The 45734-nt window shown below is 70.8% G+C and carries 43 protein-coding genes; 3 read left to right on the top strand and 40 right to left on the bottom strand.

What is annotated here, in order from left to right; translation table 11 throughout:
* Nucleotides 1–5 precede the first annotated feature (5 nt).
* From pyk to hisD, 21 genes are all read right to left on the bottom strand, one after another.
* Nucleotides 6–1421 (bottom strand): pyruvate kinase, encoded by a 1416-nt coding sequence (pyk, locus tag ABD151_RS05450; RefSeq protein WP_343992100.1) that lies wholly within the window; start codon nucleotides 1419–1421, stop codon nucleotides 6–8.
* 168 nt (nucleotides 1422–1589) lie between these two features.
* The gene (locus ABD151_RS05445) at nucleotides 1590–3047 is read right to left on the bottom strand and encodes a glutamate synthase subunit beta (RefSeq protein ID WP_343992098.1); all 1458 of its coding nucleotides are present in this window, start codon (nucleotides 3045–3047) and stop codon (nucleotides 1590–1592) included.
* Complete coding sequence (gltB, locus tag ABD151_RS05440) at nucleotides 3040–7572, bottom strand: glutamate synthase large subunit (protein ID WP_343992096.1); 4533 nt, start codon at nucleotides 7570–7572, stop codon at nucleotides 3040–3042. The genes ABD151_RS05445 and gltB overlap by 8 nt, the downstream gene beginning before the upstream one ends.
* A 211-nt stretch (nucleotides 7573–7783) precedes the next feature.
* Entirely contained in the window at nucleotides 7784–8443 is a 660-nt protein-coding gene (locus ABD151_RS05435) for a VIT1/CCC1 transporter family protein (RefSeq protein ID WP_343992388.1), read from the bottom strand.
* Nucleotides 8444–8480: 37 nt separating this feature from the next.
* Complete coding sequence (gene lgt / locus ABD151_RS05430) at nucleotides 8481–9416, bottom strand: prolipoprotein diacylglyceryl transferase (protein ID WP_343992094.1); 936 nt, start codon at nucleotides 9414–9416, stop codon at nucleotides 8481–8483.
* On the bottom strand, nucleotides 9416–10039 hold the full coding sequence (locus ABD151_RS05425; protein WP_343992092.1) for an SCO family protein: 624 nt from the start codon (nucleotides 10037–10039) through the stop codon (nucleotides 9416–9418). Before ABD151_RS05425 ends, lgt begins: the two co-directional genes overlap by 1 nt.
* Nucleotides 10032–10829 carry a tryptophan synthase subunit alpha gene (gene trpA / locus ABD151_RS05420; protein WP_343992090.1) on the bottom strand — a complete coding sequence of 266 codons (798 nt, stop codon included), beginning with the start codon at nucleotides 10827–10829 and terminating at the stop codon, nucleotides 10032–10034. Before trpA ends, ABD151_RS05425 begins: the two co-directional genes overlap by 8 nt.
* Nucleotides 10826–12046: a tryptophan synthase subunit beta gene (gene trpB / locus ABD151_RS05415; RefSeq protein ID WP_343992088.1), complete on the bottom strand. Its 1221-nt coding sequence runs from the start codon at nucleotides 12044–12046 to the stop codon at nucleotides 10826–10828. Before trpB ends, trpA begins: the two co-directional genes overlap by 4 nt.
* Nucleotides 12046–12852 carry an indole-3-glycerol phosphate synthase TrpC gene (gene trpC, locus ABD151_RS05410; protein ID WP_343992086.1) on the bottom strand — a complete coding sequence of 269 codons (807 nt, stop codon included), beginning with the start codon at nucleotides 12850–12852 and terminating at the stop codon, nucleotides 12046–12048. Before trpC ends, trpB begins: the two co-directional genes overlap by 1 nt.
* 68 nt (nucleotides 12853–12920) lie before the next feature.
* The gene (locus ABD151_RS05405; RefSeq protein ID WP_343992085.1) at nucleotides 12921–13349 is read right to left on the bottom strand and encodes a DUF2752 domain-containing protein; all 429 of its coding nucleotides are present in this window, start codon (nucleotides 13347–13349) and stop codon (nucleotides 12921–12923) included.
* Complete coding sequence (locus tag ABD151_RS05400; protein WP_343992083.1) at nucleotides 13333–13530, bottom strand: HGxxPAAW family protein; 198 nt, start codon at nucleotides 13528–13530, stop codon at nucleotides 13333–13335. The genes ABD151_RS05405 and ABD151_RS05400 overlap by 17 nt, the downstream gene beginning before the upstream one ends.
* 54 nt (nucleotides 13531–13584) lie before the next feature.
* Nucleotides 13585–14205, bottom strand: a complete 621-nt coding sequence (locus ABD151_RS05395) for a Trp biosynthesis-associated membrane protein (RefSeq protein WP_343992081.1) — start codon at nucleotides 14203–14205, stop codon at nucleotides 13585–13587.
* Nucleotides 14202–14591 (bottom strand): phosphoribosyl-AMP cyclohydrolase, encoded by a 390-nt coding sequence (gene hisI / locus ABD151_RS05390; protein ID WP_343992079.1) that lies wholly within the window; start codon nucleotides 14589–14591, stop codon nucleotides 14202–14204. The genes ABD151_RS05395 and hisI overlap by 4 nt, the downstream gene beginning before the upstream one ends.
* On the bottom strand, nucleotides 14555–16351 hold the full coding sequence (locus tag ABD151_RS05385; protein ID WP_343992077.1) for an ABC transporter ATP-binding protein: 1797 nt from the start codon (nucleotides 16349–16351) through the stop codon (nucleotides 14555–14557). Before ABD151_RS05385 ends, hisI begins: the two co-directional genes overlap by 37 nt.
* Nucleotides 16348–18084 carry an ABC transporter ATP-binding protein gene (locus ABD151_RS05380; protein ID WP_343992075.1) on the bottom strand — a complete coding sequence of 579 codons (1737 nt, stop codon included), beginning with the start codon at nucleotides 18082–18084 and terminating at the stop codon, nucleotides 16348–16350. Before ABD151_RS05380 ends, ABD151_RS05385 begins: the two co-directional genes overlap by 4 nt.
* Nucleotides 18085–18325: 241 nt before the next feature.
* Nucleotides 18326–19102 carry an imidazole glycerol phosphate synthase subunit HisF gene (gene hisF / locus ABD151_RS05375; RefSeq protein ID WP_343992074.1) on the bottom strand — a complete coding sequence of 259 codons (777 nt, stop codon included), beginning with the start codon at nucleotides 19100–19102 and terminating at the stop codon, nucleotides 18326–18328.
* Nucleotides 19099–19836, bottom strand: a complete 738-nt coding sequence (gene priA / locus ABD151_RS05370; protein WP_343992073.1) for a bifunctional 1-(5-phosphoribosyl)-5-((5-phosphoribosylamino)methylideneamino)imidazole-4-carboxamide isomerase/phosphoribosylanthranilate isomerase PriA — start codon at nucleotides 19834–19836, stop codon at nucleotides 19099–19101. The genes hisF and priA overlap by 4 nt, the downstream gene beginning before the upstream one ends.
* 58 nt (nucleotides 19837–19894) lie before the next feature.
* A complete protein-coding gene (gene hisH / locus ABD151_RS05365; RefSeq protein WP_343992072.1) occupies nucleotides 19895–20539 on the bottom strand; it encodes an imidazole glycerol phosphate synthase subunit HisH in 645 nt (214 codons plus the stop codon).
* On the bottom strand, nucleotides 20536–21165 hold the full coding sequence (gene hisB, locus ABD151_RS05360; RefSeq protein WP_343992071.1) for an imidazoleglycerol-phosphate dehydratase HisB: 630 nt from the start codon (nucleotides 21163–21165) through the stop codon (nucleotides 20536–20538). Before hisB ends, hisH begins: the two co-directional genes overlap by 4 nt.
* On the bottom strand, nucleotides 21162–22253 hold the full coding sequence (locus tag ABD151_RS05355) for a histidinol-phosphate transaminase (RefSeq protein ID WP_343992386.1): 1092 nt from the start codon (nucleotides 22251–22253) through the stop codon (nucleotides 21162–21164). The genes hisB and ABD151_RS05355 overlap by 4 nt, the downstream gene beginning before the upstream one ends.
* 5 nt (nucleotides 22254–22258) lie before the next feature.
* A complete protein-coding gene (gene hisD, locus ABD151_RS05350; RefSeq protein ID WP_343992070.1) occupies nucleotides 22259–23563 on the bottom strand; it encodes a histidinol dehydrogenase in 1305 nt (434 codons plus the stop codon).
* A gap of 88 nt (nucleotides 23564–23651) precedes the next feature.
* Between hisD and ABD151_RS05345 the strand changes: the two genes are divergently transcribed.
* Nucleotides 23652–24320, top strand: a complete 669-nt coding sequence (locus ABD151_RS05345; RefSeq protein WP_343992068.1) for an LON peptidase substrate-binding domain-containing protein — start codon at nucleotides 23652–23654, stop codon at nucleotides 24318–24320.
* Nucleotides 24320–24808, top strand: a complete 489-nt coding sequence (ybaK, locus tag ABD151_RS05340; RefSeq protein WP_343992066.1) for a Cys-tRNA(Pro) deacylase — start codon at nucleotides 24320–24322, stop codon at nucleotides 24806–24808. Before ABD151_RS05345 ends, ybaK begins: the two co-directional genes overlap by 1 nt.
* Here the strand turns inward: ybaK and ABD151_RS05335 are convergent.
* The 6 genes from ABD151_RS05335 to ABD151_RS05310 are packed head-to-tail and all read right to left on the bottom strand — an operon-like array spanning nucleotide 24805 to nucleotide 31394.
* Nucleotides 24805–25344 (bottom strand): hypothetical protein, encoded by a 540-nt coding sequence (locus ABD151_RS05335; protein WP_343992064.1) that lies wholly within the window; start codon nucleotides 25342–25344, stop codon nucleotides 24805–24807. The genes ybaK and ABD151_RS05335 overlap by 4 nt on opposite strands.
* A complete protein-coding gene (gene dnaE / locus ABD151_RS05330; RefSeq protein ID WP_343992062.1) occupies nucleotides 25337–28900 on the bottom strand; it encodes a DNA polymerase III subunit alpha in 3564 nt (1187 codons plus the stop codon). The genes ABD151_RS05335 and dnaE overlap by 8 nt, the downstream gene beginning before the upstream one ends.
* Before the next feature lie 53 nt (nucleotides 28901–28953).
* Nucleotides 28954–29439, bottom strand: coding sequence for a GNAT family N-acetyltransferase (locus ABD151_RS05325; protein ID WP_343992060.1), 486 nt, complete (start codon nucleotides 29437–29439; stop codon nucleotides 28954–28956).
* Entirely contained in the window at nucleotides 29439–30368 is a 930-nt protein-coding gene (locus tag ABD151_RS05320) for an RluA family pseudouridine synthase (protein WP_343992058.1), read from the bottom strand. Before ABD151_RS05320 ends, ABD151_RS05325 begins: the two co-directional genes overlap by 1 nt.
* Nucleotides 30361–30942: a signal peptidase II gene (gene lspA, locus ABD151_RS05315; protein WP_343992057.1), complete on the bottom strand. Its 582-nt coding sequence runs from the start codon at nucleotides 30940–30942 to the stop codon at nucleotides 30361–30363. Before lspA ends, ABD151_RS05320 begins: the two co-directional genes overlap by 8 nt.
* A complete protein-coding gene (locus ABD151_RS05310) occupies nucleotides 30915–31394 on the bottom strand; it encodes a TraR/DksA family transcriptional regulator (RefSeq protein WP_343992055.1) in 480 nt (159 codons plus the stop codon). The genes lspA and ABD151_RS05310 overlap by 28 nt, the downstream gene beginning before the upstream one ends.
* A 73-nt stretch (nucleotides 31395–31467) precedes the next feature.
* Between ABD151_RS05310 and ABD151_RS05305 the strand changes: the two genes are divergently transcribed.
* Nucleotides 31468–32262 carry a hypothetical protein gene (locus ABD151_RS05305; RefSeq protein WP_343992053.1) on the top strand — a complete coding sequence of 265 codons (795 nt, stop codon included), beginning with the start codon at nucleotides 31468–31470 and terminating at the stop codon, nucleotides 32260–32262.
* A 144-nt stretch (nucleotides 32263–32406) separates the two neighbouring features.
* Here the strand turns inward: ABD151_RS05305 and ABD151_RS05300 are convergent, their stop codons facing one another.
* The 13 genes from ABD151_RS05300 to ABD151_RS05240 form a co-directional block, all read right to left on the bottom strand.
* Nucleotides 32407–33174 carry a DivIVA domain-containing protein gene (locus ABD151_RS05300; protein ID WP_343992051.1) on the bottom strand — a complete coding sequence of 256 codons (768 nt, stop codon included), beginning with the start codon at nucleotides 33172–33174 and terminating at the stop codon, nucleotides 32407–32409.
* Nucleotides 33175–33282: 108 nt separating this feature from the next.
* Nucleotides 33283–33576 carry a YggT family protein gene (locus ABD151_RS05295; protein WP_343992049.1) on the bottom strand — a complete coding sequence of 98 codons (294 nt, stop codon included), beginning with the start codon at nucleotides 33574–33576 and terminating at the stop codon, nucleotides 33283–33285.
* Nucleotides 33577–33583: 7 nt separating this feature from the next.
* Nucleotides 33584–34060 carry a cell division protein SepF gene (locus ABD151_RS05290; RefSeq protein ID WP_343992047.1) on the bottom strand — a complete coding sequence of 159 codons (477 nt, stop codon included), beginning with the start codon at nucleotides 34058–34060 and terminating at the stop codon, nucleotides 33584–33586.
* Between the two features lie 64 nt (nucleotides 34061–34124).
* Nucleotides 34125–34817: a YggS family pyridoxal phosphate-dependent enzyme gene (locus ABD151_RS05285; RefSeq protein ID WP_343992045.1), complete on the bottom strand. Its 693-nt coding sequence runs from the start codon at nucleotides 34815–34817 to the stop codon at nucleotides 34125–34127.
* Complete coding sequence (gene pgeF, locus ABD151_RS05280; RefSeq protein WP_343992043.1) at nucleotides 34810–35559, bottom strand: peptidoglycan editing factor PgeF; 750 nt, start codon at nucleotides 35557–35559, stop codon at nucleotides 34810–34812. The genes ABD151_RS05285 and pgeF overlap by 8 nt, the downstream gene beginning before the upstream one ends.
* Before the next feature lie 7 nt (nucleotides 35560–35566).
* Nucleotides 35567–36778 carry a cell division protein FtsZ gene (ftsZ, locus tag ABD151_RS05275; RefSeq protein ID WP_343992041.1) on the bottom strand — a complete coding sequence of 404 codons (1212 nt, stop codon included), beginning with the start codon at nucleotides 36776–36778 and terminating at the stop codon, nucleotides 35567–35569.
* A 313-nt stretch (nucleotides 36779–37091) separates the two neighbouring features.
* On the bottom strand, nucleotides 37092–37841 hold the full coding sequence (locus ABD151_RS05270; RefSeq protein ID WP_343992039.1) for a cell division protein FtsQ/DivIB: 750 nt from the start codon (nucleotides 37839–37841) through the stop codon (nucleotides 37092–37094).
* Nucleotides 37834–39267 (bottom strand): UDP-N-acetylmuramate--L-alanine ligase, encoded by a 1434-nt coding sequence (gene murC, locus ABD151_RS05265; RefSeq protein ID WP_343992037.1) that lies wholly within the window; start codon nucleotides 39265–39267, stop codon nucleotides 37834–37836. Before murC ends, ABD151_RS05270 begins: the two co-directional genes overlap by 8 nt.
* Complete coding sequence (gene murG / locus ABD151_RS05260) at nucleotides 39264–40334, bottom strand: undecaprenyldiphospho-muramoylpentapeptide beta-N-acetylglucosaminyltransferase (RefSeq protein ID WP_343992035.1); 1071 nt, start codon at nucleotides 40332–40334, stop codon at nucleotides 39264–39266. The genes murC and murG overlap by 4 nt, the downstream gene beginning before the upstream one ends.
* 1 nt (nucleotide 40335) lies before the next feature.
* The gene (gene ftsW, locus ABD151_RS05255) at nucleotides 40336–41586 is read right to left on the bottom strand and encodes a putative lipid II flippase FtsW (protein ID WP_343992033.1); all 1251 of its coding nucleotides are present in this window, start codon (nucleotides 41584–41586) and stop codon (nucleotides 40336–40338) included.
* A 16-nt stretch (nucleotides 41587–41602) separates the two neighbouring features.
* A complete protein-coding gene (murD, locus tag ABD151_RS05250; RefSeq protein ID WP_343992031.1) occupies nucleotides 41603–43054 on the bottom strand; it encodes a UDP-N-acetylmuramoyl-L-alanine--D-glutamate ligase in 1452 nt (483 codons plus the stop codon).
* Nucleotides 43054–44169, bottom strand: coding sequence for a phospho-N-acetylmuramoyl-pentapeptide-transferase (mraY, locus tag ABD151_RS05245; RefSeq protein ID WP_343992029.1), 1116 nt, complete (start codon nucleotides 44167–44169; stop codon nucleotides 43054–43056). The genes murD and mraY overlap by 1 nt, the downstream gene beginning before the upstream one ends.
* The gene (locus tag ABD151_RS05240) at nucleotides 44166–45575 is read right to left on the bottom strand and encodes a UDP-N-acetylmuramoyl-tripeptide--D-alanyl-D-alanine ligase (RefSeq protein WP_343992027.1); all 1410 of its coding nucleotides are present in this window, start codon (nucleotides 45573–45575) and stop codon (nucleotides 44166–44168) included. The genes mraY and ABD151_RS05240 overlap by 4 nt, the downstream gene beginning before the upstream one ends.
* Nucleotides 45576–45734 lie beyond the last annotated feature (159 nt).

The raw sequence follows: 45734 nt of genomic DNA, 5'->3' as shown, positions 1-45734 counted from the left end.
TCTGCTCAGGCCTTGGAGCCCAGCTTGTGCACGCGCACCATGTTCGTGGAGCCGGGCACGCCGGGCGGGGTGCCGGCGATGATCACGACCTTCTCCCCCTCCCCCAGGCGGCCGATCGAGAGCAGCGCCTCGTCGACCTGGAGCACCATGTGGTCGGTGTGCTCGACCGCCGCGGTGCGGAACGTCTCCACGCCCCAGGTCAGCGCGAGCTGGCTGCGCACCTTCTCCTCCGGGGTGAAGGCCAGGATCGGGATGGTGGTCCGCAGCCGGGCCAGCCTGCGGGCGGAGTCACCGCTCTGGGTGAAGGCGACCAGGTAGCGCGCGCCGACCCGCTCGGCCACCTCTGCCGCCGCCTTGGCGATCACGCCGCCGGTCGTGCGCGGCTGCCAGTCGATGGCGGCCATGTGCTCACGGTTGTGGTCCTCCGCGGCGGTCAGGATCCGGGCCATCGTGCGCACCGTCTCCAGCGGGTAGGCGCCGACGCTGGTCTCGCCGGAGAGCATCACCGCGTCCGCACCGTCGATCACCGCGTTCGCGACGTCGTTCGCCTCGGCCCGGGTCGGGGCCGGCGCGCCGATCATCGACTCCAGCATCTGGGTCGCCACGATCACCGGCTTGGCGTTGCGCCGGGCCTTCTCGATGACCGCCTTCTGGATGAACGGCACCTCCTCCAGCGGGCACTCGACGCCGAGGTCGCCACGCGCCACCATGATGCCGTCGAAGGCCTTGACGATCTCGTCGATGTTCTCGACCGCCTGGGGCTTCTCGATCTTGGCGATCACCGGCACCCGGATGCCGACCTCGTCCATCACCGCACGCACGTCGTCGACGTCGGCCGCGTTGCGCACGAACGAGAGGGCGACGAAGTCCACGCCCAGCTCGAGGGCGAAGCGGAGGTCGGCCACGTCCTTCTCGGACATCGCCGGCACCGAGACCGCGACGCCGGGAAGGTTGATCCCCTTGTGGTTGCTGATGGTTCCGGCCACCTCGACCACCAGGGTCACGGTGTCGTCGCTGACGCCGGTCACCCGCAGCCGCACCTTGCCGTCGTCGATCAGCACCGGGTCGCCGACGGAGACGTCGCCGGGCAGGCCGGCGTAGGTGGTGGAGGCGATCTGCGCGTCGCCGGGGACGTCACGCGTCGTGATCTGGAACTGCGCACCGCCGGCCAGCTCGACCGGACCGTCGGCGAACGTGCCGAGACGGATCTTGGGGCCCTGCAGGTCGGCGAGGATGCCGACGCCGCGGCCGACCGCACTCGAGGCGGCACGCACATGCGCGTAGACGGCCTGGTGATCGGCGTGAGTTCCGTGACTCATGTTGAGGCGGGCCACATCCATGCCGGCCTCGACGAGGGACTTGATCACCTCCGGAGTTGATGTCGCAGGACCCAGGGTGGAGACGATCTTTGCTCTTCGCACGGGCTCAACCCTACTCGTCCCAGGTGACGGGTCGGTTACGGTCCGCCCAACGCCAGGAGCTGCCCTCGTGGGGCCTGTCCTGCAAGGCGTGCGAAGCGAGCACCCGCCCCTCGCGACGCGGACGTCGCGGGGAGCGGGTGCTCGTGGAGTTGCTGGTGCCGGTGGTGCTCAGACCATCAGCGGGCGTGCCGTCGGCGGGATCGGCGCCGGCAGGTTGGTGTCACCGGTGAGGAACTCGTCGACGGCCGCAGCCGCCGAGCGACCCTCGGCGATCGCCCACACGATCAGCGACTGGCCACGTCCGGCGTCACCGGCGCAGAAGACGCCGTCCACCGAGGTGGCGTAGGACTTGTCGCGCACGACGTTGCCACGCTCGTCCAGGTCGACGCCCAGCTGTTCGACCAGGCCCTCGCGCTGCGGGCCGACGAAGCCCATCGCGAAGAGCACCAGCTCGGCCGGGATCTCCCGCTCGGTGCCGGGCACCGGCTGGAACTTGGCGTCCACCTCGACCAGGCGCAGGGCCCGGACGTTGCCGTCCTCATCGCCGAGGAACTCCTGGGTGGAGACCGCGTAGACCCGGTCGCCGCCCTCCTCGTGCGCCGAGGAGACCTTGAAGGTCATCGGGTAGGTGGGCCACGGCTGACCGGTCGGGCGCTCGGTGCCCGGACGCGCCATGATCTCCAGCTGGGTGATCGAGGCGGCGCCCTGACGGATCGAGGTGCCCAGGCAGTCGGCACCGGTGTCACCGCCACCGATGATCACGACGTTCTTGCCGGTGGCCATGATCTGGCCCTCGACCTCTTCGCCGAGCGCAGCGCGGTTGGCCTGCGGCAGGAACTCCATCGCCTGGTGGATGCCACCGAGCTCACGACCCGGGACCGGGAGGTCACGCGGCAGCGTCGAGCCGATGGTCAGTACCACGGCGTCGAAGCGGTCGCGCAGGTCGTCGGCGGTGATGTCCACGCCGACGTCGACGCCGGTCTTGAAGACCGTGCCCTCGCGGCGCATCTGGTCGAGGCGACGGTCCACGTGCGCCTTCTCCATCTTGAACTCCGGGATGCCGTAGCGCAGCAGGCCACCGATCTTGTCGGCCCGCTCGTAGACGGCGACGGTGTGCCCCGCGCGGGTCAGCTGCTGGGCGGCAGCAAGACCCGCCGGACCCGAGCCGACCACGGCGACCCGCTTGCCGGTCAGCCACTCCGGAGCCTGCGGGGTGACCCCACCACGCTCGAAGGCGCGGTCGATGATCGACACCTCGACGTTCTTGATCGTCACCGGGTCCTGGTTGATGCCGAGCACGCACGCGGTCTCACACGGCGCGGGGCAGAGCCGGCCGGTGAACTCCGGGAAGTTGTTCGTCGCGTGCAGCCGCTCCATCGCGCCGGTCCAGTCGTCGCGCCAGACCAGGTCGTTCCACTCGGGGATGATGTTGCCCAGCGGGCAACCCTGGTGGCAGAACGGGATGCCGCAGTCCATGCAGCGCGAGGCCTGCTTGGAGATGATCGGCAGCAGCGCGCGCCCGATCCCGTCGGGGTAGACCTCGTTCCAGTCCTTGACGCGCTCGTCGACAGCACGGCGGGACGCAACCTCGCGCCCCTCCTTCAAAAAGCCCTTGGGGTCAGCCATGGAGGACCTCCATGATTCGGGCCGAAGCCTCATCTTCGGTAAGGCCAGCGGCGAGCGCCTCATTGCGCGCGTCGAGGACCTTCTTGTAGTCACGCGGCATGACCTCGGTGAAGCGAGCCAGGCCCGCCTCCCAGTCAGCCAGCAGCGCCTGGGCGACGTCGGACTCCGTCTCCTCCAGGTGCTTGGTCACCAGCGCCTTCAGCTCCTCGGCGGCAGCACCGCTGACCGGGCTCAGGTCGACCAGCTCCGGGTTCACCCGGCCGTGGTCGAGGTCGAGCACGAAGGCGTAGCCGCCGGACATGCCCGCCGCGAAGTTGCGGCCGGTCTCGCCGAGCACGACCACACGACCACCGGTCATGTACTCGCAGCCGTGGTCGCCCACGCCCTCGACGATCGCGGTGGCACCCGAGTTGCGCACGCAGAACCGCTCGCCGGCCTTGCCGCGCAGGTAGATCTCACCCGACGTCGCGCCGTAGCCGATGGTGTTGCCGGCGATCACCTGGGCGGAGGCGTCGAAGGTGGAGGCGCGGTCCGGGCGGACCACGATCCGGCCACCGGAGAGGCCCTTGCCGACGTAGTCGTTGGCGTCGCCCTCCAGGCGCAGCGTGATGCCGTTCGGCACGAAGGCACCGAAGGACTGGCCCGCCGAGCCGGTGAAGGTGATGTCGATCGTGCCGTCGGGCAGGCCCGCACCGCGGTACCGCTTGGTGACCTCGTGGCCGAGCATGGTGCCGACCGTGCGGTTCACGTTGCAGACCTCGACCTGGGCCCGGACCGGCTCGCCGCTCTCGATCGCCGGCTGGGCGATCCGGATCAGCTCCTGGTCGAGGGCCTTGTCCAGGCCGTGGTCCTGACCCGTGGTGTTGCGCAGTGCGGCACCGGCCGGCAGCTCCGGCATGTGCAGCACCGGGCTGAGGTCGAGACCCGAGGCCTTCCAGTGCGCCACGGCGCGGTCCACATCGAGTGCGCCGACCTGGCCCACCGCCTCCTCGATGCTGCGGAAGCCCAGCTCGGCCAGGATCTCGCGCACCTCCTCGGCGATGTAGGTGAAGAAGTTCTCCACGAACTCGGGCTGGCCGCTGAAGCGCTCGCGCAGCACCGGGTTCTGGGTGGCGACGCCCACCGGGCAGGTGTCGAGGTGGCAGACCCGCATCATGATGCAGCCGGAGACCACCAGCGGAGCGGTCGCGAAGCCGAACTCCTCGGCACCGAGCAGCGCTGCGATGACGACGTCACGACCGGTCTTGAGCTGGCCGTCGGCCTGCACCACGATCCGGTCCCGCAGGCCGTTGAGCAGCAGGGTCTGCTGGGTCTCGGCCAGGCCGAGCTCCCAGGGACCGCCGGCGTGCTTGAGGGAGGTCAGGGGCGATGCGCCCGTGCCACCGTCGTGGCCGGAGATCAGGACGACGTCCGCGTGCGCCTTGGAGACACCCGCGGCGACCGTGCCGACGCCGACCTCGGAGACCAGCTTCACGTGGACCCGTGCGGACGGGTTCGCGTTCTTCAGGTCGTGGATCAGCTGGGCCAGGTCCTCGATCGAGTAGATGTCGTGGTGCGGCGGCGGCGAGATCAGGCCGACACCGGGGGTGCTGTGCCGGGTCTTGGCCACCCACGGGTAGACCTTGTGACCGGGCAGCTGGCCGCCCTCGCCGGGCTTGGCACCCTGCGCCATCTTGATCTGGATGTCGTCGGCGTTGCTCAGGTACTCGCTGGTGACGCCGAAGCGACCCGAGGCGACCTGCTTGATCGACGAGCGACGGGCCGGGTCGTAGAGACGCTCCGGGTCCTCGCCACCCTCACCGGTGTTCGACTTGCCGCCGAGGCGGTTCATCGCGATCGCCAGGGTCTCGTGCGCCTCCTGGCTGATCGAGCCGTAGGACATCGCACCGGTCGAGAAGCGCTTCACGATCTCGGAGACCGGCTCGACCTCGTCGATCGAGATCGGCGCACGGCCGAGGTCGGCGGCACCCTTGAAGGTGAACAGGCCGCGCAGCGTCATCAGCCGCTCGGACTGGTCGTTGACCCGCTCGGTGTACTGCTTGAAGACGTCGTAGCGACCGGCACGCGTCGAGTGCTGGAGGCGGAAGACCGTCTCCGGGTCGAACAGGTGCGGCTCGCCCTCGCGGCGCCACTGGTACTCGCCGCCGATCTCCAGCTCACGGTGCGCCGGGGCGATGCCGCTGGCCGGGTAGGCCTTGGCGTGGCGCAGCGCCACCTCCTCGGCGATGGTGTCGATGCCGATGCCACCCAGCTTGGAGGTGGTGCCGGTGAAGTACTGGTCCACGACCTCCTGGGAGAGGCCGACCGCCTCGAAGATCTGGGCACCGGTGTAGGAGGCCACGGTGGAGACGCCCATCTTGGACATCACCTTGAGCACGCCCTTGCCCAGCGACTTCACCAGGTTCTTGACGGCGACCTCGGGCTCGGTGGTGACGTAGTAGCCCTCACGCGCCAGGTCCTCGACCGACTCCATGGCCAGGTACGGGTTGACCGCGGCAGCGCCGAAGCCGACCAGCAGGGCCACGTGGTGCACCTCGCGGACGTCGCCGGCCTCGACCAGCAGACCGACCTGGGTACGGGTCTTCTCGCGCACCAGGTGGTGGTGGACCGCAGCCGTCAGCAGCAGCGACGGGATCGGCGCGAGCTCGGCGTTGGAGTGCCGGTCCGAGAGCACGATGATCCGGGCACCGTCGGCGATCGCGGTGCTGACCTCGGCGCAGATCTCCTCGAGGCGGGCAGCCAGGGCCGCACCGCCACCCTCGACGGGGTAGAGGCCGCGGGCCACGTGGGTGCCGAAGCCGGGGCGCTCGCCGTCACGGTTGAGGTGACGGATCTTGGCCAGGTCGTCGTTGTCGATGACCGGGAACGGCAGCACGATCTGGCGGCACGAGTCCGCGCTGGGCTCGAGCAGGTTCGACTCCGGGCCGATCGAGCCGAAGAGCGAGGTGACCAGCTCCTCGCGGATCGCGTCCAGCGGCGGGTTGGTGACCTGTGCGAACAGCTGCGCGAAGTAGTCGAAGAGCAGCCGCGGCTTGGCCGACAGCGCCGCGATCGGCGAGTCGGTGCCCATCGAGCCGATCGCCTCTGCGGCAGTGTTCGCCATCGGGGTGAGCAGGATGCGCAGCTCCTCCTCGGTGTAGCCGAAGACCTGCTGACGGCGGGTGACCGAGGCGTGCGTGTGCACGATGTGCTCGAGGTTCGGGATGTCGTCGAGCTTCAGGATGCCGCCGTCGAGCCACTCCTGGTACGGGTGCTCGGCAGCCAGCGCCGACTTGATCTCCTCGTCGGTGACGATGCGGTGCTCGTCGGTGTCGACCAGGAACATCCGGCCCGGCTGCAGCCGGCCCTTGCGCACGATCGAGGAGGGGTCGATGTCGAGGACGCCGACCTCGGAGGCCAGCACGACCAGGCCGTCGTCGGTGACCCAGTAGCGGGCCGGGCGCAGGCCGTTGCGGTCCAGCACGGCGCCGATCTGGGTGCCGTCGGTGAAGACGACACAGGCCGGGCCGTCCCAGGGCTCCATCACGGTGGAGTGGAACTCGTAGAAGGCGCGCCGCGCGTCGTCCATCTCGGCGTGGTTCTCCCACGCCTCGGGGATCATCATCAGCACCGAGTGCGGCAGCGAGCGGCCGCCGAGGTGGAGCAGCTCCAGGACCTCGTCGAAGGAGGCCGAGTCGGAGGCGTCCGGGGTGCAGATCGGGAACAGGCGCTCGAGGTCGCCGGGGATCTCCGTGGAGGCCAGCAGGGCCTCACGGGCACGCATCCAGTTCCGGTTGCCCTTGACGGTGTTGATCTCACCGTTGTGGGCGATGTAGCGGAACGGGTGGGCCAGCGGCCAGCTCGGGAAGGTGTTGGTCGAGAAGCGCGAGTGCACGACGCCCATCGCCGAGGCGACCCGCTCGTCGACGAGGTCCGGGAAGACCTGGTCCAGCTGCTCGGTGGTGAGCATGCCCTTGTAGGCCAGGGTGCGCGAGGAGAGCGACGGGAAGTAGACACCGGTCTCGCGCTCGGCGCGCTTGCGCAGGCAGAAGGCCAGCCGCTCCAGCTCCATGCCGGTGACCTGCGCGCCCTCGCCGCTCACGAAGAGCTGGATGAAGGTCGGCATGCAGGACAGCGCGGTGGCGCCCAGCGACTCGGGGTTGACCGGAACCTCGCGCCAGCCGAGGACGGCGAGGCCCTCCGCGACGGCGATCTTCTCGATCGAGGCCTGGGCCAGGGCGACCTCGTCGGCCGTGCCCGGGATGAAGGCGGTGCCGACGGCGTAGGCGCCGGCGGCAGGAAGGTCGAAGCCGGCGACCTCGCGCAGGAAGGCGTCGGGCACCTGGATCAGGATGCCCGCACCGTCGCCCGAGTTGGGCTCGGCGCCGGCGGCGCCACGGTGCTCGAGGTTGCGAAGAGCTGTCAAGGCCTTGGCCACGATGTCGTGGCTGGCCTCGCCGGTCAGGGTGGCAACGAAGGCAACACCGCACGCGTCGTGCTCGTGCTGGCCGTCGTACAAACCCTGGGGCGGCGGGAATGCGTGCATGGCATTCTCCCGTCATCTGCGCCTGCCACGGCTCGAGGCCGCGACATGGCGGACTGGGCAGTGCAAGATGGTGAAGCTCGCAGGGGACGACGTTGGCCCGAACGGAGACCACAGCCTAGCACCTCGAAACACCGGCGTGCGCTTCGTGAAACTCGGGTGACACACGCCGGTGACGCGAGTCTCACTCGCGGCAGGTCGCCGGTGCCCCGGATCAGCCGATCCCAGTGCCCACCAGCGAGCCGATCCCCCAGGTCAGGGCGAACGCCGCGCCGCCCAGCGCGGCCTGCCGCAGCCCACCGAACCACCACGGCCGCGAGGTCAGCCGAGTGACCACCGCACCACAGGCGAAGAGGGCGATCAGGGTGAGTCCCAGGGCGAGGAGCACGTTGGGCGCTCCGAACAGGTAGGGCAGCAGCGGCACCACGCCACCGAGGCTGAAGGAGAGGAACGAGGAGACCGCCGCCAGCATCGGCGAGGCCAGGTCGTCCGGGTCCACGCCGAACTCCTCCATCGAGTGCACGGCGACCGCCTTGTCGACGTCACGGTGCACCTGGCGCGACACCTCGTCGGCGAGGCCCGGCTCCAGCCCCTTGGCCTGCAACGCCTCGGAGAGCTCGGCCCGCTCCGCCTCGGGGTTGGCGATGATCTCGCGGCGCTCGATCGCGATCGCGCGCTCGGCCGCCTCGCTCTGGCTGGCCACCGAGGCGTACTCCCCCGCCGCCATCGAGAAGGCGCCCGCGGCCAGCCCGGCGAACCCGGCCAGCAGCACGGCCGAGGAGTCGCTGCTGCTCTGGGTGCCGCCGGCGACACCGGCGATCAGGGCAGCGTTGGAGACCAGCCCGTCCATCGCCCCGAAGACCGCCGGGCGCAGCCAGCCGCCGTCGAGGTCGTGGTCGTGTGAGGCGGGCTCAGTCGGCCTCGGACGATCCGGTCGCGTTCGACTCCGATGCGGCAGACTCCGCGGCTTCGTCGGCAGCGGGGGCGTCGGCTGACTCAGTTCCTGGTCCACGCCCCTCACGGTAGACCTGCGCCTCCCGGCCGGGGAAGCGACGCGACGAGTAGGCGAACCAGGCCAGCGCGAGCGCGAAGAGGATGATCGAGGTCCACACGTTCCAGCGCAGTCCGGCGACGTCGTCGAGCTGGACGCTGTCGATGCGCAGGCTCTCGATCCAGCCACGACCCAGCGTGTACGCCATCACGTAGAGGGCGACCATCCGGCCGTGCCCGATCTTGAAGCGGCGGTCCAGCAGGATCAGCACCGCGAAGGCGGCCAGGTTCCACAGCGCCTCGTAGAGGAAGGTCGGATGGAACAGCGTGCCGGCGGCGTAGCCGGCCGCCTCGGCGACGTGGTCGCTGACCTCGAGGCCCCACGGCAGGTCGGTGGGCTTGCCGAACAGCTCCTGGTTGAACCAGTTGCCGAGCCGGCCGATCGCCTGGGCGACCAGGACGCCGGGGGCCAGGGTGTCGAGCACCGGCAGCACCCGCAGACCCATCACCCGGGCACCGATCATCACGCCGATCGCGCCCATCGCGATGCCGCCCCAGACGCCGAGGCCCCCACGCCACACGTACAGCGCGGTGATCGGGTCCTTGCCCTCGCCGAAGTAGAGCTGCCAGTCGGTGGCCACGTGGTAGAGCCGGGCGCCGACGATGCCGAACGGCACCGCCCAGATCGCCAGGTCGGCGATCTGGCCCTTCTCGCCACCGCGAGCGGCCCAGCGGCGCTCGCCGATCCAGATCGCCACGAGCACCCCCACCACGATGCACAGCGCGTACCCGCGGATCGGCAACGGACCCAGGTGCCAGATCGACTCCGAGGGGCTGGGGATGCTCCAGGCGTTCATCAGCTCTCCTTGACCAAGAGGGTGAGGTCCTCGGCCAGCACCGCGGCCGAGGTGTCCTGCTTCCAGAAGTACGGGACCTTGTCCTCGCCGTCGACCAGGAAGATCTGGGTGCCGTGGGTGACGTCGTAGCCGCCCCCGGGCAGCTTCTTGCCCTTCTGCCACGCCACGTGGAAGCCCTCCGCGGCCTCGCGCAGCGGCTCGATCTCGCCGGTCAGGCCGACGAAGGTCGGGTCGAAGCGGCCCAGGTAGCCGGCCAGCGCCTGCCGGTCGTCACGGGCCGGGTCGGTGGTCACGAAGACCACCTGCACGTCGTCGCGGACCTTCTCGTCGACGCGGGTCAGCGCCGAGGCGATGTTCGACATCACCATCTTGCAGATGTCCGGGCAGTTCACGTAGCCGAAGAAGACCAGGGTGAGCGGCTTCTCGGTGCTCTCGGTGAGCGAGAAGGACTCCCCCGTGGTGGCGTCGAGCGAGACCGCCGGCACCTGGTAGGCCGTCTTGGTGATGTCGACGGCGCTGAGCTCGCCGTCGCCGGCGTCGCTGGACGACGAGCACGCCGACGCCAGCAGGCCGAGGGCGAGCACCGCGCCCGTCAGCCGGGCACGGAGACCGCGCTCAGCCACGACGCACGCCCTCGGCGAGGTCCTCGGTCAGGGCCGCAAGCCTCTTGAGCCCGGCGGCGCGGTCGGTGCCGACGTCCTGAAGCGCGCGGACGAAGGCCGAGCCGACGATCACGCCGTCGGCGAAACGGGCCACCTCGGCCGCCTGGTCGCCGTTGGAGACGCCGAGGCCGACGCCGACCGGCAGGTCGGTGGTGGCCTTGGTCCGCGCGACCAGCGGGCCGGCCAGATCGCTGGTGGCCTCGCGGGCACCGGTCACGCCCATCACCGCGGTGGCGTAGACGAAGCCGCGGCAGTTGGCCGTGGTCATCGCGATCCGCTCGTCGGTCGACGACGGGGCGACCAGGAAGACCTTGTCCAGGTCACGGGCGTCGGCGGCCGCGATCCAATCCGGCGCGAAGTCCGGCGTGATGTCGGGGGTGATCAGGCCACACCCACCGGCCGAGGACAGGTCGGTGGCGAACCGCTCGACGCCGTAGGCCTCGACGGGACCCCAGTACGTCATCACCACGGTCGGCACGCCGGTCGCGGCGACCGCCTCGACGGTGCGCATCACGTCGGCGATCCGGACGCCGCCGTCCAGGGCCTGCTGGGCTGCGGCCTGGATGGTGGGCCCGTCCATCACCGGGTCGGAGTACGGCAGGCCGATCTCGACGACGTCCACGCCGGCGGAGACCATCGTCCGGATCGCCTCGATCCCGCCGTCCACGTCCGGGAAGCCGGCCGGCAGGTAGCCGACCAGGGCCGCACGGCCCTCGGCACGCGCCTTGTCGAAGGCAGTCTTGGTGCTCACTGGTCTGCACCCTCTCCCAAGTGGAAGTAGTCGATGGCGGTGCCCATGTCCTTGTCGCCACGGCCACTCAGGTTGATCAGCAGGGTCGCCTCGGGCCCCTTCTCCTCGCGGAGCCTGGGTGCCAGGCGCAGTGCTCCGGCGACCGCGTGCGAGGACTCGATCGCGGCGATGATGCCCTCGGTGCGCGCCATCAGCGCCATCGCGTCCATCGCCTCGGCGTCGGTGACCGACTCGTAGCTGGCCCGGCCGACCTTCGCCAGGTGCGAGTGCTGCGGGCCCACGCCCGGGTAGTCGAGGCCCGCGGAGATCGAGTGCGACTCGATGGTCTGGCCCTCGTCGTCCTGGAGCACGTAGGTGCGCGCGCCGTGCAGCACGCCGCTCGCGCCGGCGCCGATGGTGGCCGCGTGCCGACCGGTCTCGATGCCGTCACCCGCCGCCTCGAAGCCGTAGATCGCGACCTCGGGATCGTCGAGGAAGCCGGCGAAGAGGCCGATCGCGTTGGAGCCGCCACCCACGCAGGCAGCGATCGCGTCGGGCAGCACGCCGTACTGCTCCAGACACTGCGCGCGGGCCTCGTCGCCGATGCCGCGGCAGAAGTCGCGGACCATGCTCGGGAACGGGTGCGGCCCGGCGGCGGTGCCGAAGAGGTAGGCGGTGCTGTCCACCGTGGCCACCCAGTCGCGCAGCGCCTCGTTGATCGCGTCCTTGAGGGTGGCGCTGCCGGACTCGACGGCGACCACCTTGGCGCCGAGCAGCTGCATCCGCGCCACGTTCAGCGCCTGCCGCCTGGTGTCCACGGCGCCCATGTAGACGGTGCAGTCGAGACCGAAGTAGGCAGCCGCGGTGGCGCTGGCCACGCCGTGCTGGCCGGCACCGGTCTCGGCGATCACCCGGGTCTTGCCCATCCGCTTGGTGAGCAGGGCCTGGCCCATCACGTTGCGGATCTTGTGCGCACCGGTGTGGTTGAGGTCCTCGCGCTTGAGCAGCACCCGGATGCCGACCTGCTCGCTGAGCCGCTCGGCGTGGTAGAGCCGCGACGGGACGCCCGCGTAGTCGCGCAGGATCCGCTCGAACTCACCCGTGAACGCAGGGTCGGCCATGGCTCCGCGCCACGCGCCGTCCAGCTCGTCGAGGGCGGCGACCAGGGCCTCGGGCATGAACCGCCCACCGAAGTCTCCGAAGAATCCGCGCTCGTCGGCGTCGAATCGGGTGCTCATCACGCTCCTGCCGGGTTGGGGCTGCTGGCGCGGACCGCGCTCAGTGCCCGGGTTGCTGACTCGGGGTCGCCGTCCTTGACCAGGGCCTCGCCGACCAGGACCACGCTGGCCCCCTCGTCGGCGAAGCGCTGGACGTCGGCGGTGCCGGTGATCCCGGACTCCGCGACGCGGACCCGGTCGTCCGGGATCAGCGGCGCCAGCCGGGAGAAGGTGTCGTTGTCGACGGCGAGGGTCTTCAGGTTGCGGGCATTGACCCCGATCAGCTCGGCGCCCAGGTCCACCGCGCGGCGGGTCTCCTCGGCGTCGTGCACCTCGACCAGGACGGTCATGCCCAACCCGCGGGCCTCGGCGTGCAGGCGCTCCAGCAGGGGCTGCTCCAGCGAGGCCACGATCAGCAGCACCAGGTCGGCGCCGGCCGCGCGGGCCTCGTGGATCTGGTACTCGGTGACCATGAAGTCCTTGCGCAGCAAGGGGGTGTCGACCGCTGCCCGCACCGCGCGCAGGTCGTCGAGCGAGCCGTTGAACCGGCGCTGCTCGGTGAGCACGCTGATCGCCGCGGCACCGCCGCGGCTGTAGGCGGAGGCCAACGCCGCCGGGTCGGTGATCTCGGCCAGGGCGCCCTTGCTGGGGCTGCTGCGCTTGACCTCGGCGATCACGCTCATCGCCTCGCCGCGGAAGTGCGTCATCACCTCGCGCGGCGCGGGGGCCGCGGCGGCCAGGGCGCGGATCTCGTCGTCGCTGATCCGGGCCTGGCGCTCAGCCAGGTCCAGCCGGACGCCGGCGACGATGTCGTCGAGCACGGACATGCAGGAAACCTCCAGTAGAGAATCTGCTCACTAGCGTCTCACCTCGCGCCGTCGCCGACGGAGGTGGCTCAACCAGCGGCCAGCCAGGAGCCGGCGGGCAGATTGCGCAGAACGGTGAAGATCACGATCACCGCGACCGCCGTCCACGCTACCGGCGCCGGCCAATCCATCAGCCGGGTCGGCCGGCCCTGCCAGGAGCGGCGGAGCCAGATCACCCAGCCGAGCACCAGGAACGGCACAGCGACCACCAGCAACAGGTTGCTGGAGGCCGCCGCGATCAGGTCGCCGTCGCTGAGGTGGTGCACAGCGCGAAGGCCACCACAGCCGGGACAGTCCCAGCCGGTGATGACCTTCGTCGGGCAGATGCCCCAGGAACCCTGTTCGTGGGGATCGCGAACGTGCAGGGCCGCCGTGGCAGCGATCACCGCCGCACCCAGGATCAGGGGTGCGGCCACCCGGTGCGAGCGCCGGGCGACGACGTCAGCTGTTGTTGCCAAATCCCATCTTGTCCATCACGAAGAAGACGACGAGGGAGATCGGGAGGAGCGCGATGCCGACCCAGAAGATGGGCATCTTGACCGGGTCGTTCATCAGGCCGACGCTGCCGACGAGGAATCCCGCCAGGGCAACGATGACTCCGGTCCAGGCCGCCGGGGTGTTGCCGTGGTGTGCAGACATGCCAGTTCACTCCTCGTGATGCAGGGAAACGCCGCGCTGAGTCTAGTGGATGGCTCAGTCGGTCGGGTCGCGACCCTCGTCGAGCTGCTTCCACAGGTCGAGGTTGCTCTGGTCCTCGACCGGGGTTGCCGGCTTGGCGGCCTCGCCGCCCGCTGTCGGGGCGTCGTAGCGGCTGCCCATCTCCGGCCACCAGGGGGTCAGCCGGACGGCGAGCACGCCCGCCACCACCGAGAGCAGGGCACCGACCATCAGCGCCCAGAACCAGGCGGTGGTGGCCACCTCGAAGTCGGCACCGACGCTGCCCGGCAGGCCGAGCCGCTCGACGGAGTCGCTGGCGTAGTCCTGGTGCAGCCGGACCAGGCCGACGATGCCGGAGACCAGCACCCCGACCGAGCTGGCGGCGGCCAGCACCGCGATCAGCCGGCGGACCACGCCGCGGGTGACCAGCAGCACGCCCCAGGACGCCAATGCGACCAGTGCGAGGGCCTGGGCCAGCGGAACGCTGGCGGTCCCCTCGGTGGCCAGCTCGATCGTCGAGGTGCCCAGGTGCAGCCCGTCGAGGTCGCTGTCGGCGATCCGCACCTGCGCCTTGCCGGCGCTGACCGCGCTCAACGCACCCGCGGCCAGGCCGAGCAGGATGATCGGTCCGAAGGACGCCCGGCGGCGGTCGGTCACGCCGAGGCCTCCACGGGCCCGAGCAGTGCGGCGTCGAAGCAGGTGCGGTCGCCGGTGTGGCAGGCGGCGCCCTCCTGGTCGACCTTCACCAGGAGCGTGTCGCCGTCACAGTCGAGGCGGACCTCCTTGACCCACTGCCGGTGGCCCGACGACTCGCCCTTGACCCAGTATTCCTGGCGCGAACGGCTCCAGTAGGTGGCCCGGCCGGTGGTCAGGGTGCGGGCCAGCGCCTCGTCGTCCATCCAGCCGAGCATCAGCACCTCGCCGGTGTCATGCTGCTGGACGACTGCGGGGACGAGGCCGTCGGTGGTGCGCTTGAGGCGCTGAGCGATCGTGGGGTCGAGAACGGTCACGACTCCATTGTCGCACTCTGCTGGGCCACCCATGACGCGTGCAGGCCTGCGTACACACCGGGTTCGGCGACCAGGTCGGCGTGGGGTCCGCGCTGCACCACCTGGCCGGCGTCGACCACGATCACCTCGTCGGCGTTCTCGGCGGTGCTCATCCGGTGCGCGATGGTGACCGAGGTGCGCTGCGCCATCAGCCGCACCAGCGCCCGGCCGATCCGCATCTCCAGGCGCGGGTCGACCGCGCTGGTCGCCTCGTCGAGCACCAGCAGGTCCGGGTCGGCGAGGTGCGCGCGCAACAGCGCCACCAGCTGCCGCTCGCCGGCCGAGAGCGATTCGCCGCGCTGGCCGACCCGGGTGTCGAGACCGGCCGGGAGGCCGTCCAGCCAGTCGGCGAGGCCGAGCGCCTCGGCGGAGGCCCGGATCTCGTCGTCGCCGGCGTCGAGGCGGCCGTAGCGAACGTTCGCCCGCAACGTGTCGTCGAAGAGGAAGCCCTCCTGCGGCACCAGCACCACCGATCGGCGCAGCGCCGCACTGCTGATCTCACGGATGTCGACGTCGTCCAGGAGCACCTGGCCCTCGACCGGGTCCATCAGCCGGGTCAGCAGCTTCGCGAAGGTCGACTTGCCGGAGCCGGTCTCCCCGACGATGGCGACCCGGGTGCCCGGGGCGATCTCCAGGTCGACGTCGCGCAGCACCGGCGGGCCGCCCGGGTAGGCGTAGCCGACGTGACGGAAGGCCACCGAGACGGCACCCGGCGGCAGTTGCCTGCCGGCCTCCCCCGGGTCGGTGAGGTCCGCCGGGGTGTCCAGGACGGCGATCACCCGGCGCCAGCCCGCGATCGCGCTCTGCGCGTCGGTGAGGATCTGGGTGCCCATCTGGATCGGGCCCACGAAGAGCGTGACCAGGAAGGCGAAGGCGAGCACCTCGCCCGCGGTGATGTCGCCGGCGAAGCCCAGCCAGATGCCGATGATCAGCACGCCGGCGTTGGCCAGGCCGCCGGAGAGACCTCCGAGCGAGAACGAGAACGCGGTGAAGCCCTGCGCCCGGGTGCTGGCGGCCTGGTACTCGTCGACCGCAGCGTCGATCCGCTGCTGGGTGCGGGCCTCGACGCCGTAGGAGCGGACCACCTCGGCGCCGACCACCGGCTCGGAGATCGCCGAGAGCAGCACGCCCACCTGCTGGCGGACCACGCCGTAGGCGGTGGAGAGCTTGCGCTGGAAGTAGCGCAGGCTGAGCAACAGCGGCAGGAAGGCCGCCCAGACCACGAGGGTCAGCTGCCAGGAGTAGAAGAGCATGATCACCGTGGCGACCAGGACCTGGCCGATGCTGACGATGAAGAGGATGCCGCCGAAGACCAGGAACTGGCTGACCTGGTCCACGTCCGAGGTGACCCGGGAGACCAGGGCGCCGCGGCGCTCGGTGTTCTGGGTGAGCACCGGGAGGTCGTGCACGTGCCGGAAGGCCTTGATCCGCAAGGTGGCCAGCCCGCGCTCGCCCTGGCGGAAGAGCCGGGTGGTCATCAGGTACGAGGCGACGCCGGTGACCACGATCGCGAGCCCCGCCAGCAGGCCCATCCGCAGCACGAAGCCCACGTCGACGGCGTCGCCGGAGCCGCCCAGACCGTTGTCCAGGGTCTGCTGGACCGCGATCGGCACGACCACCTGGCCGCCGGTCGCGATCACCGCGAGGAGCAGGGTCACCCCGAGCCCCTGGCGCAGCTCGGGCGAGTGGCTCAGCCCGCGCCGGATCGTCTCGAGGGCGCGCAGGTCGTCGCCGTTGCCCAACGTGGTGCTCATCGTGCCTCGCTCTGCGCAGCCGCAGCGTGCTGGTCGGGGTGGTCGTAGGCGTTGACCAGGGTCGCGTAGTCGGCGCTGTCGGCCAGCAGCTGGGCGTGCGTGCCACGACCGGCGATCCGGCCCTCGGCCAGGTGCAGTACCTCGTCGGCCAGGGCGATGGTGGCCTTGCGGTAGGCCACCACGAGCAGGCTCGCGCCCTCGTCGCGGCTGCCCTCCTGCGGGCGCAGCGCGGCCAGGATGCGGGCCTCCACCTCCGGGTCCACGGCCGAGGTGGCGTCGTCCAGGATCAGCAGGCGGGGACGCCGGACCAGCGCCCGGGCCAGCGCAAGACGTTGTCGCTGGCCGCCCGAGAGCGAGGCGCCCCGCTCCCCGAGCCGGGTGTCCAGCCCGTGCGGCAGTGCGGCCACGAAGCCGTCGGCCTGCGCCACCCGCAGGGCCGCCCACACCTCGTCGTCGGCGAAGTCGCCGCCGAGGGTGACGTTGCCGCGCACCGTGTCGTCGAAGAGGAAGGCGGTCTGGCCGACCAGTGCGACCGCCTGCGGCAGCTCGCCCCGGGCCAGGTCGCGCAGGTCGACGCCGTCGGCTCGCACGGTGCCGGCGTCCGGATCGACGAGGCGGGCCACCAGGGAGGTGAGCGTGCTCTTGCCCGACGCGGTCTCCCCCACCAGCGCGATGCTGGCCCCGGGCGCCACGGTGAAGCTCACCTCGCTCAGCACCGGCTCGCCGCCGGGGTAGGCGTAGGCGAGGTCGTCGACGTCCAGGCGCAGCCCGTGCGCGGCGTCGGCGGGCAGGGCGCTGGTGCCGTAGTCGGTGCGTTCGGTGGTCTCCAGGACGGCCTGCACCCGGTTGTAGCCGACCACGCTGCGCGGGAACTCCCCGAGCAGCCAGCCGATCGAGCGGATCGGGAAGGCGACCACGGTCAGCAGGTAGGCGATGGTGACCACGTCGGCGGCGCTGCTGGTGCCGGCGTCGACGCGGGAGACGCCGACGTCGAGCACCGCGAGCACGCCGATGCTGGGCAGCGCGCTGAGCACCGGGTCGAAGGCGGCGCGCACCCGGCCGGCCCGGATCAGCAGGTCGCGCAGCTCGTGTGCCTTGGCGGCGAAGCGCTCGGTCTCCTGCTCCTCGCGGCCCAGGGTCTTGACCACCAGCGCGCCCTCGAACGACTCGTGGGCGATCTCGCTGACCTCGGCCCGCAGCTGCTGGGCGCGGGTGATCAACGGCGAGGAGAGCCGCTGGAAGACCAGGTTGGCGACCACCACGCAGGGGAAGACCAGCAGGCCGACGGCCGCGAGGACCAGGTCGGTGAACAGCATCTGCGCGATCGCGATCACCAGCATCGCCACCGTGCCGACCGCCATCGGCAGCGGCGCGATCGGTCCCCAGGCGGCCTCGACGTCGGCGTTCGCGTTGGAGAGCAGCTCGCCGGTCGGGTGCCGCTGGTGCCAGGCGACGGGCAGGTCGAGGTACTTGCGGGTGACCGCGCGACGGTAGTGCGCCTGCATCCGGTACTGCATGATGCCCGCGCCCAGGCGGCGCGCGACGATGCCCACGGCACGCAGGATGGCGACGCCGACGAAGAGCGCGAAGACCGCCCAGAGCAGGCCGCCACCGATCTCGCCGTCGCGGAACGCCGGGATCACCACATGCTCGGTCGACCAGCCCAGCACCCAGGCGTCGGCGACCGTCAACGCCCCGAAGAGGATGCTCCCGATCGTTGAGATCGCGAACACCCACGGCTCACGCCGGATGGCCACTCCTAGTACAGCGAATCCCTCACGCACCCCTGAGCAACCTCTCTCCCGCCCGCCCCATTCCCGAACCCGCGCTTGTTCACACCCGAACTTGCGCTTGTTCACACCCGAACCCGCGCTTGGACGCCCCTCCGGTGTGAACTACTGCAAGTTCGGGGTGAACTACTGCAAGTTCGGGGTGAACTACTGCGGGTTCGGGCGCAACAAGCGCAGGTTCGGGCTAGCGGGTGGGGTGGCCGGAGGCCGCCAGGGCCTGCTTGACCTCGCTGACCCGCAGGGTTCCGAAGTGGAAGACGCTGGCGGCCAGGACGGCGTCCGCACCGGCGTCGACGGCGGGCGCGAAGTCCTCCACCTTGCCGGCGCCGCCGGAGGCGATCACCGGGATCGAGACCTCGCGGCGGACCCGCTCGATCATCTCCAGGTCGAAGCCGTCCCGGGTGCCGTCGGCGTCCATCGAGTTGAGCAGGATCTCGCCCACGCCCAGCTCGGCGGCGCGGATCGCCCAGGCGATCGCGTCCATGCCCTCGACGGCCTTCTTGCCGCCATGCGTGGTGACCTCGTAGCCCGACTCGGTGGGCGTGCCGCCGGGCCGCACCCGGCGGGCGTCGACCGAGAGCACCAGCACCTGGTTGCCGAACCGGTCGGCGACCTCGCTAATCAGCTCGGGGCGGTTGATCGCGGCGGTGTTCATCGCGACCTTGTCCGCACCGGCCCGCAGCAGGCGGTCGACGTCCGCCACCTCGCGCACTCCCCCGCCGACGGTCAACGGGATGAAGACCTCCTCGGCGGTGCGCGAGACGATGTCCATCGTGGTGCCGCGCGCCTCGACCGAGGCGGAGATGTCCAGGAAGGTCAGCTCGTCGGCACCCTCCCGGTCGTACAGCCGGGCCAGCTCGACCGGGTCACCGGCGTCGCGCAGGTTCTCGAAGTTGATCCCCTTGACCACCCGGCCGCCGTCGACGTCCAGGCACGGGATGACGCGGACCGCGAGGCTCATCGCTGAGCGCCCTTGGTGGCGGCCAGGGCCTCGGCGAAGTCGATCCGGCCCTCGTAGAGCGCGGTCCCGATGATCGCGCCCTCGACACCCCCGGCGACCAGGTCGTTGAGCGCCACCAGGTCGGCCACCGAGGTGACCCCGCCCGAGGCGATCACCGGGGCCTTGGTGGCGGCGGAGACGTCGGCCAGCAGCTGCAGGTTCGGCCCGGCCAGCATGCCGTCCTTGTTGACGTCGGTCAGCACGTAGCGCGAGCAGCCCTCGGCGTCGAGCCGGGCCAGGGTCTCCCACAGGTCGCCGCCCTCGGAGGTCCAGCCGCGCCCGGCCAGCGTGGTGCCGCGCACGTCGAGCGCGATCGCGATCCGGTCGCCGTGCTCGGCGATCGCCCGCGCGCACCACTCGGGGTTCTCGATCGCGGCGGTGCCGATGTTGACCCGCGCGCATCCGGTGGCCAGCGCCTGCTCCAGCGACGCGTCGTCACGGATGCCGCCGGTCATCTCGACCCTGATGTCGAGGGTGCGGACGATCTCGGCCTTCTTCTCGAAGTTGTCGCCGGTGCCGAAGGCGGCGTCGAGGTCGACCAGGTGCAGCCACTCGGCGCCGGCCTCCTGCCAGCGCAGGGCCTGGGCGAGCGGGTCGCCGTAGGCGTTGCCGGAGCCGCTCACGCCTTGGGCGAGCTGAACCGCCTGGCCGTCGCGGATGTCGACGGCGGGAAGCAGCTGGAGGTAGTCAGACACAGGGATCACCCTTCGCAGGTGTAGCACGTCTCGAGGCTCGAGCCTCGACGGAGCGGAGTCAGAGGGACTGGACCCAGTTGCGCAGCAGCTGCGCACCGGCGTCGCCGGACTTCTCGGGGTGGAACTGGGTGGCGCTGAGCGGGCCGTTCTCGACCGCGGCGACGAACCGGTCGCCGCCATGCTCGGCCCAGGTGACCAGCGGGGCGCGGGTCCGGTCGTTGGTGACCAGCTTCCAGTCGCGCACCCCGTAGGAGTGCACGAAGTAGAACCGCTCGTCGGTGATCTGGTCGAAGAGGCGCGTGGGCTGCCCCTCGACCTGCGGCACCTCGACGGTGTTCCAGCCCATGTGAGGCACCACCGGAGCCTGCAGGCGCTCGACGACCCCGGGCCACTCGTCGCAGCCCTCGGTCTCGACACCGTGCTCGACCCCGCGGGAGAAGAGGATCTGCATCCCCACGCAGATGCCGAGCACCGGGCGGCCGCCGGCCAGGCGGCGTCCGATGATCCGCTCGCCCTTGATCGCGCGCAGGCCCTTCATGCAGGCCTCGAAGGCGCCGACCCCGGGCACCAGCAGGCCGTCGGCGGCCAACGCGGTGTCGAAGTCGGAGGTCAGGGTGACCTCGGCGCCGGCACGCTCGACGGCGCGGACCGCCGAGCGCAGGTTGCCCGAGCCGTAGTCCAGGACGACGACGCGAGGGCTCACTGGCCGTCACCCTCGAGGGTGCCCTTGGTCGACGGCACGCCGGTCTCGCGCGGGTCGAAGGCGACCGCGTCGCGGAACGCGCGGGCGAACGCCTTGAACTGGGTCTCCACGATGTGGTGCGGCTCGAGGCCGGCCAGCACCCGCACGTGCAGCGCGATGTGCGCGTGGAAGGCGATCGTCTCGAAGACGTGCTTGGTGAGCGAGCCCAGGTACGGCACGCCGCCGTTGCCGCCGCCGAGCTGGACGTAGGTCTGACCGGTCGGCTCGCCGCTGTGCACGCAGTACGGACGCCCGGAGACGTCGACGACGGCCTGGACCAGCGCCTCGTCGAGCGGCACCGTGGCGTCACCGAAGCGGCGGATGCCCTTCTTGTCACCGAGGGCCTGGCGCAACGCCTGACCGAGGATGATCGCGGTGTCCTCCACGACGTGGTGCGCGTCGATGTGGGTGTCGCCGGTGCTCCGCACGGTCAGGTCGACCAGGGAGTGCCGCCCGAAGGCGTCGAGCATGTGGTCGTAGAAGCCGACGCCGGTGGAGACGTCGGTCTTGCCGCTGCCGTCGATGTTCACCTCGACCAGCACCGAGGACTCCTTGGTGCTCCGCTCGATGCGTGCGATCCGGCTCATCGGTTCTCCTCCACTACCGCCACGAGGGCGCTCTTGAACGCAGTCATCTCCTCCGGGGTGCCGATCGACACCCGGAGCCAGCCATCGGGGCCGGTCTCGCGGATCAGCACTCCGCGCTCCAGCACCTGCTGCCACACCGCGTGCCGGTCGGCGAAGGTGCCGAAGAGCACGAAGTTGGCGTCCGAGTCGGCCACCTCGAGGCCCTGGGCCCGCAGCCAGGCGACGGTGTCGTCGCGCTCGGCGCGCAGCTCGGCGACCTTGCCGAGCAGCTCGGGGGCGTGCCGCAGCGCCGCGCGAGCAGCAGCCTGGGTCACCGCAGACAGGTGGTACGGCAGCCGCACCACGCGGACGGCGTCGACGACGTCGGGGTGCGCGGCGAGGTAGCCCAGCCGGGCACCGGCCAGCGCGAACGCCTTGCTCATGGTGCGGGTGACCACCAGGTTGCGGTAGCGCGGCAGCACCTCCAGCGCGCTCGGCACCCCCTCGCGCCGGAACTCGCCGTAGGCCTCATCGATCACCACGATGCCGTTGCCGGCCGCCTCGCAGAGCATGGCGACGGCCTCGGGCGGAAGCGCGGTGCCGGTCGGGTTGTTCGGGCTGGGCAGCAGCACCACCGCGGGCTGGACCTCCAGCACCTTGCGGCGCGCCGCCTCGAGGTCGAGGCTGAAGTCGCTCTCGCGGTGGCCGACGACCCACTCGGTGAGCGAGTCGCGGGCGTACTCGGGGTACATCGAGTAGGTCGGCGCGAAGGAGAGCGCGACGCGGCCCGGCCCACCGAAGGCCTGCAGCAGCTGCAGCATGACCTCGTTGGAGCCGTTGGCCGCCCAGACGTTGGCCTCGCTCAGCTGCTGGCCGCCGTCGGCGTTGAGGTACGTCGCCAGGTCGGCCCGCAGGGCGTGCGCCTCGCGGTCCGGGTAGCGGTTGAGGGTCAGCGCCGCCCCACGCACCGCCTCGGCGATGTCGGCGGCTGCCGCCGCGGAGGGCCCGTACGGGTTCTCGTTGGTGTTCAGCTGGACCGGTACATCGATCTGCGGGGCGCCGTAGGGCTCCTCCCCCACCAGCGCGTCACGCAGTGGGGGCCAGGGCAGGGCGCTCACCGGGCGTCACCCGAGAACCGCACCGTGACGCCGGCACCGTGGGTGGGGAGGTCCTCGGCGGCGGCCAGGATCTCGACGTGCGCCGCCACCTCGGCCAGCGCGTCGCGGGTGTAGTCGACGACGTGCATCTCCTTGAGGAAGGCCGAGACGGCCAGACCCGAGGAGTGGCAGGCGCAGCCGCCGGTGGGCAGCACGTGGTTGGAGCCGGCGCAGTAGTCGCCGACGGCCACCGGCGACCAGGGACCGAGGAAGATCGCGCCGGCATTGCGGATCCGCGCGGAGAGCGCAGCAGCATCGCGGGTCTGGATCTCCAGGTGCTCGCTGGCGTAGGCGTTGGCCACCTCGACCGCCTGGTCGAGGTCGTCGACCAGCACCACGGCGGACTGCGGGCCGGAGAGCGCCTCCGCGATCCGGGGGCCGTGCGGCGCGGCGGCGACCCGCTTCTCCAGCTCCACGTCGACGGCGTCGGCGAGCTCGAGGGAGTCGGTGATCAGCAGCGACGCCGAGGTGCCGCCGTGCTCGGCCTCGGTCATCAGGTCGGCCGCCACGAAGGCGGGCTGGGCGGTCTCGTCGGCGATGATCGCGATCTCGCTCGGCCCGGCCTCGGAGTCGATGCCGACCACGCCGCGCAGCAGCCGCTTGGCCGCGGTCACGTAGAGGTTGCCGGGACCGATCACCATGTCGACCGGCTTGCAGGGCCCGGCACCGAGGGCGAGCATCGCCACGGCCTGGGCGCCGCCGGCCACGTAGACCTCCTCGACGCCCAGCAGCGCACAGGCGGCCAGGGTGGTCAGGTCGGGCAGGCCGGTCTCGCGCTGCGGCGGCGTGGCCAGGGCGATCGAGCGGACTCCCGCCACCTGGGCGGGGACGACGTTCATCACCACGGTGGAGACCAGCGGCGCGACGCCACCGGGCACGTAGAGCCCGACCCGGTCGACGGCCACCTTGCGGTGGGTGATCACCGCGCCGGGGGCAACCTCGATCACCTTGTCCGGCTCGAGGTCGGCCTCACAGGTCGCGCGCAGACGGCGGATCGACTCCTCGAGCGCGGCGCGCACCTCGGGCGCGAGGTCGGCGAGCGCCTTGCTCAGCACCTCGGCGGGCACGGCGACGTCGTCCAGGCGGACGCCGTCGAAGCGCTCGGTCAGCTCCAGCACAGCCTCGACGCCGCGCTCACGGACCGCCTCGATGATCGGCCGGACCGCATGAGTGGCCGCCTCGACGTCGAACTCGGCGCGCGGCACCACAGCGCGGTAGTCAACGGCAGCGGCGCTGCCTCGCAGGTCGATTCGGCGGATCATGGGCCCAAGTCTAGGCGGGGCGGCGGGCTGGTCTCGACACGGTTTCGACCTGCGGCCACGCCGTGAGGGCCACCACTAAGGTTGAGACGTGCAGCGCTCGGTCCCCCTCTTCCCGCTGAACACCGTCGTCTTCCCGGGGTTGGCGGTGCCGCTCAACGTGTTCGAGGACCGCTACCGCGCCCTGGTCCACGACCTGCTGCGGATCAACGACCCCACCGAGCGGCTCTTCGCGACCGTCGCGATCCGCGAGGGCTACGAGGTCGGCGAGCGGATCGGACAGTCCGTGCATCGTGTCGGCTGCCTCCTGCAACTGCTGCACGCCGAGGAGCACGAGGACGGCAGCTTCAGCCTGGAGACGGTGGCCCGGGACCGGTTCAGCCTGCTCTCGATCGGCGCCGCCGATCCGTTCCTCAGTGCCGAGGTGGAGCTGCTCACCGACACCTCGAGCCCCGCGGCGCAGGCTCGAGCACCGCGCCTGGTCGAGCTCTACGAGGAGTACCGCGGCGTGATCGCCGAGGTCCGCGGGCACACCACCTATCCGAGTCCGATCCCGGACGATGCGACCTACCTGGCCTGGGTGCTGGCCGCCACCTGCCACCTGCAGCTGGCCGATCGCCAGCAGATCCTGGAGGCGGAGAGCACCGAGCAGCGGCTGACCATGCTCGAGCGGCTGATCGCGATGGAGATGCGGGCGATGCGGGCGGTGCCCTCGCTGCCCGCCACCGAGATCGCCCGGACCCGCTGGTCGCCGAACTGATGGCGAAGCGGAAGGCGGCCGGCGGAACCCCGGCCACGGTCGCATTGAGCGTGGCCGGCGTGCCACACACCCTGCACCCGTACGACCACGACCCGCGCGCGGCGAGCTTCGGGCTCGAGGCAGCCGAGGCGTTGGGGGTCGCGCCCGAGCAGGTCTTCAAGACCCTGATGGCCGACGTCGACGGCGAGCTGACGGTGGCCGTGGTGCCGGTCAGCGGCCAGCTCGACCTCAAGGCGCTCGCCCGCGCGGTGGGCGCCAGCAAGGCGCAGATGGCCGACGTGGCCGCGGCACAGCGGGCGACCGGCTACGTGGTCGGCGGCATCTCCCCGCTCGGCCAGCGCCGGGCGCATCGCACCGTGGTCGACTCCTCGGCGCTGGAGTTCGCCAGCGTCTACGTCTCCGCCGGCCGCCGGGGTCTCGACGTCGAGCTCTCCCCCGCGGACCTGGTCCGCCTCACCGAGGCCCTCACGGCCCCGATCGGACGCTAGCCGGCCGACTGCTCGGCAGGCTCGGCGGCACGCTTCGCCTTGCGCCCGCCGGTCAGCAGCAGCACCGCCAGTGCCCCCAGCGTGGCCCCGCCGGGCATCGCCGTCAGCACCACGAGACGATCCGCGGAGAGCTCCGCCTCGACCGTGGGGAACCCGTTCGGGTGCTCGACGGTGGGGTCGATGTTGGCCGGGGCGTCCGGGCCCAGCAGGTGCCCGAGCCAGGCCATCAGCAGCCCGCCGAGCAGCGCGGCCACGACCACGGTGACCAGGGTGGCGACCTCGTCGCGGTCCAGGACCCACATCGCGGCCGCGCCCAGCACCAGGCCCACGGCGGCGGCGATGAAGAAGTAGAGCCCGCTGGCCCGGAAGATGACGTCCCGGTCGAAGAGCGGACGACCGCCGTCGATCAGGTAGACGTCCGTGGTCGGCGCCGGCGCCCACACGAGGTACCAGAGCAGGCCCGCCAGCAGACCGGCGAGCAGGAAGCCGGCCACCAGCAGACCGGCCTCGGCCAGGGCCCGGCGCGCGCTAGCCAAGGCAGCCCGGCCCGAGCAGCTGCTTGAGGTCGGCGAAGAGCGAGGACGACGGGGTGACCCGGAGCCGGTCGTCGAGACGCAGCACCGTGGTGCTGGCACGAGCCTTCAGATGCAACTGGACCTCCGACATTCCCGGGTGTGCTGAGAGCACGTCCTTGAGGCCTTCGACGATCGGCGGCGTGCACCGGGTAGAGGGTAGCCGGATCACCACAGGACCCGAAGGGCCGTCGTTGAGGTCCGGCAGCGAGACCTCCTGACCGCGGATCTCCGGCTGCTCCTTGTCGCGCGAGAGGTTGCCCTTGACCCGGATGATGGAGTCCTCGGCGAGGTGCGGGCCGGCGAGCTGATAGGCGCTCGGGAAGAACAGCACTTCGATCGCACCGTCGAGATCCTCGAGGGTGATCGTGGCCCACGCGTCGCCGCGCTTGGTGATCCGGCGCTGGACGCCGGTGACCAGGCCGCTGACGGTGATCATCGAGTTGTGCTGGCGGTCCTCGTCGAGCAGCAGCTGGCCGATGGTGCAGTCGGTGCCGTTGGAGAGCACGTGCTCCAGGCCGAGCAGCGGGTGGTCGGAGACGTAGAGGCCGAGCATCTCCCGCTCGTGACCGAGCAGGGTCATCTTGTCCCACTCGTCGATCTCCGGGATGGCCACCGAGACTCCGAAGCCGCCGGAGCCGTCGCCACCGTCGTCGAGGCCGGCGAAGAGCGAATCCTGACCGATCGCCTCGTTGCGCTTGATGTCGACGTACTGGTCCACCGCGTTCTCGTGGATCGCGACCAGCGCCCGGCGCACGTGCTTCATCTCGTCGAAGGCACCGGCCTTGATCAGCGAGTCGATCACCCGCTTGTTGCAGACCTGGGCCGGCACCTTGGCGAGGAAGTCGTTGAAGTCGGTGAAGCGGCCCTTCTCCTCGCGCCCCGCCACCACGCCGTCGACCACGTTCGCGCCGACGTTGCGGATCGCGGTCAGGCCGAAGCGGATGTCGGTGCCGACAGCGGTGAAGTTGTGCGCCGAGGAGTTCACGTCCGGTGGCAGCACCTGGATCTTCATCCGGCGACACTCGTTGAGGTAGATCGCCATCTTGTCCTTGTCGTCCTTCACCGAGGTGAGGAGCGCGGCCATGTACTCCGTGGGGTAGTTGGCCTTGAGGTAGGCGGTCCAGTAGGTGATCACGCCGTAGGCGGCGGAGTGCGACTTGTTGAAGGCGTAGTCGGAGAACGGGAGCAGGATCTCCCACAGGGTGCTGATCGCGGCCTGCGGGTAGCCGCGCTCCAGCATGCCGGCCTGGAAGCCCGCGTACTGCTTGTCGAGCTCGGACTTCTTCTTCTTGCCCATCGCGCGGCGCAGGTTGTCGGCGGCGCCCAGGGTGAAGCCGGCGAGCACCTGGGCGATCGCCATCACCTGCTCCTGGTAGACGATGAGACCGTAGGTCTCGCCCAGGACCGGTTCGAGCGCCTCCTCGAGCGCCGGGTGGATCGGCTCGATCGGCTCGCGGCCGTTCTTGCGGCGCGCGTACTTGTTGTGCGAGTCCGCACCCATCGGGCCGGGGCGGTAGAGCGCGGAGACGGCGGTGATGTCGGCGAACTTGTCGGGCTGCATGGAGCGCAGCAGCGCCCGCATGCCCTGACCATCGAGCTGGAAGACGCCGAGCGTGTCGCCGCGGCCCATCAGCTCGTAGGTGGCCCGGTCGTCGAAGGGCAGCTCCTCCAGGACGACGTTCTCGCCGCGGTTGGCGCGGATGTTGGAGAGGGCGTCCTCGAGGATGCGCAGGTTGGACAGACCGAGGAAGTCCATCTTGACCAGGCCCAGCGACTCGCACATCGGGTAGTCGAACTGGGTGATCACCGCGCCGTCCTGCGGGCGGGCCATGATCGGCACGATGTCGATCAGGGGCTCGCTGGACATGATCACGCCGGCCGCGTGCACGCCCCAGTTGCGGATCTGGCCCTCGAGGCCGACCGCGGTCTGGTAGATCTTGCGGACCTCTGGGTCCTGCTCGTAGAGGGCACGGAACTCGCCGCCCTCGCCGTAGCGCTTGTGCTCCTCGTTGAAGAGCTCCTTCAGGGGGACGCCCTTGCCCATCACGTCCGGCGGCAGCGCCTTGGTGATCCGGTCGCCGATCGCGAAGCCGTGGTCGAGCACGCGGGCGGCGTCCTTGATCGCGGCCTTGGCCTTGAGCCGGCCGAAGGTGGCGATCTGGGCGACCCGCTCGGCACCGTACTTCTCGGTGACGTACTGGATCACCTCGCCGCGGCGGGCGTCGTCGAAGTCGATGTCGAAGTCGGGCATCGAGGGACGCTCGGGGTTGAGGAACCGCTCGAAGAAGAGGCCGTGCTCCAGCGGGCACAGGTCGGTGATCAGCAGGGCGTAGGCCGCGATCGAGCCGGCACCGGAGCCTCGGCCCGGGCCGACCCGGATGCCGTTGTCCTTGGACCACTGGATGAAGTCGGCGACCACCAGGTAGTAGCCGCAGTAGCCCTTCTGCGAGATGATCGCGAGCTCCATCTCGACGCGGTCCTTGACCTCCTGGGTCAACCGGTCGCCGGGGTAGCGGTTCTCGATGCCCCGCCAGACCTCCTTGCGGAACCAGGACTCCTCGGTCTCCCCCGCCGGGACCTCGGCGCGCGCCATGTAGCCGCCGGTGGACTCGGTGAAGTCGATCTCGCAGCGCTCCGCGATGGCGACGGTGTTGTCGCAGGCCTCGGGCATGTCGAAGCGCTCGGCCCACAGCTGCCGCATCTCGGCGGCGGACTTGATGTAGTAGCCGCCGCCGTCGAACTTGAGCCGGTTCGGGTCGGCTAGCCGCTTGCCGGAGGCGACGCAGATCAGGGCGTCGTGGGCGTCGGCGTCCTCGGGGTTGTTGTAGTGCGAGTCGTTGGTGGCGATGGGCGGGATGCCCATCTGCTTGCCCAGGCGGAGCAGGTCGTCACGGACCCGCTTCTCGATGTCGATGCCGTGGTCCATCAGCTCCAGGAAGACGTTCTCCCGGCCGAAGATCTCCTGCAGCTCGCCGGCCTCGCGGACCGCCTCGTCGTACTGGCCGAGCCGGAGCCTGGTCTGGATCGCACCGCTGGGGCAGCCGGTGGAGACGATCAGGCCCTTGCTGTGCTGGGCCAGGATCTCCTTGTCCATCCGAGGCTTGTAGAACATGCCCTCGAGGCTGGACTTGGTGGAGAGCCGGAACAGGTTGTGCATGCCCTCGGTGTTCTCGGCCCACATCGTCATGTGGGTGTAGGCGCCACCGCCGGCGACGTCGTTGCCGCCCTCCTCCTTGGAGTCGCCCTTGCCCCAGCGCACCCGGCGCCGCTCGCCACGGGCGGTGCCCGGGGTCAGGTAGGCCTCGATCCCGATGATCGGCTTGACCCCGTGCTTCTTGGCCTTGGACCAGAAGTCGTAGGCACCGTGCAGGTTGCCGTGGTCGGTCATCGCGATCGAGGTCATGCCGAGGTCGTTGACCCGGCTGAACAGGCCGTCGAGCAGCGACGCACCATCCAACATCGAGTACTCGGTGTGCACGTGAAGGTGCACGAATGAGTCGTTGGCGGCCTGCGACATCGGCGCCGATCACACTCCTCAAAGGTCGAACTGAAGCGAGACGCCAGACTACGTCACGGCTCCGACAGAACCGCCGAACGGCACTCCCCGGACCACTCCATCCGGAGGTCTGGCTCACCTTCCTCGTTCTCCGAGCCGTCGGTGTGCTCGCGCTCCACCAGCCCGTGCGCGGCGTAGAAGCCCCGCGCGGAGGTGTTCGCGGCGAAGACCCACAGCGAGAAGCCGGCCGGTCGCAGCGCCTTGACCAGCTCCAGCAGGGCGCCCCCGACACCGCCGCCCTGGGCTGACGGCGTCACGTAGAGATGGTCGAGCCAGGTCTCGGTGAAGGCCACGAAGCCGAGCAGCTCGGGCGCGTCCTGCTCGGTGCTCTCGGCCACCCAGACGGTGAGCCGGGACAGGTCCCAGCACGCCACCCAGGTCCGGACGTCGGCGTCGTCGTGGGCCAGCGCCGGCATCTGTCCGTACGCCGCCCGGCGAGCCCGGAGGAAGAGCGCCGCGATCGCCGCCAGGTCGTCGGCGACGGCCGCGCGCAACTGCATCAGTGCGCGTCGCGGATGATGTCGAGCGCGCTCGCCAGGTCGTCCGGGTAGGTCGACTCGTAGGTCACGTAGTCGCCGGAGTCGGGGTGCTCGAAGCCGAGGCGGACGGCGTGCAGCCACTGCCGCTCCAGGCCCACCCGCTTGGCCAGCACCGGGTCGGCGCCGTAGGTCAGGTCGCCTACGCAGGGGTGCTTGATCGCCGACATGTGCACCCGGATCTGGTGGGTGCGGCCGGTCTCCAGGTGGATCTCCATCAGGCTGGCGAAGCGGTGCGCCTCGAGCAGCTCGTAGTGGGTGACCGAGTGCTTGCCGTCGGCCATCACCGCGAACTTCCAGTCCGACTTGGGGTGCCGCCCGATGGGCGCGTCGATCGTGCCGACCAGCGGATCGGGGTGTCCCTGGACCAGCGCGTGGTAGGTCTTGTCGACGGTCCGGTTGCGGAACGCGTTCTTGAGCCGGGAGTAGGCGTACTCGGACTTGCAGATCACCATCACGCCCGAGGTGCCGACGTCGAGGCGCTGGACGATGCCCTGGCGCTCGGAGGCGCCGCTGGTGGCGATCCGGAAGCCGGCCCCGGCCAGGTGGCCGACGACGGTCGGGCCGGTCCAGCCCATCGACGGGTGCACCGCGACGCCGACCGGCTTGTCGATCACCACGATCGACTCGTCGTCGTGGATGATCTTGATCCCATCGACGACCTCGGGGACCACCTCGAGCGGGTCCCGCTCGGCCGGGATCGTGACGTCGAGCATCTCGCCGGGGCTGACCCGGTCGGACTTGCCGACGCTGCGACCGTCCAGGCTCACCTGGCCGGCCGCGATCAGGTCCGCGGCGCGGGTCCGGGAGAGCCCGAACATCCGAGCCATCGCGGCGTCCACCCGCTCCCCGGCCAGGCCGTCGGGAACCAGCACCACGCGCTGCTCAGTCATCGCTCTCCTCACGGGTTCCGTCGAGTCGGATGCCACGCAAGGCCTGGATGATGATGATCGCGGCCGCGACGTTGATGCAGATGTCGGCCACGTTGAAGATCGGGAAGTTCGGGAAGGCGAACATGTCGATCACGTGGCCGCGACCGAAGCCCGGCTCACGGGTGGGCCGGTCGATCAGGTTTCCGACGACACCGGCCAGCAGGAAGCCGAGGCCGACGGCCCACATCGTGCTGCGCACCTTGAACGACAGCCAGATCACCACCACCGCGGCGATCGTGGCGACCACGGAGAGCACCTCGGTGAAGCTGGTGCCCATGGAGAAGGCGGCGCCGGGGTTGCGGACCAGCTGGAGGCCGAACCAGTCGCCCAGCAGCTCGACCCGGCCCTCGCCGGAGAGCTTCTCGATGGAGAGCTCCTTGACCCACTGGTCGATGGCGATCAGGCAGACGGCCAATGCCCAGAACAGGGCAAGGCAACGGTTGCGCCTCGACCGCGACCTGCTGGCGTCGTCGGGAGACAGGGACTCTGGGTTCGGCTCGCTGGGGCTCAGCGACGCTCCTCGCGCTGCTTGCATGACAGGCACAGTGTCGCACGCGGGAAAGCCATCAACCGCATCTTGCCGATCGGCTTGCCACACTCCTCGCAGACGCCGTAGGTGCCGTCGTGGATCCGGGCCATCGCGCGCTCGGTCTGCAGCAGCATCTCGCGGGCGTTGTTGACCAGCGTGAGCTCGTGGTCGCGCTCGAAGCTGGTGGCGCCCATGTCGGCCTGGTCCTGGCCCGCGCCGTCGCCGGCGTCACGCAACAGGCCGGCGAGCTCCTCCTGCTGGTCGTGCAGCTCCCGCTGGAGCCGATCGCTGTGGGCCTGGAGCTCGGCCATCACCTCGTCGAGCTCGGCGGCGGTCCAGGCGCTCTCGTCCTCGCGGACGGCGAGACTGCCGGGGGCCGCCTTCTTGGCCGCTGTCTTCTTGGCAGGGGCCGCCTTCGCGGCGGGTGCTGCCTGCGGGGCGGGGGAAGCGTTCGTCACGGGCGCTGCTTTCTTGGCCGGTGCTGCCTTCTTGGTGGGAGCCGCGGACCGAGCAGGCGGGGGTGTTGCCTTCGTGGCGACCGCGGTCTTGGTGGCAACGCCGTTCGCTGCCGCCTTCTTCCCGGTGGGTGCTGCCTTCTTCGTGCTCGGTGCTGCCGCAGTGGTGGCTGAGGCCGCCCTCGTCGCGGGGGCGGCCTGGCTGGCAGGTACCCGCTTCGCGGCATTCCCACGCGTGCTCGCCGCACTCTTCTTGGCGGCGGGGGCCTTCTTCGCCGGCGCCGTCTTGGCGGGCGCGACCTTCTTGGCGGGCGGAGCACTCTTCTTCGCCGCCACCTTCTTCGCGGGCGTCGCCTTCTTGGCGGACGTGGTCTTCGTGGCTGCGGCGTTCTTCGCCGCGGTCTTGGCGGCGGGTGCGGCCTTCTTCGCCGTCGTCTTCTTGGCGGACGCCGTCTTCGTGGCTGCGGTCTTCTTTGCCGCGGTCTTCTTTGCCGCGGGTGCGGCCTTCTTGGCTGCGGGAGCGCCCTTCGCCGGCGCCTCAGCGGCGGGAGCACTCTTCTTCGCCGTGGCCTTCTTGGTGGGCGTCGCCTTCTTGGCTGCGGGAGGGCTCTTCTTCGCGGCCGCCTTCTTCGCGGCCGGCGCCGCCTTCGTCGCAGCCGCCTTCTTCGCCGCGGGCGCCGCCTTCTTGGCGGCCGTGCTCTTCTTCGCGACCCCGTTGGTCGCACTCGTGGCGGTCTTCGCAGCAGAGGTGGCCTTCTTGGCCGCGGCGGGCTTGCCGCGCGTCATCACCCGCTTCGCGGCAGCTGCTGCGGTCTCGGCAAGGGACTTCCTACTGCTACGCGCCATGGAACCCGGCCTCCTTGTGGCCTAGCCATGTGGCATCAGCCACATACGAGTGGCACGGACCCTAGCCCCTCGCTCGCATCGCCACAATCCGCCACGCGCGACGAAGGACAAAGGAGCGGCCGGCCCCGTGGGGCCGACCGCTCCTTCATGAGCTCTCCGGGAGAACCGCTCAGCTCTCGTCCTCGCCGAGGATCGAGCGAAGCCGCTTGGGGGCGGCAGGCGAGCCGTCGCCGGCGCCGACCTCAGGGGTGGCGTTCAGCGAAGCGAGCTGCTCGGTGAAGTAGCTCTTCAGACGCGAGCGGTACTCACGCTCGAAGGAGCGCAGGTTCTCGACGTCCGCGTTGAGCTTGTCGCGCTCCTTCTCCAGGTCGCCGAACATCTGCTCGCGGCGCTCGCTGGTCTCGGAGTCGAGCATCTGCGAGCGGGTGCGGGCGTCGGCCTCAAGGCGGTCGGCCTTGACCTTGGACTCAGCCTCCAGGCGCTCGGCCTTGGTGCGTGCCTCACCGACGATCTTGTCGGCCTGGTTCTTCGCGTCCTCGACGAGCTCGTCGGCGTTGCGGGTCGCGATCTCCAGCAGACGGGCGGCTGCGTTCGACGCCTCGGCGACCGTCTCGACCCGGATGGTCGGGATCTGACCCGGCACGCTCTCGGGGGCAGCAGCCACCGGGGCGGGGGTCGGCACAGGGGCGGGCACCGGCTCGGGCTCGCGGACCGGCTCCGGAACGACCGGAGCGGCGACAGGGGCAGCGACCGGGGCCGGGGCGCCCGACTGGGCAGCAGCCAGCTTGGCCCGCAGGTCTTCGTTCTCCTTGGTGAGACGAGCCAGCTCTGCCTCCACCTCGTCGAGGAACTGGTCCACCTCACCCATGTCATAGCCCTCACGGAGCCGGACGGGAGTAAAGCGCTTGTTGCTCACGTCCTCAGGTGTCAGCGGCATGACCTCACCCAATTCGTTGTAGTCGATGGTCAGATACTTGGTCGAACAATAGCGCCTGATGGTCTACACCAGGCATCGGCCTGGAGCCAGTAAGACTCCGAAAGGCTGTCAGGACAACAGAATCATGCTGTTGAGGCTCAACAGCAAGTAGGCCCCCACCATCACGATCAGGAAGCTCAGGTCGAGCGCGAAGTTTCCCAGCCGCAGGGGCGGGATCACGCGTCGCAGGGCCTTGATCGGAGGGTCGGTGATCGAGTAGACCGCCTCCAGTAGCACGAGCAGCGGCCCGGACGGCGTCCAGGTGCGGGCGAAGACCTGCACCCAGTCGAAGACGAAGCGCACCCAGAGCAGTGCGATGAAGACCCACAGGACGACGTGGATCAGCAAGCCAACAGTTTCCACCAGCGAATCAGCTCTGGTTGAAGAAGCCGCCCTCGGCGATCCGCTGCTTGTCCTCAGCGGTCACCGAGACGTTCTGGGGCGAGAGCAGGAACACCTTGGCGGTGACCCGCTCGATCGAGCCACGGGTGGCGAAGATCAGGCCGGCGGCGAAGTCGACCAGGCGCTTGGCGTCGGCGTCCTCCATCTCGCTCAGGTTCATGATCACCGGAACGCCGTCACGGTAGTTCTCCCCCACCGTGCGCGCCTCGTTGTAGGTGCGCGGGTGCAGGGTGATGATCCGGGAGAGCTCTGCCACGGCGGGTGCCACCTCCATGGGCTGCGGACGACGCCGCTCGGAAATGCTTGCTACCGGCGCGGGGCGGCGCTCCTCGCGAACCTCACGGGCCGGCTCGTCTGCGTACTCGTCGTGATCCTCGTCGAGGTAACGGTCGCTCTCCTCGACCAGGCCGAGGTACTCACCGATCTTGCGCATCGCGCCGCTCATGAGTCTTTCCTCCGGGGTAGCGCGCCAACCGCTGGCGCTCGTGATGTGTTGGACACTACTGGGTTCATGGCCGCTCTCCGAGCACCGCACGGCCAATCCGGACGTGTGTCGCGCCACGCGCGACGGCGGCCTCGAGGTCGTTGCTCATGCCGGCCGAGAGCACGCCGGCGTCGGGGTGATCGGCGCGCAGCCGCTCGGCGAGCCGGGCCAGGTCGTCGAAGGCCTGCTCCGGATCCGCACCGAGCGGCGCGACCGCCATCAGGCCGCGGAGCACCAGTCCCTCGGCGTCGGCCACCGCCGCGGCCAGGGCGAGCAGCTCGTCGGGGTGGACCCCCGAGCGGCCCTCGCGCTGCTCGGGCGGGTCCAGCGACACCTGGACCAGGCAGTCCAGGTCGCGTCCGCGCTCGGCGGCCCCCCGGGAGAGGCCGGGGACCAGGCGCGCCCGGTCCACGGACTCGACGACGTCGGCATAGCCGGCCACCGCCGCGGCCTTGTTGGACTGCAGCCCGCCGATGTAGTGCCAGCGCAGCTCCAGGTCGGCACACTCGGCAGCCTTGGCCATCGCCTCCTGGTGCCGGTTCTCGCCGACGTCGCGGACGCCGAGGTCGGCCAGCAGCCGCACGTCGGAGGCCGGGAAGAACTTGGTGACCACGGTCAGCGTGATCTCGTCGGGGTCACGGCCGGCGGACCGCGCCGCCGCGGCCACCCGCTCCTGCACGGCGGCCAGGCCTGCGGCCAGCTCGCTGCGTCTACTCATCATGGCGTCCGTTGCTCGGTCGGGTCGCGGGGGCGAGCGTGATCACCCCGGCATGGCGCCCGGCGTGCTCGCCGTCGCGCCGGAAGGAGTACAGGTCCGCGGACTCACGGGTGCACCGCGCCGCGTCGACCACGGCGACGCCGGCGCCGCGCAGCTGGTCGGCCACCGCGGTGCCGAGATCCAGCGCGGGCGTGCCCCAGGAGGTCCGGGCGGCCGCCGCCGGGATCTGCGCGACGAAGGAGTCGTGCATCTCCTGGGGCACCTCGTAGCAGGCGCCGCACACGTGCGGCCCGATCCAGGCGGTGATCTCGGTGGCCCCGAGCTCACGCATCGCGGTGGCCGCTGCCGACGCGACACCGGAGGCCACGCCGTTGCGCCCGGCGTGCGCGGCACCGATCACCCCGGCCACCGGGTCGGCGAGCAGGATCGGCACGCAGTCCGCGGCGCGGACCGCCAGGACCACACCGGGCGTCGCCGTGACCAGCGCGTCGCTGGTGGGTCGGGGTGCGTCGTCGTCCGCGATGACCGCGACGGCGTTGCCGTGCACCTGGTGCATGTCGGCCAGGCGGGCCCCCGGGGCGAAGTCGGCGACCAGCAGTCGCCAGTTCTCGGCCACCGCGGCCGGGGCGTCACCGCCGTCGAGGGCGAGGTTCAGCGATGCCCAGGGCGCGCCGCTGACCCCGCCGAGCCGGTCGGTGAAACCGAGCTCAACGGGGTCCAGGCGGTCGCGGTAGGCGTACAAGCCGGCCTTACTTCAAGAAGTCCGGGACGTCGAGGTCGTCGTCGTCGAACTGCACCTGACGGGGCTGCTGGCGCGGCGCGGCCGGGGCCGGGGTCGCCGGCGCCTGGGGACGCTGCGCCTGCGGGGCCTGCTGCGGCTGGGCCGGAGCCACCGGAGCCGGCTCGGGGGCACGCTGGGTGGCGATCGTCTGAGCCGCCGCCCGGGTCTCGGCCTGGGTCTGCTGCGGGGCGGCCTGGCGGCGCAGCACGGTGCCCTCGTCACGACGCTTCGGCATGCCGCCGTCGAAGCCGGCCGCGATCACGGTGACCCGCACCTCGTCGCCGAGGGCGTCGTCGATGGTGGCACCGAAGATGATGTTGGCCTCGGGGTGCACCGACTCGGCGACCAGGGCTGCGGCCTCGTTGATCTCGAAGAGACCGAGGTCCGAGCCACCGGCGATGGAGAGCAGGACGCCGTGCGCGCCGTCGATGCTCGCCTCGAGCAGGGGCGAGGAGACGGCCATCTCGGCGGCGGCCACCGAGCGGTCCTCACCGCGCGCCGAGCCGATGCCCATCAGCGCCGAGCCGGCGTTGGACATCACGGACTTCACGTCCGCGAAGTCGAGGTTGATCAGGCCCGGGGTGGTGATCAGGTCGGTGATGCCGGAGACACCCTGCAGCAGCACCTGGTCGGCCTGCTTGAAGGCGTCGAGCATCGAGACGTTGCGGTCGCTGATCGAGAGCAGCCGGTCATTGGGGATGACGATCAGGGTGTCGACCTCTTCGCGCAGCTGCGCGATGCCCTCTTCGGCCGAGTTCGCGCGGCGGCGACCCTCGAAGGCGAACGGGCGGGTGACCACACCGATGGTCAGCGCACCCAGCGAGCGGGCGATCCGAGCGACCACGGGAGCACCACCGGTACCGGTGCCACCGCCCTCGCCAGCGGTCACGAACACCATGTCGGCGCCCTTGAGGACCTCTTCGATCTCGTCGGCGTGGTCCTCGGCAGCCTTGGCACCCACGTCGGGGTTGGCGCCGGCACCGAGTCCACGGGTGAGCTCACGGCCGATGTCGAGCTTGACGTCGGCGTCGCTCATGAGCAGGGCCTGCGCATCGGTGTTGATCGCGATGAACTCGACACCCTTGAGTCCGACCTCGATCATCCGGTTGACGGCGTTGACGCCACCCCCACCGATACCCACGACCTTGATGATGGCCAGGTAGTTCTGTGCTGCTGCCACGGCGGTGCGTGCCTCTCCTGATCGGTGTCACCCGGCTCCCGGTCGGGATGCGGGTCTTGTCCATGTGCTGATCCGTACTGATGCGGCGTCCCTGTAGGGCACTCTCCGCGGTGGGGAAGACCGAGCGATCAAACCGTGAACCCTAACCCTCAACTGAAGGGTTATAGTTATGTCAACCTCTCGATGACGAAGACACTAGGCAGAGCCTGTGCAGAAACCCGACGCGACACGCCGACTTCGGGATAGTCCCTGACGTTTTCGTGGTTTTCACGGCGTGTCGACCACGAAAACGTCAGGGACTATCCGGAGGGGGCTACTTGACGGTCGGGTTCCCGGGGACGCTGACGTCGAGGGTGGTGCCGTCCTCGGCGAGGAGGACCTCGAGGACCTTGCCCTTGGTGGCGGACTCCTCGGCACTCCCCCACACGACGTTCCGGCCGTCGCGCAGGACCAGGTTGATCTGGTCGACGGTGCGCAGCTCGACGTACTCCACCCGGCGGGCGACCGAGGCGGGCATCGCGCCCACCACCGAGGCACCTTCGGCGCGCACCTCCGCCGAGAGCTCGCCGGAGGCCTTGATCAGCGGCACGCCCTTCGGGATCCGGGCGAAGTTGCGGAAGATCGTTCCGGTCTCGTCCATGCCGCGGTACTTCGCCCCGACCTGGATCACCGCCACCACCGCGCGCTCGGTCACCTGCACCAGCAGCGAGTTCGGCCACTTGCGCGAGACGTCGACGCTGCGCACCGCGGGCAGCTCCTCGATCCGGGCCGCGACCGCGTCGATGTCGACCCGCGCCAGCGGCTCGCCGTCGGCTACCTGGACCTCGGCCCGCACCTGCTCGGCGGAGAGCAGCTCGGTGCCCTGGACCTCGACCTCCTTGACGCCCAGCACGCTGGAGTAGGCGACCAGCCAGATCCCGACGCCGACCACGAGCAGCAGCGCGAGGGCCGCGGCCAGGACCCGGCCCAGCTGCCAGCGCCGGGTCCACTGCCGACGGGCGAACCGCCGACGGGTCTGCTCGGCCTCGTCGACCTCACGGTGCCGGCGCAACCAGTCAGGCATCGGAGGCCAGCAGCTCCAGCACCCGAGGACCGACGGTGGTGATGTCGCCCGCACCGAGCGTCACCACGAGATCGCCCGGCCGGGCCCGGGCGGCGAGCTCACGCGCTGCCGCGTCCAGATCCGGCGCGAAGCCGACCGCCTCGGCGGGCAACGGCACGGCATCGGCGACCAGGCGGCCGCTGACGGCGGGGTCGGCGGCCTCGCGGGCCAGGTAGATCTCGCAGACCACCACCTCGTCAGCGGCACCGAGCTCACGGCCCATCTGCTCGCCGAAGATCCGGGTGCGCGAGACCAGGTGGGGCTGGAAGGCCACCACCAGGCGTCCCTCGCCGGCGACCTCGCGCGCGGCCTGCAGGTCGCCCCGGATCTCGCTCGGGTGGTGCGCGTAGCTGTCGTACACCCGGACGCCGGCCACCGTGCCCTTCGCCTCCATCCGGCGGCGGGTGCCGGTGAACTCCCCCAGCCCGGCGATCAGCGCGTCCAGGTCGAGACCGAGCTCGTGCCCGGTGGCCAGCACGGCCAGGGCATTGAGCACATAGTGCCGTCCGGGGATCCGCAGCTCGACCTCGGCCAGGTCGGCGCCGTCGCGGCGCAACGTGAAGCGGGTCCGCATGCCGTCGTGGCGCACGTCGCGCGCCGCGAGGTCGAGCGCCGACTCGGCAGCCGCGTCGTCCGCGATGCCGTAGACCACGACGCGCCGTCCGGTGCCGCGGGCGTGCGCGGCGAGCCGGGCGCTGCCCGGGTCGTCGGCGCAGGCGACGAGGAATCCGTCGGGGTCGAGAGTGGCGACGAAGTCGGCGAACGCCTGCTGGTACGCCTCCTCGGTGCCCCACTGGTCGAGGTGGTCGGCGTCGACGTTGGTGACGATCGCCGCGTAGGGCTGGTAGTGCAGGAACGCGCCGTCGCTCTCGTCGGCCTCGGCCACGAAGAGCTCGCCCGCACCGACGGCCGCGTTGACACCGGTGCTGGTCAGCTCGCCGCCGATCGCATAGGTGGGGTCGGCACCGGCCGCCTGCAACGCGACGGTGAGCAAGGAGGTGGTGGTGGTCTTGCCGTGGGTGCCGGCGACCGCCACCGTGCGCAGCCCGGCCATCACCGACGCCAGCGCCGCCGAGCGCGGCAGCAGCCGCAGACCCTGGCGCTGGGCCTCGACGACCTCGGGGTTCGTCTCGGCGATCGCCGTGGAGACGACCACCGTGTCTGCGTCGCGCACCTGATCGGCGGCGTGCCCCACATGCACCCGCGCGCCCAGGTCGGCGAGCGCCTCCAGCGTGGCGGACGACGCCCCATCGCTACCGCTGACGGCGATCCCGCGCGCCAGCATGATCCGCGCGATCGCGGAGAGCCCGGCGCCGCCGATGCCGATGAAGTGCACCCGGCCGAGCTCATCGGCCGGCAGCATCACCTCCGGAACCGGAATCCTCATCGGGCCGCCTCCAGGATCATCCGGGCCAGCTTCTCGTCGGCGTCCAAGGGGATCACGTCGGCCGCGGCCGCACCCATCGCGGTCAATCGCGCGGGGTCGCTGAGCAGCGGGGCGACGTTCGCCTCCACCCAGGTGCTGGTCAGCTCGCCGTCGGCGACCATCAGGCCGCCGCCGGCGTCGATCACCGGCTGGGCGTTGCGCGCCTGCTCGCCGTTGCCGATCGGCAGCGGTACGTAGATCGCCGGGAGGCCGACGCCGGAGACCTCGGTGACGGTGTTCGAGCCCGAGCGGCAGAGCACGGCGTCGGCGGCCGCGTAGGCCAGGTCCATCCGGTCCACGTAGTTGCGCACCACGTACGGCGCCGCGCCGGCGGCGACCTCCAGGGTGTTCTTGGGGCCGATCACGTGCAGCACCTGGATCCCCGCCTCGCCGAGCGAGCGAGCGGCACCGGACACTGCCTCGTTGATCCGGCCTGCCCCCTGGGAGCCGCCCGTCACGAGAAGCGTGGGCCGCTCGGCGTCGAGACCGAAGCTCGCGCGTGCCTCGGCACGCAGTGCTGCCCGGTCGAGGGTAGCGATCATCCGGCGGATCGGCAGTCCGGTGTAGGTGGCGTGGCGCAGGTCGGTGTGCGGGAACGAGGTCGCCACCTGCGTGGTGAACCGGGCACCGAGGCGATTGGCGATGCCCGGCAGGGCGTTGCCCTCGTGCACCACGATCGGAACGCCGCGCTTGCGGGCCGCGAGGTAGGCGGGCACCGAGACGTAGCCGCCGAAGCCGACCACCACGTCCGGGCGCACCCGGTCGACGATCTCCAGGCCCGCGGCACGCGCCGCGCGGAGCTTGCCCGGGGTGCGCAACAGCTCGGCGCTGGGACGACGCGGCAGCGGCACCCGCGGCACGAACTCCAAGGGCAGCCCGGCTTCCGGGATCAGCCGCGCCTCAAGGCCCTCCCGGGTGCCCAGGCAGGTGATCTCGATGCCCGGCGCGAGCCGGCGCAGCGCGTCGGCCGTGGCGAGCAAGGGAGAGGTGTGACCGGCGGTACCACCGCCGGCGAGCAGAACACGCAATCTAGGAACCTCGTCGTGACGTGTGAGCAGACAGCCCGGCCGAGCGGCCGCGGCGACGGGCGGCGAGCGCCTTGGCCGCCTCCGGCTCCCGCCGGGCGAAGCCGATCAGGATGCCGAGTGCGACCAGGGAGGGCAACAGCGCCGAGCCGCCGTAGGAGACCAACGGTAGCGGGATGCCGATGACCGGCAGCACCGCGAGCACCATCCCGACGTTGATCACCATCTGGCCGATCAGCCAGACCGTGATCCCGAAGGAGGCGTAGCGCACGAACGGGTCGCGGGTGTGGGTGGCGATCCGGATCGCGGCGTAGGCGATGGTCAGGAAGAGCGCCAGGACGAGCAGCGTGCCCACCAGGCCGAGCTCTTCGCCGAGCACCGCGAAGATGAAGTCGGTATGGGCCTCGGGCAGGGTGCCCCACTTCTGCTGCGAGGCGCCGATCCCCTGGCCGAAGATCCCGCCGCTGGAGAGGGCGTAGAGGCCGTGGGCAGGCTGCCACCCGGCGTCGTGGTACTCCTTGAACGGGTCCACGAAGTTGAACAGCCGCTCGCGTCGCTCGCTGTTGGTGGCGGCCAGGTAGAAGAGCCCGACGCCGACGATGGTGAAGGCGAAGGCGAAGATCCGCAGCGGGACGCCGACCGCCCACAGCATCGCGAGCAGGATCGCGAACATCACCAGTGCGGTGCCGAGGTCGTTCTGCCAGACCACCAGCAGGGCCACCGCCAAGATGCCCGGGACGACCGGCACCAGGAGCTCACGCCAGTCATTGAGACGGCGCTCCTTGAGCGCGAAGACGTGCGCAGCCCAGAGCACCACGGCGAGCTTGGCCACCTCGGAGGGCTGGATCTGGATCGGGCCCAGGGCCAGCCAGTTCGTGTTGCCATTGACCGAGACGCCGAGCGGGGTCTGGGTGAGGGCGAGCAGCACCATCGCCACCAGCAGCCCGGGCCAGGTCAGCGCGCGCAGCACCTTTTGCGGCATCCGCGCGGCGACGAACGCCAGCGGCAGGCCGATGCCCACCCACATCAACTGGCGCTTGACCACCATGTAGGAATCACCGTACTTGCTGTAGGCGTGCACGCTGGAGGCCGACAGCACCATGATCATGCCGATGGTCAGCAGCAGCGCGGAGGCGCCGAGCAGCATGTAGTACGCGGTCAGCGGTCGATCGAGCGTGGCACGCAGGGACTGGAGCCACGCCGGGGTCGAGAACCGCGACGTCGAGGCTGGCCGCTGCGACGTCGTACTCGCCACGCCCCGCCCTCTCTGCTCAGTCACCGAGTCGGCGCACCGCTTCGGCGAACCTGTCGCCCCGCTCGCCGTAGTTGGCGAACTGGTCCATGGAGGCGCAGCCCGGCGCGAGCAGAACCGTGTCCCCGGCGCGAGCCAGGTCGGCGGCCGCCGCGACGGCGCGATCCATGATGCTGTCGGCTCCAGTGTCGCCGTCGTCGAGGACGATGACGGGCACATCGGGAGCGTGTCGCGAAAGCGCCTCGGCGATCAGCGCACGGTCCGCGCCGATCAGCACCGCGCCCCGCATCCGGTCCCGCATCGCGGAGACCAGCTCGTCGAAGTGGGCGCCCTTGGCGAGGCCCCCGGCGATCCAGACGACGGAGTCGTAGGCGGCCAGCGAGGAGCGCGCGGCGTGTGGGTTCGTCGCCTTGGAGTCGTCCACCCAGCGCACGCCGTCGCGCTCGGCGACCAGTGCGATCCGGTGACCGTCGGGCTTGAAGGCGATCAGCGCGTCGCGGATCGCGGCATGGCCGACGCCGTGGGCACGGGCCAGGGCGGCCGCCGCCAGGGCGTTGGCCACGAAGTGCGGTGCTGGCGAGGCGAGGTCGGAGATGGTGCACAGCTCGGCAGCGCTGGTGGCCCGCTCCTCGATGAAGGCGCGGTCGACCAGGATGTCCTCGACCACGCCGAGCATGCCGACGCCGGGCATGCCGAGGGTGAAGCCGATCGCCCGGGCGCCCTCCTGGACGTCGGCGTCGAGCACCATCTGCTCGGTCTGCGGGTCGTTGACGTTGTAGACGCAGGCACGCTCGACCTGGTGGTAGATCCGCGCCTTGTCCTGCCCGTAGGCCAGCATCGGGTCCGCCCCGGTGTACCAGTCGAGGTGGTCCTCGGCCAGGTTCAGCACCGCTGCGGACTCGGCCCGCATCGAGGAGGTCCAGTGCAGCTGGAAGCTGGAGAGCTCGACGGCGAGCGCGTCGAACGGCGTCGGGTCCATCACGGCCTCGACGATCGGCGTGCCGACGTTGCCCACCGCCAGGCTGCGCTTTCCGTCAGCCACCAGCATCGCGTTGAGCATCTGCACGGTCGTGGTCTTGCCGTTGGTGCCGGTGATCGCGAGCCAGGGGGCTGCGGTCTCGGGGTCGCGCAGGCGCCAGGCCAACTCGACCTCGCCCCAGATCGGGATCCCGCGGGCGGCGGCCTGCGCCAGCAGCGGCGCGTCCGGGCGCCAGCCGGGCGAGGTGACCACCACGTCGACGTCCTCGGGCAGCACGGCGGTGCTGCCCTCGCCGAGCCGGATGGTGGCACCGAGCGTCTCCAGGAGTCCGGCGCGCTCGATGTCGACGTCGGCACGCTCGTCGAGCGCCGTCACCTGCGCGCCGAGGAAGAGCAGGTTGTCGGCTGCCGCAGCACCCGACACACCGAACCCCGCCACCACCGCGCGGACGCCGTCCCACTGATCGCGCCGACCGAGGCTCTGCGGATCCATCAGGTGCCTGCCACCCATTCTGCGTAGAAGATTCCCATGCCCGCGCCGACGAAGAGGCCGGTGATGATCCAGAACCGGATCACCACGGTGACCTGCTCCCAGCCGAGCATCTCGAAGTGGTGGTGGATCGGGGCCATCCGGAAGACCCGGTGCCCCTTCTCCACCCGGAAGAGCTTGCGGACCGCACCGCTGTGCGTGGACGCCTTGAAGAAGCCCACCTGGATCATCACCGAGAGGGTGACGATCACGAAGAGGCCGCCGAGCACCGCCAGCAGCAGCTCGGTGCGGCTGAGGATGGCGAAGCCCGCCATCGCGCCGCCCAGCGAGAGCGAGCCGGTGTCGCCCATGAAGATCTGGGCCGGCGAGGCGTTCCACCACAGGAAGCCGAAGCAGGCACCGGTCAGGGCCGCCGCGACCACCGCGAGGTCGAGCGGATCGCGCACCTCGTAGCACTGGCCGTAGGAGATGTTCTCCTGGCCGCACCACTGGTTGGCCTGCCAGATGTTGACCAGGGTGTAGGCGCCGAAGACCATCATCGAGGCACCCGCGGCGAGGCCGTCGAGCCCGTCGGTGAGGTTGACGGCGTTGCTGAAGCCGGTCACGAAGAGCCAGATCAGCAACAGCACCACGACCACCGGCAGCGTCCACTGGTCGTAGTCGCGCAGGAAGGAGAGGTGCCGCGACGCCGGCGTCTGGCCGCGCTCGTCCTCGAGCCACGGCGAGAGGGCGAGCGCACCGAAGGTCAGCGCGATCACCGTCTGGCCGATCATCTTGGCCTTGCTGCGCAGACCGAGGTTGCGCTGCTTGTAGATCTTGATGAAGTCGTCGAGGAAGCCGACGGTGCCCATGCCCACGAAGAGGAACAGGAGCAGGAGCGCGGAGGCGCTAGGGGCCTGCTGGGTGACCAGCTTGGCGATCGCGTAGGCGACCACCGTGGAGCCGATCATCACGATGCCACCCATGGTGGGCGTGCCGCGCTTGGTGTGATGGGTGGTCGGGCCGTCCTCGCGGATCTCCTGACCGTAGCCCTTCGACGACAGCACCCGGATCGCGTAGCGCGTGCCCAGCAGCGACAGGATGAGCGACACCCCAACGCCAAGCAGGACCGCAATCATCTGGACTCCTCCTTCGCCAGGCCTTCGGCCACGATCTCCAGCCCAGCCGACCTGGACGCCTTGACCAGCACCACGTCGCGGGCGCCGGTCTTCTCGCGCAACCATGCCAGAGCCTCGGCCCGGTCGGCGACGGACACGACCGAACCAGCCCAGGATGTGATTCTCGCCGCGCCCTCGGCGATCGGGGCGGCGCCCTCGCCGATCACGACGACGACGTCGAGGCCGGCGGTCGCCGCGGTGGCGCCGACCTGCTGGTGCAGGGCGGCGCTCTCGGCACCGAGCTCCTTCATCTCCCCCAGGACGGCGATCGTGCGGCGACCGCTGCGCGCGCCGATCTCCTGCAGGGTCCGCAGCGCCTGGGTCATCGACTCCGGGTTCGCGTTGTACGCGTCATTGACGACGACCAGACCGTCGGCACGCTCGTGCAGCTCCATCCGCCACCGCGACAGCCGGTCGGCCCGGTTCAGCGCGACCACGGTCTCGGCGAAGTCCAGGCCGGCCGCCAGCGCCAGGGCCGCGGCGGCCGCGGCGTTGCTGATCTGGTGGCTGCCGATCTGGCGCAGCACCAGCTCGGCGGCCAGGGTGCCATCGCTCAGCCGGGTGCGCGGGCGGCCGAGCTCGTCGTAGCTGACCTCTGCCCAGCTGAGCACGCCGTCGAGCAGCGGGTCGTGCTCGGGTGTTGCGCCGAAGCCGAGCACCCGGCCGACCGAGGCGCCGCTGAGGCCGACCCGGGTCCGGGCATCGCCGGTGTTGATCACCGCGGCGCCGTCCGCGGGCAGGGCGGAGAGCAGCTCGCCCTTGGCCCGGGCGGTCACCTCCACCGAGCCGAACTCGCTGGCGTGCGCGGAGCCCACGTTGAGCACGGCGCCGATCTCGGGGCGCGCGATCGCACAGAGCTCGGCGATGTGCCCGATCCCCCGCGCACCCATCTCCACCACCAGGAACCGAGTACCCGCATCGGCGCGCAACACGGTCAGCGGAACGCCCAGCTCGTTGTTGAAGTTGCCGGCGGTCGCCACCGTGGGGCCGACCGCTGCCAGGATCTGGGCCAGGTAGTCCTTGGTGCCGGTCTTGCCCTGGGAGCCGGTCATCGCGATCACGGTCAGCTCCGGGAGCCGGTCGCGCACGTAGCGGGCCAACCGTCCCAGCGCCGCGATCGGGTCGGTGACCAGCACGGTGGGCAGGCCGGTGGCGTGCGTACCGAGCACCGCCACCGCTCCGTTCGCGGCAGCCGCGTCGGCGAAGGCGTGACCGTCCACGTGCTCGCCGACCACCGCCACGAACAGCGACCCGGGCGTGGCGAGTCGCGAGTCCACCACGGCCGGGGCGTCCACCACCGTCTCCGGGTCGCCGACCACGGTCCCCTCGACCGCCTCGGCGATCTCGGCCAGGCTGAGCGGGATCATCGGCTCGCCTCCTGCACCACGACCTCACGGTCGTCGAAGGGGTGGACCACGCCGTCGATCTCCTGTCCTGTCTCGTGTCCCTTGCCGGCGACCACGACGATGTCGCCGGCCGCCGCCTCGTCGAGCGCCGCGCGGATCGCCGCCCGGCGGGCGCCGCGC

This window comes from Nocardioides dubius, from assembly GCF_039528155.1.
GTDB classification, from domain to species: domain Bacteria; phylum Actinomycetota; class Actinomycetes; order Propionibacteriales; family Nocardioidaceae; genus Nocardioides; species Nocardioides dubius.
Note: the sequence above shows the minus strand (reverse complement) of the source record. Positions and strands in the feature narration are given on the sequence as shown.

What these genes read in the sequence shown, in the direction of transcription:
- ABD151_RS05320 (WP_343992058.1), bottom strand. Translation starts at nt 30,368, where the DNA reads ATGACTGAGCAGCGCGTGGTGCTGGTTCCCGACGGCCTGGCCGGGGAG.
- hisI (WP_343992079.1), bottom strand. Translation starts at nt 14,591, where the DNA reads ATGGGTGGCCCAGCAGAGTGCGACAATGGAGTCGTGACCGTTCTCGAC.
- ybaK (WP_343992066.1), top strand. Translation starts at nt 24,320, where the DNA reads ATGGCGAAGCGGAAGGCGGCCGGCGGAACCCCGGCCACGGTCGCATTG.
- ABD151_RS05400 (WP_343992083.1), bottom strand. Translation starts at nt 13,530, where the DNA reads ATGTCTGCACACCACGGCAACACCCCGGCGGCCTGGACCGGAGTCATC.
- ABD151_RS05445 (WP_343992098.1), bottom strand. Translation starts at nt 3,047, where the DNA reads ATGGCTGACCCCAAGGGCTTTTTGAAGGAGGGGCGCGAGGTTGCGTCC.
- ABD151_RS05290 (WP_343992047.1), bottom strand. Translation starts at nt 34,060, where the DNA reads ATGAGCGGCGCGATGCGCAAGATCGGTGAGTACCTCGGCCTGGTCGAG.
- lspA (WP_343992057.1), bottom strand. Translation starts at nt 30,942, where the DNA reads ATGCAAGCAGCGCGAGGAGCGTCGCTGAGCCCCAGCGAGCCGAACCCA.
- hisD (WP_343992070.1), bottom strand. Translation starts at nt 23,563, where the DNA reads ATGATCCGCCGAATCGACCTGCGAGGCAGCGCCGCTGCCGTTGACTAC.
- hisF (WP_343992074.1), bottom strand. Translation starts at nt 19,102, where the DNA reads ATGAGCCTCGCGGTCCGCGTCATCCCGTGCCTGGACGTCGACGGCGGC.
- ABD151_RS05270 (WP_343992039.1), bottom strand. Translation starts at nt 37,841, where the DNA reads ATGCCTGACTGGTTGCGCCGGCACCGTGAGGTCGACGAGGCCGAGCAG.
- ABD151_RS05240 (WP_343992027.1), bottom strand. Translation starts at nt 45,575, where the DNA reads ATGATCCCGCTCAGCCTGGCCGAGATCGCCGAGGCGGTCGAGGGGACC.
- trpB (WP_343992088.1), bottom strand. Translation starts at nt 12,046, where the DNA reads ATGAGCACCCGATTCGACGCCGACGAGCGCGGATTCTTCGGAGACTTC.
- hisB (WP_343992071.1), bottom strand. Translation starts at nt 21,165, where the DNA reads ATGAGCCGGATCGCACGCATCGAGCGGAGCACCAAGGAGTCCTCGGTG.
- trpC (WP_343992086.1), bottom strand. Translation starts at nt 12,852, where the DNA reads ATGTCCGTGCTCGACGACATCGTCGCCGGCGTCCGGCTGGACCTGGCT.
- lgt (WP_343992094.1), bottom strand. Translation starts at nt 9,416, where the DNA reads ATGAACGCCTGGAGCATCCCCAGCCCCTCGGAGTCGATCTGGCACCTG.
- ABD151_RS05325 (WP_343992060.1), bottom strand. Translation starts at nt 29,439, where the DNA reads ATGCAGTTGCGCGCGGCCGTCGCCGACGACCTGGCGGCGATCGCGGCG.
- dnaE (WP_343992062.1), bottom strand. Translation starts at nt 28,900, where the DNA reads ATGTCGCAGGCCGCCAACGACTCATTCGTGCACCTTCACGTGCACACC.
- gltB (WP_343992096.1), bottom strand. Translation starts at nt 7,572, where the DNA reads ATGCACGCATTCCCGCCGCCCCAGGGTTTGTACGACGGCCAGCACGAG.
- ABD151_RS05385 (WP_343992077.1), bottom strand. Translation starts at nt 16,351, where the DNA reads ATGAGCACCACGTTGGGCAACGGCGACGACCTGCGCGCCCTCGAGACG.
- ABD151_RS05285 (WP_343992045.1), bottom strand. Translation starts at nt 34,817, where the DNA reads ATGAGTAGACGCAGCGAGCTGGCCGCAGGCCTGGCCGCCGTGCAGGAG.
- mraY (WP_343992029.1), bottom strand. Translation starts at nt 44,169, where the DNA reads ATGATTGCGGTCCTGCTTGGCGTTGGGGTGTCGCTCATCCTGTCGCTG.
- murD (WP_343992031.1), bottom strand. Translation starts at nt 43,054, where the DNA reads ATGGATCCGCAGAGCCTCGGTCGGCGCGATCAGTGGGACGGCGTCCGC.
- murC (WP_343992037.1), bottom strand. Translation starts at nt 39,267, where the DNA reads ATGAGGATTCCGGTTCCGGAGGTGATGCTGCCGGCCGATGAGCTCGGC.
- ABD151_RS05300 (WP_343992051.1), bottom strand. Translation starts at nt 33,174, where the DNA reads ATGCCGCTGACACCTGAGGACGTGAGCAACAAGCGCTTTACTCCCGTC.